The sequence below is a fragment of the Ewingella allii genome, from assembly GCF_044430645.1.
Classification (GTDB): Bacteria; Pseudomonadota; Gammaproteobacteria; order Enterobacterales; family Enterobacteriaceae; genus Ewingella; species Ewingella allii.
In genome coordinates, this window is the sequence record NZ_JAWUDN010000008.1 from 113,622 (window position 1) to 171,292 (window position 57,671).

Annotated in this window: 46 protein-coding genes (2 of these 46 cut by a window edge); 17 read left to right on the top strand and 29 right to left on the bottom strand. The window is 54.6% G+C overall.

From position 1 onward, the window contains the following. From SBO83_RS16915 to SBO83_RS16930, 4 genes are all read right to left on the bottom strand, one after another. Positions 1–572, bottom strand: partial view of a TerC family protein gene (locus SBO83_RS16915; protein ID WP_034795384.1) — the 5' portion only. Its footprint begins 400 nt before the window's first position; only the first 572 of its 972 coding nucleotides appear in the window; the start codon lies at positions 570–572; its stop codon lies beyond the left edge, outside the window. Between the two features lie 370 nt (positions 573–942). Continuing rightward, a complete protein-coding gene (locus tag SBO83_RS16920; protein WP_396132320.1) occupies positions 943–1,689 on the bottom strand; it encodes a glutamine amidotransferase in 747 nt (248 codons plus the stop codon). Positions 1,690–1,712: 23 nt separating this feature from the next. Further along, on the bottom strand, positions 1,713–2,717 hold the full coding sequence (locus tag SBO83_RS16925) for a Gfo/Idh/MocA family oxidoreductase (protein ID WP_396132321.1): 1,005 nt from the start codon (positions 2,715–2,717) through the stop codon (positions 1,713–1,715). A 112-nt stretch (positions 2,718–2,829) separates the two neighbouring features. After that, entirely contained in the window at positions 2,830–3,336 is a 507-nt protein-coding gene (locus SBO83_RS16930) for a YgjP-like metallopeptidase domain-containing protein (protein WP_396132322.1), read from the bottom strand. Positions 3,337–3,474: 138 nt separating this feature from the next. Here SBO83_RS16930 and rlmG point away from each other — a divergent pair, with 138 nt between their 5' ends. Then, positions 3,475–4,626 (top strand): 23S rRNA (guanine(1835)-N(2))-methyltransferase RlmG, encoded by a 1,152-nt coding sequence (rlmG, locus tag SBO83_RS16935; protein WP_396132323.1) that lies wholly within the window; start codon positions 3,475–3,477, stop codon positions 4,624–4,626. A 47-nt stretch (positions 4,627–4,673) separates the two neighbouring features. Here rlmG and SBO83_RS16940 read toward each other — a convergent pair whose 3' ends face one another. After that, a complete protein-coding gene (locus SBO83_RS16940; RefSeq protein WP_396132324.1) occupies positions 4,674–6,710 on the bottom strand; it encodes an oxidoreductase in 2,037 nt (678 codons plus the stop codon). Positions 6,711–7,121: 411 nt separating this feature from the next. On the opposite strand from SBO83_RS16940, the gene SBO83_RS16945 reads away from it, so the two are divergent. Continuing rightward, complete coding sequence (locus SBO83_RS16945) at positions 7,122–7,988, top strand: crotonase/enoyl-CoA hydratase family protein (RefSeq protein WP_353500721.1); 867 nt, start codon at positions 7,122–7,124, stop codon at positions 7,986–7,988. A gap of 46 nt (positions 7,989–8,034) precedes the next feature. Here the strand turns inward: SBO83_RS16945 and pdeR are convergent, their stop codons facing one another. From pdeR to malT, 4 genes are all read right to left on the bottom strand, one after another. Further along, a complete protein-coding gene (gene pdeR / locus SBO83_RS16950; protein WP_396132325.1) occupies positions 8,035–10,044 on the bottom strand; it encodes a cyclic di-GMP phosphodiesterase in 2,010 nt (669 codons plus the stop codon). 161 nt (positions 10,045–10,205) lie between these two features. After that, positions 10,206–12,503: a beta-glucosidase BglX gene (gene bglX / locus SBO83_RS16955; protein WP_396132326.1), complete on the bottom strand. Its 2,298-nt coding sequence runs from the start codon at positions 12,501–12,503 to the stop codon at positions 10,206–10,208. 287 nt (positions 12,504–12,790) lie between these two features. Then, the gene (locus SBO83_RS16960) at positions 12,791–13,072 is read right to left on the bottom strand and encodes a YjcB family protein (protein ID WP_396132327.1); all 282 of its coding nucleotides are present in this window, start codon (positions 13,070–13,072) and stop codon (positions 12,791–12,793) included. A gap of 248 nt (positions 13,073–13,320) precedes the next feature. Then, entirely contained in the window at positions 13,321–16,044 is a 2,724-nt protein-coding gene (gene malT, locus SBO83_RS16965) for an HTH-type transcriptional regulator MalT (protein WP_396132328.1), read from the bottom strand. 323 nt (positions 16,045–16,367) lie between these two features. Between malT and malP the strand changes: the two genes are divergently transcribed. Together malP and malQ are read left to right on the top strand one after the other, a co-directional pair. Further along, positions 16,368–18,773 carry a maltodextrin phosphorylase gene (malP, locus tag SBO83_RS16970; RefSeq protein WP_396132329.1) on the top strand — a complete coding sequence of 802 codons (2,406 nt, stop codon included), beginning with the start codon at positions 16,368–16,370 and terminating at the stop codon, positions 18,771–18,773. A 9-nt stretch (positions 18,774–18,782) separates the two neighbouring features. Beyond that, complete coding sequence (malQ, locus tag SBO83_RS16975; protein ID WP_396132330.1) at positions 18,783–20,873, top strand: 4-alpha-glucanotransferase; 2,091 nt, start codon at positions 18,783–18,785, stop codon at positions 20,871–20,873. Between the two features lie 65 nt (positions 20,874–20,938). Here the strand turns inward: malQ and SBO83_RS16980 are convergent, their stop codons facing one another. Further along, on the bottom strand, positions 20,939–22,999 hold the full coding sequence (locus SBO83_RS16980; RefSeq protein WP_396132331.1) for an EAL domain-containing protein: 2,061 nt from the start codon (positions 22,997–22,999) through the stop codon (positions 20,939–20,941). A 263-nt stretch (positions 23,000–23,262) separates the two neighbouring features. Between SBO83_RS16980 and SBO83_RS16985 the strand changes: the two genes are divergently transcribed. From SBO83_RS16985 to SBO83_RS16995, 3 genes are all read left to right on the top strand, one after another. Further along, positions 23,263–23,931 carry a glutathione S-transferase family protein gene (locus SBO83_RS16985; RefSeq protein WP_034795418.1) on the top strand — a complete coding sequence of 223 codons (669 nt, stop codon included), beginning with the start codon at positions 23,263–23,265 and terminating at the stop codon, positions 23,929–23,931. A 578-nt stretch (positions 23,932–24,509) separates the two neighbouring features. After that, positions 24,510–25,877, top strand: a complete 1,368-nt coding sequence (locus SBO83_RS16990; RefSeq protein WP_396132332.1) for a solute carrier family 23 protein — start codon at positions 24,510–24,512, stop codon at positions 25,875–25,877. A gap of 839 nt (positions 25,878–26,716) precedes the next feature. Next, on the top strand, positions 26,717–28,366 hold the full coding sequence (locus SBO83_RS16995) for a Na+/H+ antiporter (protein ID WP_396132333.1): 1,650 nt from the start codon (positions 26,717–26,719) through the stop codon (positions 28,364–28,366). Between the two features lie 18 nt (positions 28,367–28,384). Here the strand turns inward: SBO83_RS16995 and SBO83_RS17000 are convergent, their stop codons facing one another. Continuing rightward, entirely contained in the window at positions 28,385–29,287 is a 903-nt protein-coding gene (locus SBO83_RS17000; RefSeq protein ID WP_396132334.1) for a LysR family transcriptional regulator, read from the bottom strand. A gap of 145 nt (positions 29,288–29,432) precedes the next feature. On the opposite strand from SBO83_RS17000, the gene SBO83_RS17005 reads away from it, so the two are divergent. Next, positions 29,433–29,855 (top strand): CidA/LrgA family protein, encoded by a 423-nt coding sequence (locus SBO83_RS17005; RefSeq protein ID WP_396132335.1) that lies wholly within the window; start codon positions 29,433–29,435, stop codon positions 29,853–29,855. Beyond that, positions 29,848–30,537 carry an LrgB family protein gene (locus tag SBO83_RS17010; RefSeq protein WP_396132336.1) on the top strand — a complete coding sequence of 230 codons (690 nt, stop codon included), beginning with the start codon at positions 29,848–29,850 and terminating at the stop codon, positions 30,535–30,537. The genes SBO83_RS17005 and SBO83_RS17010 overlap by 8 nt, the downstream gene beginning before the upstream one ends. 75 nt (positions 30,538–30,612) lie before the next feature. Here SBO83_RS17010 and SBO83_RS17015 read toward each other — a convergent pair whose 3' ends face one another. The 6 genes from SBO83_RS17015 to lpxP form a co-directional block, all read right to left on the bottom strand. After that, positions 30,613–31,374, bottom strand: coding sequence for an amino acid ABC transporter ATP-binding protein (locus SBO83_RS17015; protein WP_100938188.1), 762 nt, complete (start codon positions 31,372–31,374; stop codon positions 30,613–30,615). An 8-nt stretch (positions 31,375–31,382) separates the two neighbouring features. After that, positions 31,383–32,492: an ABC transporter permease subunit gene (locus SBO83_RS17020; RefSeq protein WP_396132337.1), complete on the bottom strand. Its 1,110-nt coding sequence runs from the start codon at positions 32,490–32,492 to the stop codon at positions 31,383–31,385. A gap of 9 nt (positions 32,493–32,501) precedes the next feature. Beyond that, complete coding sequence (locus SBO83_RS17025) at positions 32,502–33,680, bottom strand: ABC transporter permease subunit (protein ID WP_396132338.1); 1,179 nt, start codon at positions 33,678–33,680, stop codon at positions 32,502–32,504. A 114-nt stretch (positions 33,681–33,794) separates the two neighbouring features. Next, positions 33,795–34,820 carry an amino acid ABC transporter substrate-binding protein gene (locus tag SBO83_RS17030; protein ID WP_353500735.1) on the bottom strand — a complete coding sequence of 342 codons (1,026 nt, stop codon included), beginning with the start codon at positions 34,818–34,820 and terminating at the stop codon, positions 33,795–33,797. 372 nt (positions 34,821–35,192) lie between these two features. Continuing rightward, entirely contained in the window at positions 35,193–35,882 is a 690-nt protein-coding gene (locus SBO83_RS17035) for a CTP synthase C-terminal region-related (seleno)protein (protein ID WP_396132339.1), read from the bottom strand. Between the two features lie 126 nt (positions 35,883–36,008). Further along, on the bottom strand, positions 36,009–36,932 hold the full coding sequence (gene lpxP / locus SBO83_RS17040; RefSeq protein ID WP_353500737.1) for a kdo(2)-lipid IV(A) palmitoleoyltransferase: 924 nt from the start codon (positions 36,930–36,932) through the stop codon (positions 36,009–36,011). A gap of 439 nt (positions 36,933–37,371) precedes the next feature. Here lpxP and SBO83_RS17045 point away from each other — a divergent pair, with 439 nt between their 5' ends. Beyond that, complete coding sequence (locus tag SBO83_RS17045) at positions 37,372–38,289, top strand: bestrophin family protein (protein WP_396132340.1); 918 nt, start codon at positions 37,372–37,374, stop codon at positions 38,287–38,289. Between the two features lie 57 nt (positions 38,290–38,346). Here the strand turns inward: SBO83_RS17045 and fis are convergent, their stop codons facing one another. From fis to acuI, 12 genes are all read right to left on the bottom strand, one after another. Next, positions 38,347–38,643 carry a DNA-binding transcriptional regulator Fis gene (gene fis / locus SBO83_RS17050; protein WP_004097144.1) on the bottom strand — a complete coding sequence of 99 codons (297 nt, stop codon included), beginning with the start codon at positions 38,641–38,643 and terminating at the stop codon, positions 38,347–38,349. Positions 38,644–38,664: 21 nt separating this feature from the next. Further along, positions 38,665–39,630, bottom strand: coding sequence for a tRNA dihydrouridine synthase DusB (gene dusB, locus SBO83_RS17055; RefSeq protein WP_034786639.1), 966 nt, complete (start codon positions 39,628–39,630; stop codon positions 38,665–38,667). Between the two features lie 410 nt (positions 39,631–40,040). After that, positions 40,041–40,778: a carbonic anhydrase family protein gene (locus SBO83_RS17060; RefSeq protein WP_396132341.1), complete on the bottom strand. Its 738-nt coding sequence runs from the start codon at positions 40,776–40,778 to the stop codon at positions 40,041–40,043. Positions 40,779–40,927: 149 nt separating this feature from the next. Next, positions 40,928–41,812 carry a 50S ribosomal protein L11 methyltransferase gene (gene prmA, locus SBO83_RS17065; RefSeq protein WP_034786641.1) on the bottom strand — a complete coding sequence of 295 codons (885 nt, stop codon included), beginning with the start codon at positions 41,810–41,812 and terminating at the stop codon, positions 40,928–40,930. 42 nt (positions 41,813–41,854) lie between these two features. Beyond that, a complete protein-coding gene (gene panF, locus SBO83_RS17070; RefSeq protein ID WP_396132342.1) occupies positions 41,855–43,300 on the bottom strand; it encodes a sodium/pantothenate symporter in 1,446 nt (481 codons plus the stop codon). Further along, positions 43,290–43,553 carry a YhdT family protein gene (locus SBO83_RS17075; RefSeq protein ID WP_353500740.1) on the bottom strand — a complete coding sequence of 88 codons (264 nt, stop codon included), beginning with the start codon at positions 43,551–43,553 and terminating at the stop codon, positions 43,290–43,292. The genes panF and SBO83_RS17075 overlap by 11 nt, the downstream gene beginning before the upstream one ends. Positions 43,554–43,618: 65 nt before the next feature. After that, the gene (gene accC, locus SBO83_RS17080; protein ID WP_353500741.1) at positions 43,619–44,968 is read right to left on the bottom strand and encodes an acetyl-CoA carboxylase biotin carboxylase subunit; all 1,350 of its coding nucleotides are present in this window, start codon (positions 44,966–44,968) and stop codon (positions 43,619–43,621) included. Positions 44,969–44,979: 11 nt separating this feature from the next. Further along, entirely contained in the window at positions 44,980–45,447 is a 468-nt protein-coding gene (accB, locus tag SBO83_RS17085; RefSeq protein ID WP_034786647.1) for an acetyl-CoA carboxylase biotin carboxyl carrier protein, read from the bottom strand. 33 nt (positions 45,448–45,480) lie between these two features. Beyond that, the gene (gene aroQ, locus SBO83_RS17090; RefSeq protein WP_154145834.1) at positions 45,481–45,933 is read right to left on the bottom strand and encodes a type II 3-dehydroquinate dehydratase; all 453 of its coding nucleotides are present in this window, start codon (positions 45,931–45,933) and stop codon (positions 45,481–45,483) included. 241 nt (positions 45,934–46,174) lie between these two features. Next, on the bottom strand, positions 46,175–46,777 hold the full coding sequence (gene msrQ / locus SBO83_RS17095) for a protein-methionine-sulfoxide reductase heme-binding subunit MsrQ (protein ID WP_353500742.1): 603 nt from the start codon (positions 46,775–46,777) through the stop codon (positions 46,175–46,177). A gap of 19 nt (positions 46,778–46,796) precedes the next feature. Beyond that, complete coding sequence (gene msrP / locus SBO83_RS17100) at positions 46,797–47,798, bottom strand: protein-methionine-sulfoxide reductase catalytic subunit MsrP (protein ID WP_396132343.1); 1,002 nt, start codon at positions 47,796–47,798, stop codon at positions 46,797–46,799. Between the two features lie 168 nt (positions 47,799–47,966). Beyond that, positions 47,967–48,944, bottom strand: a complete 978-nt coding sequence (acuI, locus tag SBO83_RS17105; protein WP_396132344.1) for an acrylyl-CoA reductase (NADPH) — start codon at positions 48,942–48,944, stop codon at positions 47,967–47,969. Between the two features lie 258 nt (positions 48,945–49,202). Here acuI and csrD point away from each other — a divergent pair, with 258 nt between their 5' ends. The 7 genes from csrD to yhdP all read left to right on the top strand — a co-directional run. Next, entirely contained in the window at positions 49,203–51,140 is a 1,938-nt protein-coding gene (gene csrD, locus SBO83_RS17110; protein ID WP_396132345.1) for an RNase E specificity factor CsrD, read from the top strand. A 370-nt stretch (positions 51,141–51,510) separates the two neighbouring features. After that, positions 51,511–52,554: a rod shape-determining protein MreB gene (gene mreB, locus SBO83_RS17115; RefSeq protein ID WP_007891976.1), complete on the top strand. Its 1,044-nt coding sequence runs from the start codon at positions 51,511–51,513 to the stop codon at positions 52,552–52,554. 255 nt (positions 52,555–52,809) lie between these two features. Further along, complete coding sequence (gene mreC, locus SBO83_RS17120) at positions 52,810–53,817, top strand: rod shape-determining protein MreC (protein ID WP_034786661.1); 1,008 nt, start codon at positions 52,810–52,812, stop codon at positions 53,815–53,817. Next, on the top strand, positions 53,814–54,302 hold the full coding sequence (gene mreD, locus SBO83_RS17125) for a rod shape-determining protein MreD (protein ID WP_034786663.1): 489 nt from the start codon (positions 53,814–53,816) through the stop codon (positions 54,300–54,302). The genes mreC and mreD overlap by 4 nt, the downstream gene beginning before the upstream one ends. A 7-nt stretch (positions 54,303–54,309) precedes the next feature. After that, complete coding sequence (locus tag SBO83_RS17130; RefSeq protein ID WP_353503880.1) at positions 54,310–54,903, top strand: Maf family protein; 594 nt, start codon at positions 54,310–54,312, stop codon at positions 54,901–54,903. Then, the gene (gene rng / locus SBO83_RS17135) at positions 54,893–56,362 is read left to right on the top strand and encodes a ribonuclease G (protein ID WP_353500747.1); all 1,470 of its coding nucleotides are present in this window, start codon (positions 54,893–54,895) and stop codon (positions 56,360–56,362) included. The genes SBO83_RS17130 and rng overlap by 11 nt, the downstream gene beginning before the upstream one ends. 128 nt (positions 56,363–56,490) lie before the next feature. Next, positions 56,491–57,671: the start of an AsmA2 domain-containing protein YhdP gene (yhdP, locus tag SBO83_RS17140; RefSeq protein ID WP_396132346.1), read on the top strand. It continues 2,677 nt past the right edge of the window; the window shows 1,181 of its 3,858 coding nt (coding positions 1–1,181); the start codon lies at positions 56,491–56,493; the stop codon falls past the right edge of the window.

The window sequence follows — 57,671 nt, forward strand, 5'->3', positions numbered from 1 at the left end:
TCGCCGTGCAGCTCATCGGTCATGCGCATTTTACTGCGCAGCCAGCGAATCATCGGCTTCTCGCCAATCTCACCATCATCCTCTTTCGCCAGCGCCATCTTGATGCCGGTAAACAGCAGGAATGCGCCGAAGACGTAGAGGATCCAGCTGAACTGCCCGACTAACCAGCTGCCCGCGAAAATCATCCCGGTGCGCAGGACTATCGCGCCCAGCACGCCGTAGACCAGCACGCGGCGCTGAAGGTTTGCTGGGACAGAGAAGTAGCTGAACAGGATTAGCCAGACGAAGACGTTATCCACCGCCAGCGCTTTTTCCAGCAGATAGCCGGTAAGGAACATCAGCGCCTGCTTGTCCGCCACTTCGCGCCCAAATTCACCGTTCAGATACCACCAGAAGCCGTAGTTAAACAGCAGCGACAGGCCAATCCACACCAGCGACCACATCGCGGCACTTTTCATGGTCATCACCTGCGCGCCTTTGCGTCCCTGTAAGAACAGGTCCACGGCGAGCATGATAACCACGACGACGGCAAAACTGCCCCAGAGCATCGGGTTGCCTACGGAATTCATCATTCTGTTATCCTCGAAAAAACATCAAAAAAAAACGGCCACGTCAGAAGACGTTAGCCGCTCTTATTGAGCTATAAGCAAACCTCGCCTGACGGCAAGGTCTCACTTACAACCCATATGCTTCACTGCCAAATTGCGGCGAAAAACGCGCAACTTGAATCAATTCACATAGATGCTATTCACTCGATGAATATTTTGAATGAAATAAATAGCTGGATTGCCCGGAAACCGGGTGGCTGAGACGTGCGCTGCGACAGCGCGGGTCCAGACACCGTAATGACGATTATCCGACGAAGAAGTTACTCCCCTTTGCATGGCAGAAAGTAATCCAACCCGTGTCTAAAGTCAAACATTCTGACACATTATGAAATATTCAGCCTGCCAGTGCATTACGCTTGCCGAGCGCCGCAACAAACGACAGCAACAGCCCCTGAGCCAGCGGCGTATCACTGAGTTGCTGTAATTTCTCAGCATAGTTGACGTTGTCATTAAACGCCTGCGCGTCAAGCCATTCCAGATAGGTTTTCATCACATAACCTGAGAATTCAGGGTGGAACTGCGTGCTGATGGCATTCGGGCCGTAGCGCAGGATCTGGTGTGGGTCGACGGAGGAGCGCGCCAGCACCGTGGCGCAGGCGGGTGGGGTGATCACGGCTTGCAGATGTATAAGGTTTGCCGCGAAGCGAGCGGGCAGGTGCGACAACAGCGGGTCGAGATGGCCGCTCGGCGTGAGTTCGATGTCCAAAGTACCGACTTCAATACCTTGCGCCAGATAATCCACTTCGCCGCCCAATGCATAGGCCATCAGCTGATGCCCGTAGCAAGCGCCAAACAGCGGCAGCTCTTGCAGCATCGCCAGACGCACCCAGTCGGCGGCGGCTTCGCTCCAGTCCAGATGCTCAGTCACCATGCTGCGCGAGCCGGTGATGATGGCGCCGCAGTAGTTTTCCGGCGGCAGGGGGCGTTCGCCCGCCTGCAGATCGACAATTTGCAGCTGCTGGGGATTGATGTCCCCCTGACGCAGGAACATCTGCGGGAAATTGCCGTGGACGTCCTGAATCGGCCCTGGTGCGTGGCCGGTTTGTAATATCAGTAATGGCTTCAGATTGGCTGCGCTCATCTCAACTCCCACTCACATGTCGTCTATTTATCTGCCGGGTTATCTGCTTTCTTGTCTGCCGGGAAAACCACGCCGGTCTGGCGGCGGATTTCGGTGAGCAGCTTGGCGGTAATACGTGAAACTTCCAGCCCCGGATGGCCTACGAACTGGTTATCGACCAGCAGCGCAAAAGTTTCAGCCTCATACAGCATGGTGTTGATGTGCTGTGGTTGGGTGAGATCTAACTTTTGGCTGCCGCGGGGCGTCAGGCTAAGTGTCTGGCATTCGGAGATTTTCTCCATCTGCAAAGTGCCTTCCTCCCCTTGGATCTCACTGGCGAGATGGGAATCGGCGATTTTCGAATGGTTGATCACCACGTCGAAACCATCGGCATATTGCAGCACGACGGTGCCCTGACCATCGACGCCGCTTTCCAGCAGAGTGGCAGAGGCTTGAACTGAAAGGGGTTCGCCAAACAGGGAAACCGTGCTCGCCAGACAGTAATAGCCAATGTCCATAATTGACCCATTGGAGAAGGCCGGATTGAAGGTGTTTGGGTTCTCGCCCGCCAGATAACGCGGGTAGCGCGACGAATATTGGCAGTAGTTGAAAATAGCTTTGCGCAGCTTACCAATGCGATTTAGCGCGCCTTTCATATGCAGGAAATTCGGCAGATAGGCGGTTTTAAAGGCTTCGAACAGCACCACGTTATTCTCGGTGGCGCAGGCAATCATCTCTTCGGCCTGTTGCAGATTCGACGACAGCGGCTTTTCGCAAATCACGTGCTTTTTGTGGCGCAGGAACAGCAAGGATTGCTGGCAGTGCATGGAGTTCGGGCTGGCGATATACACCGCGTCAATGTGGTCCGAGGCGGCGAGGGCGTCGAGCGAGTCGAAATAGTGCTCCACCGGATAATCGTGACCAAAGGCTTTGGCACCCTCAAGCGTGCGGGAATAGATCGCGGTGAGCTTCATTTTGCCACTCTCATGAGCGGCATCGATGAAGCGCTGGGTGATCCAGTTAGTTCCAATTACTGCAAAACGAATCATGGTTGCTCCAGTACCCGCCATCCTTCGAGCCGCCTCGGCGTTATTTGCCTTGATGCAATCCGAATGATTTTGGGTAGGTATGGTGTTTTTAAAAATCAAATGCACCAAATTATTAGAGATAAAGTTTCCCGAATAACTCCAGATGCGTCAGGTACATGCGTGTGTCGAATTCTAGCTGATGGTAGTCGGGCGCCATATGACAGCAAAGGCTATAAAATGCCTTATTGTGATCTTTCTCTTTAAGGTGCGCTAACTCGTGCACCACGATCATTTTCAAAAAGGCTTCCGGCGCGGTTTTGAATACCGTCGCCACGCGGATCTCAGCCTTGGCCTTCAACTTTCCGCCCTGAATCCGCGAAATGGCCGTGTGCAGGCCGAGCGCGTGCTTCATGACGTGAATTTTATTGTCATAGGCGACTTTGCTCAGCGGCGATGAGCTGCGCAGATATTGATTTTTGAGGTCCAGCGTATACTGGTACAGCGACTTGTCGGTGGTGAGTTCGTGCGGTTGCGGATAGCGCGACAGCAAAACTTGGCCCAGACGCTGCTGGTCAATCAATTGGCGTACCTGAGCCTGTAGCGACTCGGGATAGCCTTGTAGATAGGTCAATTCAGGCATAACTGTTTGCTTTAGCTCTCATTGATCCGCAAAGAGTGCCGCAATGGCGGCAGATAAAGCCTTTTTAACTGAAAAAACATTTTACTGATAGCCCAATTTAAGGGATAAACAGCGCAAATTGAATAATGAGGAGGGCCAATGAGCCAATTCGAACTCGAACAAGGTGATCAACTGCTGCAACTGGAACTGGAACGTTACCCGCAAGATGAGGCGGCGACGCAGTTGCAGGCATGGGAAGCTGCGGACGAATATCTGCTGCAAACCCTGACCACCGACGCGCTCAATGGCCGTCCTGTCCTGATCTTTAACGACGCTTTCGGCACGCTGGCTTGCGCGCTGCAACAGTTCGAACCGACCAGCATCAGCGACTCCTTTATGAGTCAGCTGGCGACGCGCCACAACCTGCGTTTGAACCATTTCGACGAAAGCCGCGTCGCCCAGCAAAGCAGTCTGGTTCCGCTGCCAATCAATCCTGGCCTGGTGGTTATCAAGATACCAAAAACCTTGGCTCTGCTGGAGCAACAGCTGATTGCCCTGCGCGAAGTGGTGACGCAGGACACGCAGATTATCGCCGGTGCCAAGGCGCGTGACATCCACACCTCCACGCTACAGCTGTTCGAGAAGATTCTTGGTCCGACTAAAACCACGCTGGCGTGGAAGAAGGCTCGCCTGATTCACTGCCAGCCGACTTTGCCTGCGCAAGCCGCCGAGCCTGTTACCACCGAATGGGCGCTGGATGACAGCGAATTTCGCATCACCAACCATGCCAACGTGTTCTCGCGCACCGGGCTGGATATTGGCGCGCGCTTCTTCATGCAACATTTGCCGGAAGGCATTGAAGGGCGGATTGCTGATTTAGGCTGTGGCAATGGCGTGATCGGCATGACCGCGCTGGCGCTGAATCCAGATGCAGAGATGCTGTTTGTCGATGAGTCATACATGGCGGTGGAGTCGAGCAAGCTGAATGTCGAAAACAACCTGCCGGAAGATATCAGCCGCTGTCAGTTTGAAGTGAATAACATGCTGGCCGGCGTTGAGCGCGAAAGCCTGCACGCCGTGCTGTGCAACCCGCCATTCCATCAGGGCACGGTGATCAGCGATGACACCGCGTGGCGCATGTTTTGCGACGCCAAGCGCTGCCTGCAAACCGGCGGCGAGCTGCGCATCGTCGGTAACCGTCATCTGGACTACTACCAGAAGCTGCGCCGCCTGTTCGGCAACTGCACCACCATCGCCACCAATCAGAAATTCGTTATTCTGCGCGCGGTGAAGTCAGCGGCTAGAGGGTAGGTTTTTAGAAGTCATGTCGGGCGTGGCCTTTGCTGCGCCCGATAGTTTCAAATTGCCATCGCCAGTCTCGTTCCTTGATCTATCGCCCGTCGGGCGTCCAGCTCTACAGCCATTTCGGCGCCGCCAATCAAATGTACGACTTTCCCGGCTGCTAAAAGGGGAACCTGCAAGTCACGCTGCGGCTCCTGACCCGCGCAAATAATGATGTTATCCACCGCCAGACACTCCTCCGCGCCGTCGCGCAAGATGTGCAGACCTTGGTCATCAATGCGTTGATAGGTCACGCCGCTCCACATCTTCACGCCGCGTTGCAGCAGGCTGGCGCGGTGGATCCAGCCGGTGGTTTTGCCCAAGTTCGCTCCCACTTTACTGGTTTTGCGTTGCAGCAGCACGATTTGCCGCGCCGCCGGTTCGGCTTGCGGGCCGTCGGCGCTCAATCCGCCGCGTTGGGTGAGGCTTTGATCGATGCCCCATTCGTGGCTGAAAGCGCGGCTGTCGAGACTGGCCGAAGGGCCGTTTTGCACCAGATATTCGGCGGTATCAAAACCAATGCCGCCGGAGCCGATGATGGCGACGCGTCGGCCAACCGGCTTTTTATCTCTGAGCACGTCGAGATAGGTCAGCACGCTCGGGTGGTCTATTCCCGGGATTTCGGGCAGACGGGGAAGTATGCCGCACGCCAAAACGATTTCATCGAAGCCATTGAGCTGGCTGGCATCCACTTTTTCGCCCAGACGCAGCGTCACCTGCAAAATAGCTAACTGGCGCGAGTAGTAGCGCAGCGTCTGGTAAAACTCCTCCTTACCGGGAATTTGCTTGGCGATATTAAACTGCCCACCAATCTCACTGTTGGCGTCGAACAGGGTGACCTGATGCCCGCGACTGGCGGCCGTGATAGCGAAGGAAAGCCCCGCCGGGCCAGCGCCAACCACCGCCAGACGTTTGGCGCGCTGGGCCGGGATCAGCGGCATTTCGGTTTCGCGGCAGGCGCGCGGATTCACCAGACAGGAGGTGAGTTCGCCGACAAAAATCTGGTCCAGACAGGCCTGATTGCAGCCGATACAGGTGTTTATCTCATCTGCGCGGCCCTGCGCGGCTTTCTGCACAAAGGCCGGGTCGGCGAGGAAGGGGCGCGCCATGGAGACCATATCCGCGCAGCCGTTAGCCAATAGCTCTTCGGCCACCTGCGGATCGTTAATGCGGTTGGTGGTGATCAACGGAATGTTCACCTTGCCCATTAACTTGCGCGTCACCCAGCTAAACCCTGCGCGCGGCACCATGGTGGCGATGGTCGGCACCCGCGCCTCGTGCCAGCCAATGCCGGTGTTGATGATGCTGGCACCGGCCTGCTCAATGCCTTTGGCGAGGGCTTCTATCTCCTCCCAGTTCGAGCCTTCTTCCACTAAATCCAGCATCGACAGGCGATAGATAATAATGAAGTGTGGGCCACAGGCCTGGCGCACGGCGCGCACTATTTCCAGAGCGAATCGCATGCGGTTTTGCGCATTGCCGCCCCACTGGTCGCTGCGCTGGTTGGTGCGCGCGGCCAAAAACTGGTTAATCAAATAACCCTCTGAACCCATGATTTCCACGCCGTCATAGTCGGCCTGCTGCGCCAGCGCAGCGCACTGGGCGAAGTCGGCAATCGTCTCTTCAATCTGTTCGTGAGTCAGCGCCAGCGGGGAGAAACGGTTGATTGGCGCCTGCAACGCCGATGGTGCCACGGGGTTAGGCTGATAGCTGTAACGCCCGGCGTGGAGGATCTGCAAGGCGATTTTCCCGCCAGCCTGATGAACTGCCTCCGTCACCACTTGGTGATGGGCGATTTGCTGCTGCTGGTTGAGCACCGAGCCGCCGCGATACACCACGCCCTGCGCGTTGGGGGCGATGCCGCCGGTGACAATCAGGCCCACGCCCGCGGCGGCGCGCTCGGCATAGAAAGCCGCCATGCGCTGCGGCCCCTCTTCCAACTCTTCCAGCCCGGTATGCATTGACCCCATCAGCACGCGGTTTTTCAGCTGGGTAAAGCCTAAATCCAGCGGGGCTAACAGGTGAGGATAAAACGGCGCGTTGTGTTCGGTCATAAGTCAGACCCTTAAGTGGTCGGATGAGATAAGAGTCAATTTAGCCGCAGAACGCCAGATTGGAAAGGAGAGTGGTGCCGAATGTGATGCACTTCATAAAGATCATCCGATGTCGGAAAAACAACAAATAATGTCCATCGACGCTTATGCATTGAGATTAATTTATTAGCAGGCTTTGTCTTATGAAGAGTATTAAAAAGCATTTATTCCCTGTGCCAATAATTTCCCAACGAAATAAAAATAAGACCGTGGTTACCCCTATTTAATTTCTACCGGTTTATATAAAAGACATTATTTAAGAGTAATAAGATTATTTTTATAGTCGCGCTTCGAATCGATTCAGTTCAGGTGGTGGCTGGTCTAGGCTGGTGCTGCTTCACCCAACCTACCATTCCAACCTGGATATAAACTATGAATCTTATTGACCATACGGCATGCCGTCCATTCACCGAAGCTGGGCATTTATCACAAATAGCGGCCTATTATGAAGAGGGTCGAAATGTGATGTGGATGATGCTAAAAGCCTTCCCGCGCCCATGTTTTAATCAGCCTTTAATTGAAGACATTATGAAACTGACCTATGCGGCGAAAGCCTCGGGTCTGCGTTTTGATTTTTGGGTAACCGGATCGCTGGTGCCTAATATGTATAATGTAGGAGGAGATTTAAGCTTTTTTGTTGAGTCCATTCTCAATAATAAGCGTGAGGCACTGCGCGCCTATGCGCGAGCCTGCATTGACTGCGTACACGCCGCTGCGCGCGGCTTTGACGTAGGCGCTATCAGCCTGTCGATGATTGAGGGATCGGCGCTGGGTGGCGGTTTTGAGGCCGCGCTGGCGCACCACTATGTCTTAGCGCAAAACACCGCCCGGATGGGATTCCCAGAAATTGCCTTTAATCTGTTCCCCGGCATGGGCGGTTATTCGCTGGTTTCACGCAAAGCGGGGATGCGTCTGGCGGAGGAGCTGATCTCAACCGGCGAGTCGCACTCTGCGGAATGGTTTGAAAGCCGGGGGCTGGTGGATGTGGTGTTCCAGCCCGGCGAAGGCTTTATCGCAACCCGTACTTTTATCGATACGATGCGACCAAAGTTAAACGGCATTCGGGCCATGCTGCGGGCGCGCCAGAGAGTGCTAAAGCTTTCGCGCTCCGAGTTGATGGATATCACGGAAGATTGGGTAGATTCAGCGTTTACGCTGGAGGAGAAAGATGTGGCGTACATGGAGCGTCTGGTGATGTTGCAAAACCGCCATACGGCTTCTCTGCGTAAATCCGGCTAGTCTGCTCATGATTGTCGTTAGCGCCGCCAGATGCCGTGACTGACGACTAGCGCGTAACGTTGTTCAAACTACCGGGTGAAGCAATTGCTTTCTGCACAAGCCAGTGCTCGAGCTCATCGGCGGGCATTGGTTTGGCAAACAGATAGCCCTGTTTGCTATCTACGCCAATTTCATCAATCAGCCGCTCTTCTTCATGGGTTTCAACCCCTTCGGCAACCACGGTTAATTGCAGGGTTCTTGCTACGGCAACGATAGCCCGGACCAGCGCCTGCGACACTGAATTATGATTAATGCCGCGCACAAAGCTTTGATCCAGCTTGATGCAATCCAGCGGGATCCGCGCCAGCTGCGACAGGGAAGAGTAGCCGGTGCCGAAATCGTCCAGATGCACTTCCGCGCCCAACTTATGCAGTTGATTGATCATGGTGACGGCCGCTTTTTCATCTTCCACCAGGCAGCTTTCGGTCAGCTCAAAATCCAGCATGCATTGAGTCATTCCGGCGTTTTGCATCGCCTCGGTAAAATCCGACACCAGCGAACTGCTGTTTAATTGGCGGCCTGACAGATTCACCGCCACACGCAAATTCAGCCCTTTCTTCTGCCACTCGGTTGCCTGTCGGGTCGCGGTTTCGATAACCCATTTGCCTAGCGGCGCAATCAGGCCGGACTCTTCGGCGTAGGAGATAAAGCTCTGTGGCTGAATCACGCCGCGCTCGGGCGAGTGCCAGCGCAGCAGGGCTTCGACACTCTTTACTTCGCCATTGTTGGAGATTTTCGGCTGATAATAGAGCTTCAGCTGTTGCTCCTCGAGGGCTTTTCTCAGATTGGTGTCGAGCCACATGTATTCGGAAACTTTTTTATTCATCTCCGGTGAGAACACGCAGTGCGCGTTTTTGCCCGCCTCTTTCGCCACGTACATGGCCGTATCGGCGTTGCGGATCAGGCTTTCTGCATCTGTTCCGTGCTGCGGGCAGACCGCGATGCCGCTTGAGCAGCCGGTATAAACTTCGATTAACCCGATGCGGAAAGGGGCTTTGAGGCGGCCGAGGATCTGTTGGCTGATGGCTTCCAGCTTTTCGACCGACGCTTCGGTACTAAGAATAATGAATTCGTCACCGCCCAGTCGCGCTAGGGTTTCGGTGTCTTCTAAACAGCCCTGAATAGCGTGAGCCACCTCTTTGAGCAGACGGTCGCCAAACATGTGTCCGTAAGCGTCATTCACTTTTTTGAAGTTATCCAAGTCGAGATAAATCAGGCCGATAGAGTGGTCACCGCGCAGTTCCAGCGCGCTTTTCAGCTGGTCTTGCAGGGCGTTGCGGTTGGCAAGGCCGGTGATGAGATCGGTATTGGCTAAGACCCGCAGCCGTTCCTGCGCCATGCGCTCATCGGTGATGTCAGAGCCGGAGCAGATGAGGAATTTCTGCTGTTTTCCGCTGCCGCTGTGGACAAATTTATTGCGGAATAAGAACAGGCGCTGGCCTTTTACCGTGTTAATCCAGCGTTCTACTTCGTATGACTGCTCTTTTTGAAAGAAGCCGGTGATGTTCTGGCGAGAGGCGATGCCTTCTTCCATCGACATAAACATGTCGTAGGCGCTGCGGCCAATCACGTCCTGCTCGCGTAGGCCGGTGTACTCTTCGCTCAGACGGTTGAAGCGATGCACTTTGCCATCTTGATCGATAATCACGATCACCGAGTTGGCTTCGGACACTACCTGTTCGGCGAAGGTCAGCCCCACTTCAAGGTCGTGCGCCACGGACGCGGTATCTTCGAAATCAGAGGCGGTGCCCGCCCAAACGTTGCTGTCTACCTTACGGCCAACCAAATAGAGACAAATCGGCACGCCGAACAGCGCGACGTCAATGGTGAAGCAAGAGGTGATGCCCGTCAGTTCGCGAATGCGCGCGGCTTGCAGGCTGGTGAGGGAAACGGCGACGTTAGTCACGCCCTGTTCCGCTGAGAGTTCTAATGCGTTGCTATCTGAACTTAACCGCCAGTAGGGGCGCGGTGTACCAAAATGCAGGTATAAAATGGAGTCATCTTGAGCGTCTTTCATGAAAGTTTCTCCGTGTCACCAGCAACCTGATCTGACAATGTGTAAGCAACGTGCAATTAAAAGCGCGGGCCCTGAGAACAGAGGCCCGCTCTTGATTTTAGATGATTTTTATTACCAGTGATGGCACCCCGGAGGGTGTGCCATCACGTTGTTAGCGACAGTTATTTCAGTAGGAAGCTACTTTGCTTCACATCCTGTGAATCCAATCCAATGAATACATTGAATTTGCCCGGTTCAGAGGCCCATTTGAGCTTGTCATTGAAGAAACGTAAATCTTTTTCATTGATCGCAAATGTAACGACTTTTTCTTCACCCGGCGCCAGATTTATTTTCTCGAAGTTTTTGAGCTCTTTAACCGGGCGGCTGATAGAGGCCGTCAGGTCACGAAGATAGAGCTGTACCACGGTCGCGCCGCTGCGTTTGCCGGTGTTTTTCACCGTCACGCTGGCAGTCAGTGGCTGCGTGGCACTCATGGTGGTCGAAGACAATGAAATATCAGAGACGCTGAACTGGGTGTAGCTCAAACCATAACCAAACGGGAAGAGCGGGCCATTGGTGATGTCGAAGTAGCGCGAGGTGTATTTATCTTCTCTCTGCGGATTCCGTGGTCGGCCAGTATTCAACTCGCTGTTGTATAATGGGATTTGACCAACAGAGCGCGGGAAGGTCATTGGCAGTTTGCCCGACGGGTTGTAGTCGCCGAACAGCACGTCTGCAATGGCGTGTCCGCCTTCTGTGCCGCTGAACCAGGTTTCTAGCATGGCATCGGCAATGTCATTTTCCCACGTCAGGGTCAGTGGACGGCCATTCATCAGCACGATCACCAGCGGCTTGCCGGTGGCTTTCAGCGCTTTAAGCAGGTCGCGCTGGCTTTGCGGAATGTTCAACTCGGTACGGCTGGACGCTTCGTGCGCCATGCCCTGAGCTTCACCCACTACCGCAACCACGACGTCGGCTTTCTCAGCGGTTTTCACGGCTTCATCAATCATTTCCTGCGCTGGGCGCGGGTCGTTAACCACCTGTTTCTCATAGGAGTTCAGGAAGTTGACGATGTCTTGATCGTTGGTGATGTTGGCGCCACGGGCATACAGCAGGGTGGCTTTGTCGCCAATCGCGTCTTTCATACCTTGCAGCACGGTGACGGTCTGGTTGGCTTTACCGGCAGCGGACCAGCTTCCCATGACATCACGCTGGCTGTCGGCCAGAGTACCAATCAGGGCGATGGTGCCTTTCTTCTGCAACGGCAAGGTTTCGTTCTGGTTTTTTAGCAATACCAGTGAGGTACGCGCCACTTCACGCGCCTCTTTGCGATGCAAACGGCTTTCGGCGTTGGTATCAACTGGGTCACTCGATGCCGGGCCAAGGTGGCGGTACGGATCGATGAACAGGCCCATATCCCACTTTGCATTCAGTACGTTACGCACCGCGCGGTCAATCTCTTTGACGCTAACAATTTTGTCGGCCACTAAGCCTTTCAGGTACTTGCCGTACATATCATCGGCCATGTCCATATCGACACCGGACTTCAGCGCCATGGCGGCGGCCTGACGGTCATCTTCGGCCACGCCGTGTTTGACCAAGCCGCCGATAGCGCCGTGATCGCTAACGGTTAAGCCTTTGAATTTCCACTGGTCGCGCAGAACTTGCTGCAACAGCCACGGGTTGGAGGTCGCCGGAATGCCATTCACCGAGTTCAGCGCAACCATCACGCCGCCCGCGCCTGCATCAAGCGCGGCTTTATACGGAGGCATGTAGTCATTGAACATGCGCGTCAGGCTCATGTCCACGGTGTTGTACTCGCGGCCGCCTTCTACTGCGCCGTACAGCGCGAAATGCTTCACGTTGGCCATCACGCTGTCAGGGGCGGACGGATCGTTATTCTGATAGGCGCTGACCATTTCGTGGGCCAGGCGCGACGTTAAGTAGGTGTCTTCGCCAAAGCCTTCAGAGACGCGGCCCCAGCGCGGATCGCGGGTGATATCGACCATCGGTGAGAAGGTCATGTTCAGGCCATCGGCCGCGGTTTCAATGGCAGAGATACGCGCGCTGGTGGCGACGGCTTGCATGTCCCAGCTGGCGGCAAGGCCAAGGCTGATAGGGAAGATGGTGCGCTGGCCGTGAACCACGTCATAGGCGTAGAACAGCGGGATTTTCAGGCGGCTGTGCTGTACCTGATCCTGAATGCGGCGAATGTCAGGTTTGGTCACGGTATTGAACATACCGCCAACTTTATCGGCGCGAACGTCAGCCATAATGGCTTCTTTCGGGTAGTCGGGACCAACGCTTACTAAGTTAAGCTGGCCGATTTTTTCGTCCAGCGTCATTTGGGTCATCAGATGAGAGACGAAGGCATCCCGCTCTTTTGTCTGATTTTGGGGAATGCTCGACGCTTGCTCAGCAAACGACGAGGTAGAACCTGCTATTAACACCAACGCGCCAATCAGGTGATGCGTATTCATCGAATATCCTTCAGACAAAAAACATGCGGCTTAGGTTAAAACAGCCCCTAGCCAGAACGCGAACAAGGTAATGATCATTATAAGAAAACTATAGCGTGAGAATCTAATACGTCGCCTCAATTATTAGCAATGAATAGTTTTCTGCGAAAACGACTTTTTGACCGCGAGCCGTTACAGCTCGCAATTTACGCTGAATTAGGAATTGATGTGCAAATACTGATACGAGATAGCGCGCAATTTGCGTTATTTAGGAATATGCGCACAGTAATAAATAGGGCGAGGAGGCGTTACAACAGCGGCATGTCAGTTGGCGTTTTGCTCATGACGTCGAAGAACACGTCTTTGGAGACTGACCAGAATTGCGCAACGGCTTCGGCATTGTAGCTAATACCCATCAGGCTCATGACGAAGAAACAGGTCACGGTCAGGCCAATCCCGCTACAGATGAAGGCCATGACATTATGGCTGGACTGGCGGCAGCGAATATTTAATTGGCTGGTGCAAAACATCAGAAACGCGCTCAGTAATTCCCAACGCATCATCATGAAACCTGCAGTTAACGTACCCATCGAACCTATTCCTCAACTGAATTAAGCACCTGAAATGCACCAATCCAAAGGCAGTCCTCGGGGGGGCTGAATACCGGGGTGGAGCAAGGAGGCGTAGAAATGAAAATGTGATTTGCATCACATTGTAGCGAGGGTTAATTCGATGCGCAAAAAAAAGTCGATATAGGATTTGATCTTTGTCATCGAGCCATAAAAAAACCGCCCTTAGCGGCGGTTTTCGAGTTAAAAGGGAATGCGTCGAGCGCTCATCAGGCACCGTAACCCATCACTTGCAGCAGATGTTGCGCATGCTGCACGGCGTCCTGACGGTGGGTCACCCCCAGCTTCTGATACAGATTGCGAATGTGAGTTTTAATGGTAGTAGAAGCCACGGTCAGCTCGCCGGCAATCTGGTCATTACTGTAGCCGGAGTAGATAAGGCCGAGCACTTGCCATTCGCGCTGGGTCAGCGGGCTGGTGCGAATCAGCTCCGGCACCTGAGGATGGGTCAGTAATTTACTGACAAAGCCTTCGTCGAAATGGGCGAACTTGTGGCGATGGTGCTGGTTAATGTCGCGCAACACCTTCTGCGCCCGGCGCTGCTCCATCTCCGGCAGCAGATTTAACTGGATAAGCTGGCGCAACTGCTGCGCCATCATTTCGCCTTCGATAACAAAGTGGCTGACAAAACCCGTGCGGTTGGCTAATTCCAGCGCTTCAATCAGCACGCGCTGGGCTTCATTTTTGCGATCGGTGTGCCAATACAGCAGGTTGCTGAGGATCAGATTGCGGTTGAGGTCACTGACCAGCTTCAGCTGGCGCGCGTAACCATTCAGCTCATCAATGATTTTTTCTGCTTCCTCATATTGACCCAGCAGGATGTGCACCCGGGCAATGTTGCGCCACTGGCCTTGCAGGAAGTGGTTATCCGCCATACCCGGTTTGGAGGTCTGGTTCAGCCAGCTGCGCGCCGCGTTTTTATCCCCGACCATCTGCCAGTAAATAACGCGCGGCTTATCAGTGTTGGTCAGCCAGTCAGTGTGGTACTGCCCGCTCTGCAACAGTGCTTCGCAGCGTTGCAAATAGCGATGAGCATTATCGAGATGCCCGCGCGCCAGCGAGCACTTCGCCAGCATCGCCAAACATTGCAACTGCTGCTGAGGTTGGAAGTTAGCCAGCACTTCCAGCCCTTCGCGCGCGGCGCTTTCGGCATCATCAAGACGCGCCCACGACCAGAGCAGTTGGGAGCGCAGGCGCAGTAAGAATTCGTGCATCGGCAGCTGTTCGAGATGCTGCTCGCGCACCAGTTCGAAGGCTTTATCCTGCGTCTCGTAGGCTGCCTGCAAGAAGCCTTGCGCAATCAGAATTTCACTTTGCTGGAGCAAGGCCCACAGCGCGTAGTGATAGGCCTCATGGCGGCGGGCGATTTGCTCGGTTTGCTGCATCAGCGGCAGGGCGCGAGTCAAATCGCCTTTGCAGTGCTGGATCTCGCCGGTCACCGAGGTGGCAACAATGCGGCTGTAATAGCTTGAATAGGGGAGATATTTCAGCGCCTGCGCCGCCAGCTTCTCGGCTTTATCCTGCTTGCCGTCGTTGATGGCGACCTGCGCTCTGAGGGCGTCAAATTCGGCGCTGAGGGTTTTATCCATCTCGATCTGCTCGACCTGCATCTCGTTTTCAGCGCGCTCAAGCAGCATTTCCACTTCGCTGTAGCGGTGTTGGCTCTGCGCCAGCCACGCCTGTAGCAGCGCCAGTTTCGGATTTTGAATCAGCCGCTCATAGGGCAGGGCGCTGAGGCACTCTTCCAGCAGCACCAGCTCGCTTTGGTTGAACAGCGCCCAGGCGTGTTGCAGCAGAATATCGCGCAGCATGTCGGTATCTTCGGCGCCCAGTGCGTGGTGAATGGCCTCGGCGGGGAAGCCCAGCGCCAGCCAACCTTCGGCCGCCAAACGGTGGATAGCCGGGAGTTCAGCCGCCAGTTCCCACTGACAGCGTTGGCGCAGGAAAGTGGCAAACAGCGGGTGGAAGTTAAACCATTCGCCGGAATCATCCATTCTGTGAATGAATAGACCCTGACGCTCCAGTTCTTCCAGCCGGTGCTGGCCGTTTTCCGCGCCGGTCAGTTGCACAATCAGCGAATCATTCATTGAGCGCAGCAAAGAGCAGCGCAGCAGGAAGTCACGGGTTGGGGCATCCACGCGATCCAGAACCTCATCCACCAGATATTCGGACAGATGGCTGGCATTCAGCCCGGCAAGCTTTTTGGCCGACTGCTGGGCCGAGGCCGTCGAGGTGTGCGACTGGCGGGCGGAGAGGGCAATCAGCTGTAGCGCGGTGGCCCATCCGGCCACGTCGTCGCACAGGCGGCTACTGTCGGCTTGCTCGATGGGGTCGGCCAGTCGGCAATCAAAGAACTGCTGGGCTTCGGTATGGGTGAAAGCTAACTGGGCAGCGTTCAGCTCCAGCAGCTGGTCGCGCACGCGCAAATTGGCAATGCCGAGCTGCGGCAGGGTGCGCGACAGCACCATCAGCGTGAGGTTTTCCGGCTGATGGCGCAGGAAGAAGCGCATGCCTTCGTGAATGGCGTCATTGGAAATGAGGTGGTAATCGTCAATCACCAGTAACAGAGGTCGGTGCCAATCAGACAGCTCAACAAAGAGCTGCGCAAACAGGGCTGACAGGCTGGCGTATTGATGCTTCTGACTGAGTGCCTCGCTCTTGGCGCAGTGGCCGCCGGTCGCCTGTTGAATTGCGGCGATCAGGTAGCTGGCAAAACGCTCGGGCTGGTTGTCGCTTTCATCAAGCGAATACCAGCCGAGGTCGTTTTTACCCGCGGCCCAGTGGGCAACAAGCGTGGTTTTGCCGTACCCAGCCGGGCAAGCAACCAGAACGAGTCGGTAATTTTGTGCACTTGCCAATTTGGTTAAAAGGCGATCGCGCACCACCGTATTTTGCAGTCGCACCGGGCGACTCAGTTTCGAAGGGATCAGCATTTTTATAGATTCTTATGAACTGTAAGCAAATGAAAGGTGTGTGTATTTATTTTACAGCGCGTAATTAATATTATTCCTAAGGTCTGCCAATGCCGAAAGTATTGCAAGGCTGTTACATAATTACGTGTCGTTTAGTTGCTCTCGATCACAGTTTAGGCCTCTGTTTTTGGCCAAAAAATTCCTGATTACGCTACGCCCTTTTCCTCCTCCCTGTCTAATCCTTTACGGGATGATGCTGCACCTTCTCGTTGGCTGCAGCATAGCCTCAATGTTCCAGCTTTTTACCCTACACCTACTCTACAAATACCCCATAGAGGGAGCTTATGTTGCCATCTACATTTGAGAAAACCCGGTTTGAAAATGCCCTGACGCGCCAATGGCAGCGTTTTGGTCTACACAGCGCTCAAGACATGACGCCGCATCAGTGGTGGCAGGCGCTGAGCGGCGCGCTGTCCGAGCAGTTAGCCGCGCAGCCCGCGCCTGCCAAGACTCAACAGCAGCAGCGCCACGTAAATTACATTTCGATGGAGTTTCTGATTGGCCGCCTGACCTCCAACAACTTGATTAATTTGGGTTGGTTCGACACCGTCAGGGACGTGCTGAAAGCGCAGGGCGTAGAACTGGCCGATATCCTCGAGCAAGAAACCGATCCCGCGTTAGGCAATGGCGGGCTGGGGCGTCTGGCGGCCTGTTTTCTGGATTCGATGGCGACCGTGGGGCAGTCGGCCACCGGCTACGGGTTGAATTATCAATATGGCCTGTTCCGCCAATCCTTTAGCGGAGGCAAGCAGCAAGAAGCGCCGGACAATTGGCATCGCGAGAGTTATCCGTGGTTCAGCCATAACAGCCACCTGTCGGTGGATGTCGGCTTTGGCGGTAAGTTAGTGAAGAATGAGCAAGGACAGGAGCACTGGCAGCCGGAATTCACGCTGCGCGGCGAAGCCTGGGACCTGCCGGTGGTGGGTTATCGCAACGGCGTCACCCAGCCACTGCGCCTGTGGCAGGCGACGGACGTGCATCCTTTTGATCTGACTCTGTTTAATGACGGGCAATTCCTCAAGGCTGAGCAAAAAGGCATTGATGCCGCCAAGCTCACCAAAGTGCTTTATCCCAATGACAACCACCAGCAGGGCAAACGCCTGCGCCTGATGCAGCAGTATTTCCAGTGCGCCTGCTCGGTGCGGGATATTTTGCGCCGCCACCACTTCCTGGGTCGCAAGATTGATGAACTGCCTGATTTTGAAGTGATTCAGCTTAACGACACCCACCCGACCATCGCCATTCCTGAGCTGTTGCGCATTCTGCTCGACGAGCACCAGATGGAGTGGGATGCGGCCTGGGCCATCACCAGCAGAACCTTCGCCTACACTAACCACACGTTGATGCCAGAAGCTCTGGAGCGCTGGGATGAAAAGCTGGTACGCAGCCTGCTGCCACGCCATTTCTCGCTGATTAAGCAGATTAACGCGCGCTTTAAAAAGGTGGTGGAGAAGCAGTGGCCGGGCAACAAAGCCGTGTGGGAGAAGCTGTCGGTGCATCAGGACAAGCAGGTGCGCATGGCGAATCTCTGCGTAGTCAGCGGCTTTGCGGTCAACGGCGTCGCGGCGCTGCACTCGGATCTGGTGGTGAAAGACCTGTTCCCCGAGTATCACCAGCTGTGGCCGCAAAAATTCCATAACGTGACCAACGGCATTACGCCGCGGCGCTGGCTGAAACAGTGTAATCCGGCGCTGTCGGCGCTGATTGATGACAGCCTGAAAACCGAGTGGGTCACTGACCTTGATGCATTGCGCGGGTTGGAAAAATTCGCTGAAAATGCCAAATTCACCCAACGTTATCAACAGATTAAGCGCGAGAACAAAGTGCGGCTGGCGGAGTATGTGCAGCAGCGCATGGGGATCACCCTCAACCCAGACGCCATTTTTGACGTGCAGATTAAGCGCCTGCACGAGTACAAGCGCCAGCATTTGAACTTGCTGCATATCGTGGCCTTGTACCGCCAATTGCGCGACAACCCGCAGCTCGACATGGTGCCGCGCGTGTTCCTGTTCGGGGCGAAAGCCGCGCCGGGCTACTATCTGGCGAAAAACATCATCTATGCGATCAACCAAGTGGCGGAAAAGGTCAATAACGATCCGATCGTCGGCGATCGGCTGAAAGTGGTGTTCATTCCCGATTATCGCGTTTCGGTCGCCGAGCTGATGATCCCTGCTGCCGACGTCTCCGAGCAGATCTCTACGGCGGGCACCGAAGCCTCCGGCACCGGCAACATGAAGCTGGCGCTAAATGGGGCGATGACCGTCGGCACGCTGGACGGCGCGACGGTGGAAATCGCCGAGCAGGTTGGCGAAGACAATATCTTTATTTTCGGCAACACCGTCGATCAGGTGAAAGCTCTAAAAGCTCAAGGCTATTCGCCGCTGCAATGGCGCAAAAAAGACACATTATTGGATGCCGTATTGAAGGATCTGGAAAGCGGCTTGTTCAGCCATGGGGATAAATCCGCCTTTAGCCCGATGCTCGACAGCCTGCTGTCAGGCGGCGATCCCTACTTAGTGTTAGCGGATTTTGCTGATTATTGTGAGGCACAACAGAGAGTTGACGCGTTGTACCGCGATCGGGCGGAGTGGACGAAGCGCACTATACTCAATACGGCCCGTGTTGGCATGTTCAGTTCAGACCGGTCGATCCGCGATTATCAGCAACGGATCTGGCAGGCGAAACGCTAAGGAGCAGCAATGGAGAGCAAACAGCTAGAACAAGCGGCGATCGAGGCTGGGATCGCCGCCGGTTATATCAATGCGCATGGTAAACAACAGGCTATTGCTGCCACCACCAAACGGGATTTGCTGGAGGCGATGGGCTGGGCCGCGGGCGTTCCACACGCCGTCGAAGCCCCCGTGCCGGTAGTAAAAGTGTTTATTAAGGGCAGCCGTTTAGCCCTGCCGATTGGCGGCGAAGGCGAGTTTCAGTGGCAGTTGAAGTTGGAAAGCGGCGCGGTGCAGCAAGGGCGCACCAGCGCCAAAATGACCTTGGCCCTGCCGGGGCGCATTTCCAGCGGCTACCACCAGTTGACGCTGACGCAGGACGCGCAAAGCTGGGAGTGCAGCATCATCGTCGCGCCAAAACGCTGCTATGAACCCGATGCCCTGCTGGCGGGGAAAAAGCTGTGGGGCGCCTGCGTGCAGCTCTACACGCTGCGCTCCGAGAATAACTGGGGCATCGGCGACTTTGGCGACTTGCGCCAGCTGGTGCAGGAGATGGGCAAGCGCGGCGGCGCGTTTGTCGGCCTCAACCCCATTCACTCCCTTTACCCCGGCAACCCGATCGCCGCCAGCCCCTACAGCCCGTCGTCACGGCGCTGGCTGAACGTGATTTATATCGACGTCAACGCGGTGGAGGATTTCCAGCTCAGCGAGGCGGCGCAGACATGGTGGCGCGAGCCGCAAACGCAGAAAATCCTTAAAGAAGTTCGCCACAGCGCGTGGGTGGATTACGCCCGCGTGGTGCCGCTCAAGCTCGCCGGGCTGTCGCTGGCGCATCAGCGCTTTGTCACCCGCAGTGCTTCAGATCCGCTGCAAAAAGCCTATCGAAAATTTGTCCGCGAGGGGGGCGACAGCCTGTACCAGCAGGCAGCTTATGACGCGCTTTACAGCCATCTGGCGAAGCAGGGTGAGCAGCCGCAGGGCTGGCCGCACTGGCCGGAAAAGTACCGCAGCGCGCAGAGTGCCGCCGTCAAAGCCTTCTGCCAGCAGTATGAGTCGGAGGTTGATTTCTACCAGTGGCTACAGTGGCTGGCCGAGTACCAGTTTGGCCGCTGCTACCACGACAGCCAGCAGGCGGAGATGCCGATTGGCCTGTACCGCGATTTGGCCGTGGGCGTAGTGGAAGGCGGAGCCGAAACCTGGGGCGATCGCGACGTCTATTGCCTGAAAGCCTCGGTCGGCGCGCCGCCGGATATCCTTGGACCACTCGGTCAAAACTGGGATCTGCGCCCGATGGATCCGCACGTCATGGTGCGCCGCGCCTATCAGCCTTTTATCGATCTGCTGCGCGCCAACATGACCAGCTGCGGCGCGTTGCGCATCGATCACGTGATGACCCTGCTGCGCCTGTGGTGGATACCTTATGGCGAAACTGCCGATAACGGCGCCTATGTGCAGTATCCGGTGGACGATCTGCTGGCGATTTTGGCACTGGAAAGCCAGCGTCACCGCTGCATGGTGATTGGAGAGGATCTCGGCACGGTGCCGGTGGAGATCGTTAGTAAGCTGCGCGAAGGCGGGGTCTACTCGTACAAGGTGTTGTACTTCGAGCGTGACGCGGAGAATAACTTCCGCGCGCCGCAGTCTTATCCGGTACAGGCGATGGCGACCATCACCACCCACGATCTTCCTACGCTGCGCGGTTACTGGCAGGGGGATGATTTGGCGCTAGGCAAGAAGTTGGGGCTGTATCGCGACGAAGAGGTATTAACCGAGCTGTACGCCGATCGCGGTCGCGCCCGGCAGGGGTTGCTCAACGGGTTGCATCATTATGGCTGCGTGCCGAAAAGCACCGGTCACAATGCAGACGTGATGAGCATGACGCCGACGCTCAATCGCGGCCTCCAGCGTTATGTCGCTGACAGCGCCTGCGCCTTGCTGGGCCTGCAACCCGAAGACTGGCTGGACATGGGCGAGCCGGTCAACATTCCCGGAACCAGTGACGAATACCCCAACTGGCGGCGCAAACTCACCCGTACTCTGGAAGATATGTTCGCCGACGACGAAGTGAATAAGCTGATCAAGGACTTGGATAAGCGCCGCAGGAAGGTGTCGGTGAGTTGAGTTTTGGCTCTACTTCCTCCCCTAATTAGGGGAGGAATCAAATCAAAAGCCACAGCAAAACCGCACTACTCTAAATCCGGGTTATTGGCGATTTGCTCCACCGTCATTGGCCTGCCGAGCAAATATCCCTGCAACGAATCACAGCCGAGCTCGGTGAGGAAATCTTGCTGTTGGGTGGTTTCCACACCTTCGGCAACCACTTTCAGATTCAGCGTCTGGCCGAGAGCGATGATAGCTTGCACGATGCTGGCATCTTCGCTTCCCGCAATCAGATCATTAATAAAAGCGCCGTCGATTTTCAGTTCGCTGGCCGGTAAGCGTTTCAGGTAGAGCAGGCTGGAGTAGCCCGTACCAAAGTCATCAATCGAGGCTTTGACGCCAAAACGCGTGAGCTGCTCGAGGATCTCGACGCTGGCGTCGGGGTTGCGCATCGCGGTGGTTTCAGTCACTTCCAGCGTCAGCATCTCTGGCGGGATCTGATGCTTCTGCACAGTAGCAATCACCTTTTCCACCAGATTCGGCTGCTCAAATTGCAGGGCAGAGAGGTTCACCGCTACAGTCCAGGTGCGATGTCCCGCCAAGTGCCACTGGCGCAGCTGGCGGCAGGCTTCGTTAATCACCCATTCGCCAATAGAGATAATAAGGCCGGTTTTCTCCGCCATCGGCAGGAAGACGTCAGGGCTGAGCATCACGCCGTGGCGCTCCCAGCGCAGCAGCGCCTCGAAGCCGGTCACCGGGCCGTGTGGCGCGACAAACTTCGGCTGATAGTGCAGGCGCAGCTCGTTGTGCTCCACCGCCATGCGCAAATCGTTGAGCATTTGCAGCTGATCTTGCGCATTGGCATTCATCGACGGCTGGAAAAAGTTGTAGCCGTTGCGCCCGGCATTTTTGGTGTGGTACATCGCCGCGTCGGCGTTGAGCATCAGCTCGCGCTCGTTTTCTCCATCGCCCGGATAAACCGCAATACCAATACTCACTGACACCAGCAGCTCGTAGCGCGAGACCTGGAAAGGTTTAGCAATCAGATGCCCCAGCTTGTCGGCCAGCGTCGCGGCGTCGTTGGGATCGCCGATTTCCATCAGCAGCACGAATTCATCGCCACCCAGGCGCGCCAAGGTATCCGAGGCGCGCAGGTGGGCCTGTAGCCGCTCGGTGACGGCAATCAGCAGCAAATCCCCCACGTGGTGGCCAAAAGCGTCGTTCACCGCCTTAAAGCCGTCGAGGTCGAAAAACAACAGGGCGAAGGAGGATTGCGTACGCTCCGCTTTCTGGAAAGCCTGGCTTAGACGGTCTTCCAACAGGAGGCGGTTCGGCAAGCGCGTTAGATTATCGTGCAAGGCGAGCTGGGTTAGCTCGCGGTTGGCCTGCGCCAAAGAAGAAGCCAGAATCGAGGTGCGCGCCTGCAGGCGGGCATCCAGCACGGAAATAATCAGGGTGATGGCGAGCACGGCCAAGGTGACGACAATCACCAACAGCGCCAGCCAGTTATTATTCACCCCGGAAACTGCCGCCATGCTATGGCTATCGTGAGGGAAATTGGCGGCGGCCATGCCGATATAGTGCATGCCGACAATCGCGGTGCCCATGACAATCGCCGCGCCGACGCGCAGCATTTTGACATTCGGCGAGTGCTGGCGCAGGTGAAACGCCATCCACAGCGCGGCACCGGAAGCCACAACCGCGACCACCACTGACAGCGCCACCCAGCGAAGATCGTAATCTATGCCGGGCATCATGCGCATTGCCGCCATGCCGGTGTAGTGCATCGCCACAATGCCGCCGCCCATCAGCAGAGAGCCAAGCAGCAGGCTCTGGGTCGGTAGACGCTCGTGGCACACCAGCCAGAGGGCGAACGCGGAAGAAACGATAGCGATCAGCATTGAAAAGAGGGTGATCAGCGGGTCATAGCCCATCGACACTGGCAAACTGAAGGCCAACATGCCGATAAAATGCATCGACCAGATACCAATCCCCATAGACAGCGCGCCGCCCACTAACCACAGTTTCGACGCTCTTCCCTGTGTCGTTGCCACTCGTCCAGCCATGTCGAGCGCGGTGTAAGACGCGAGCATCGCAACGATGAAGGAGAACAGAATCAGGACATCGTTGTAATTACTGGAAAGCATGCAAACTCCACACAATAGGATTATCTATATTAAGTGCTAATTTTGGCGCGGGATAATCGCATTAAATAATAATAAAGGCTATTGAATTAGCGCCTTTCTATTAAATTTACTTAAGCTTATTGCTCAATTCTTATAAATTGAGTTGTAAAACTTGTTATGAGTAAACGTAATAGGAACAAGGTCTTTGCCTTAATAAAATACGCCAGCGGATAGATGGTCTATAGTTAACTATTAATTTGGCTAATCAGTTTGGAGTTATAAACATGATCACGGTTCACCATTTAAATAACTCACGGTCCCAGAGAGTACTTTGGATGCTCGAAGAGCTGGAATTACCTTATCAAATTCAGCGTTATCAACGTGATGAAAAGACCATGCTGGCCCCGGCGTCACTGAAAAAGGTGCATCCGCTGGGGAAATCGCCGGTGCTGGTGGATAACGACCTGACACTGGCCGAGTCGGGGGCGATTCTGGAGTACCTGCAAGAAACCTATGATGCGCAAGGGAATTTCAAACCTACCGATCACTTCGCTCGCCAGCAGTATCGCTATTGGATGCACTATGCCGAAGGGTCGCTGATGCCGATTTTGGTGATGAAGCTGATTTTTGGACGATTAGGCAAACCGCCAATGCCATGGCTGATCCGCCCGATTGCCGGTGCCATCGGCAAAGGGGTGCAGCAAAACTATCTGGATAAGCAGCTGGCGACTCATGGCGCCTATCTTGAACAGCATCTGACTGAAAACACATGGTTTGCTGGCAGCGATTTTAGTGCCGCCGACGTGCAGATGAGTTTCCCGGTGGAAGCGATGGTGTCGCGCGGAGGATTAGATAAATATCCGAAATTGCATACCTGGCTTTCTACCATTCATGCGCGGCCAGCTTATCAAAAAGCCTTAGAGCAGGGTGGCCCTTACCAAATTGGTAGCTAATCAAAATTCCAGTGTTCTCTATTTTTCAGCAACGCCGATTTATATTTTCAGCAATACATAAGTGATGCTTAATATCTTCGAATCGGCGGGTCTGAATTTTAATAACGTAATAGGAATATTGTTAAGCTATTAATCCTCTCCGGTTTTATTTCTTTATCTCTTCTCGGCCTTTTTTCTCCCTTTCAAAATAGCGCGGTCTATTTTCTTTTCTTCTAATGCCTTGCCTGATTTCCCATTTTTTCATCATCGTTTTGGCATGTTGCACAGCCTGCTAACCATTCAAAATAGGCGGTTTGCGCAAATTCTGTGGCGATCTGGCTTTTTATTGAACAAAACGCCATAAAATGTCGTGAACGGGAGTTGAAAAGAGGGGGTTAATGGCTGGATAATCGTTTGCTTTGCAGTACCCGTGGTTTTTATTTCCGCCTTACGCGATGAGAGTTAAACGTTTGCCTTGGTTTTGCGCATCGATTTTGCAGGTTTTCGAGCGCATTACGGCGGTTAGGGAAGCGAACGTGACGAAACGGTTTCGTAATGACCACGCAGGCATTTCAGCAAGACACTTCAGAGGGTTGCACATGGCTAGTCAACACAATCAAACGGGCAGTGGCGTTGCGCCTGCCGGTTCGCTTGATGCTTTCTTTAAAATATCTGCGCGTGGCAGTAACGTTCGTCAGGAAATCATTGCCGGTCTGACGACCTTTTTGGCGATGGTTTATTCCGTCATCGTGGTTCCGAGTATGCTGGGCAAAGCCGGTTTCTCCCCGAGCGCCGTGTTTGTCGCGACTTGCTTGGTGGCGGGTTTTGGCTCTCTGCTGATGGGGCTGTGGGCCAATTTGCCTTTAGCCATTGGTTGCGCAATCTCCCTGACTGCGTTTACCGCCTTCAGTCTGGTGCTGGGCCAGCACATTAGCGTGCCGGTGGCGCTGGGCGCGGTATTCCTGATGGGGGTGTTGTTTACCATCATTTCCGTTACCGGAATTCGTTCTTGGATTTTACGCAATTTGCCGATGGGCGTTGCGCACGGCACGGGGATTGGTATCGGGCTGTTCTTGCTGCTTATCGCCGCCAACGGTGTCGGCTTGGTGATCAAGAACCCACTCGACGGCCTGCCGGTGACTCTCGGCGCTTTCACCTCTTTCCCGGTTATCATGACGCTGTTGGGCCTGGCGGTGATTTTCGGTTTAGAGAAACTGCGCGTGCCGGGCGGCATTCTACTGGTGATTATCGTGATTTCTATCATCGGCCTGATTTTTGACCCGGCGGTGAAGTATCAGGGACTGTTCGCCATGCCGTCTTTGTCAGATGCTAGCGGCCACTCGGTGCTGTTTAATCTCGACATCATGGGCGCGCTGAAACTGGCGGTTCTGCCAAGCGTGCTGGCATTGGTGATGACGGCAGTCTTCGACGCCACCGGCACTATCCGCGCGGTCGCGGGCCAAGCAAATTTGCTGGACAAAGATGGTCAGATTATCAGCGGCGGCAAAGCCCTGACCTCTGACTCAATCAGCAGCATGTTTGCCGGTTTGGTAGGTGCATCCCCAGCCGCGGTGTATATCGAATCCGCCGCCGGCACTGCCGCAGGCGGTAAAACCGGCCTGACCGCCACCGTGGTCGGCGTTTTGTTCCTGCTGATGCTGTTCCTCTCTCCCCTGTCGTATCTGGTTCCTGCCTACGCTACCGCCCCTGCGCTGATGTACGTGGGTCTGTTGATGTTAAGCAACGTCACCAAACTGGATTTCACCGATTTCGTCGATGCGATGTCCGGCCTGCTGTGCGCGGTGTTTATCGTTCTGACCTGTAACATCGTGACCGGTATTATGTTAGGTTTCAGCGCGTTAGTGATCGGCCGCATCTTCTCCGGCGAATGGCGCAAGCTGAACATCGGCACGGTGATCATCGCCGTAGCGCTGGTGGTGTTTTACGCGGGTGGATGGGCAATTTAAGATTTTTGGGGGGCGAAAATCTGACGCCCTTTTAAGGTCAAGGTCAAGGTCAAGGTCGTGGGCGTCGGCCCACACCGACCAAGGGAGGCGTAAACGCGCCTCCCTTGGAACCCTGCGTTTTTTAACGCTGTGAGATCGAGGCTTCGCAGGGTTGGAATGGACGTGTTCCGTAGCCACGGTGATCGTCGCGAAGTGCCGCCGCTTAGGCGGTTCCCTCAGTTCGGGCTTCGAGCCTTTGGTCTCGAACCACTCCCTCGGCGTCACTTCTGAACGCGACCTACTGGCATTTACACCGAACCTTTTCAGGCGATTTTGACTTGCTCCCTCCCCTAGTTAGGGGAAGGTGCAGAACAGCACCCACTGAAACGGCACGGTTGAAATGCCTCAAAACCGCAGTCAAAAATGGCGCTGAGCGAACGGTTCGAGACCTATGGCTCGAAGCCTGAAGCGAAGGCACCGCCTAAGCGGCGACATTTTGCGGTGGATAACGGAAGCCCCTGAAACATGTCCCTTCAGCTAGCGATAGCGCGCAGTAAAGAGCCGGGGAGTCTTGAGGGGCGCGGCGATAGGCGCCCCTTAAGGCCGGTGTGGCGGCAGCGCACGGTTTTGAATTTGAAGTTAAGTCGGTGTGGGCCGACGCCGACGCCCACGACCTTGAATTTGAATTTGAATTTAGTTTTTTAAATTAAAAATGCATTAAAAGGGGCGCGTGTGGCCCCAACTACACCCCTTTTCAGCACGCTCTGATTTAAACCGTAACGGTTTTTGATCTACTATTCCTTAGGTATGTGTCAGGCGCGCCTGATTGAAAGTCATAAAAATAAGAGTCTAAGGAAAGCATGGAAATCTTCTTTACCATCCTCATTTTGATTCTGGTGGTATCGCTCTCCGGGGTGGTGACCAGAATGTTACCTTTTCAAATCCCGCTTCCATTAATGCAGATCGCCGTCGGGGCGTTGCTGGCATGGCCGAATTTTGGCCTGCACGTGGACTTCGACCCTGAGCTGTTCTTGGTACTGTTCATCCCGCCACTGCTGTTTGCCGATGGTTGGAAAACCCCGACGCGGGAGTTTTTGCATCACGGACGTGAGATCCTCGGGCTAGCGCTGGTGCTGGTTCTGCTCACCGTGGTCGGCATTGGTTATCTGATTTATATGATGGTGCCGGATATCCCGCTGGTGGCGGCTTTCGCGCTGGCTGCGGTTCTGTCGCCAACGGACGCCGTGGCGCTGGGCGGCATTGTCGGCAAGGGGCGTATCCCGAAATCGATTATGGGCGTGCTGGAAGGTGAGGCGCTGATGAACGACGCGTCCGGTCTGGTATCCCTGAAGTTTGCTATCGCAGTAGCGATGGGCACCATGATCTTCACCGTCGGCGGCGCCTCGGTAGAGTTCCTCAAGGTGGCCATTGGCGGGTTGATGGCCGGTGTGGCGGTGACGTGGCTGTACAGTAAATCACTGCGCATCATGAGCCGTTGGAGTGGTGATGACCCGGCGACGCAGATCGTCTTCCTGCTGTTATTGCCGTTCGCCTCTTACCTGATTGCCGAACACATTGGCGTGTCGGGCATCCTGGCGGCGGTAGCGGCCGGTATGACCATCAGCCAGTCTGGTATTATCCGTAATGCGCCGCTGGCGATGCGTCTGCGTGCCAACAGCGTCTGGGCGATGCTCGAGTTTGTGTTCAACGGTATGGTGTTCATCATGCTCGGCCTGCAATTACCGGGCATTCTGGAGAACTCGCTGGATCAGGCAACCCATGACCCGTCTATCGTCACCTGGCACCTGTTTGCTGACGTCGGCATTATCTACTTCGCCTTGCTGCTGCTGCGTTTCGTCTGGCTGTGGGTGATGAAAAACATCAGTAACCGTTTCCTGAAAAAGAAACCGTTACTTTTTGGCGCGTACAGCACGCGTGAACTGTGGGTGGCTTCCTTTGCCGGGGTTCGCGGGGCGATCACGCTGGCCGGTGTGCTCTCCATCCCGCTGTTCTTATCCGATGGCACGGCCTTCCCATCGCGCTATCAGTTGGTATTCCTCGCCACCGGCGTCATCCTGTTCTCGCTGATTGCGGGCGTGATCGCGCTGCCATTCCTGCGTAAAGGCGTGGTAGTGGCAGATGGCACGGCGTATCGCGAAGAAGAGCGCATGGCGAAGTCGATTGCGGCCGAAGTCGCCATCGAAAGCCTGCATAAGATGGAAGAGCGCCTGGCGGCGGATTCCGAAGAGAATATCGATGAGCAGACGCTGAAGGAGATCAGCTCGCGGGTGATTGGTACGCTGCGGCGACGCACGCTCAATAAAGATGATATTGAGACGGCGTTGAAGCTGGAAAACCTCGAGCGCCGCTTCCGCCTCACGGCGCTGCGCGCCGAGCGCGGGGAGCTATATCATCTGCGCGCGACGCAGAAAATCAGCAATGAAACGCTGCAAAAGCTGCTGCATGACCTCGATTTGCTCGAGGCACTGCTGGTCGAAAAAGAGGTGTAAAGCCTCGCAACGCGCACGCTATCTGGCGTGCGCGTCTCTTTGCTGCTGCTTGAAGTGCTCCCGACACATGGCAATCCACGCCTGAGTGCTGTGCGACATATAACTTCCCTCCCGCCAAATCAGCTCCAGTTTCCACAGCATCTCCGGCTCGATAGGCATCCACATCAGGCTTGAATCCAGACGGCGGCAGATTGGCTCCGGCAGAATCGCCACGCCCATTCCCGCCTGCACCATGGCCGCCAGAAAGTCCCACTGGCCGCTGCGGGTGGCAATTTTAGGCGTGAATCCATGCGCCGCGAAGCTGTCCATCAGCATGCCGTGCAGCGCAAAATCTTCGTTATAAATCAGGATGCTTTCATCGGCTAATTCAGAAACCGGCAGGCGTGTGCGGTTGAGCCACTTCTCGCTGCGCGGCACCACGGCGCACATGGGGTAGCTAAAGAGGGGGATTGACGTCAGGCCCAGATTTTCGTCAATCGACAGCAGGTTCATGGCTAAATCCAGCTCGCCGGAGACAATCGCCGACTGCACCGTGCGGCCGCCAAACTCGGAGATAATCAGCTCAATGCCAGGATATTTTTGGCGAAACGCGCCAATCAGCGGGGCCATCTGGGTGCCCACCATCGGCGGGATGCCAATCCTCAACTGCCCGCGGGTGAGGGTGCTGATGTCCTCCAGTTCGCTTTCCAGCTGGCGAAACTCTTCCAAAATATTCTGCCCGCGTTGGTACAGCGCCTGCCCGCTGTCGGTCAGTCTTAGGCGGCGGCCATCCCGAATAATCAGCGTACATTCCAGCTCTTCCTCCAGATGGCGCAGCATCTTGCTGATGGTCGACTGAGTGACAAACAGCTTTTCAGCCGCGCGGGTAAAGCTCTGCTGGCGAACAACTTCGACAAAATAACGCAGGGTGCGCACGTCCATAATGATCCTCTTAATCAGCTTTTTGCGCACAAAGGCAAAATATGCCGATTTGGAATGATTTCGATGATTTTAATTCATTTCTATACCGGTTTGCCGCCAACGTATACTTCTTTCATCCCCTTTTTAACCCATTGAGGTTATTCCTATGTTGTTGGCGTTGCGCACTCGAGCGCCGTCGTATTTAAGTCGTTTACAGGTCCCCATTCAGGTGGTGCTTTACGCGGCTCTTTATCTGGTTGCCGACCGTCTGGTGTACCTGTTGCATCTGCCTCTGCCGGCCAACGTCGTCGGTATGTTCATGCTTTTGTTATTGATTATGTGCGGTATTTTGCCGCTGAAATGGGTCAAAGCCGGGTCTCGCTGGCTGCTGGCGGAAATGCTGCTGTTCTTTGTTCCCGCCGTGGTCGCCGTGGTGAATTACACCTCGTTGTTGATGGTTGAAGGCTGGAAAATTTTCTTGGTGATCGCCATCAGCACCACTCTGACGCTGGGTATTACGTCGCTGGTGGTGGACAGGATCTATCGTCTGGAGCTGCGTTTAGCAGAGCGGAAGGTGCGCGGTGAGTGACATTATTATTAGCGCCATCTGTTTTGTCGTAACCGTGTTGCTGTATTACGCCAACAAGAAGCTTTACCGCCAGCGCCGCACTCTTTTATTAATGCCGCTGGTGTTCACGCCGGTGGTGCTGGTTCTGCTGCTGGTGGTCGCCCGCGTGAGCTGGCAGGACTACATTGGCGAGACGCACTGGCTGCTGTGGCTGCTCGGCCCGTCAACCATCGCCTTTGCCGTCCCAGTCTACGAGAATATGGCGATTATTCGCCGCCACTGGCTGTCGCTTTCTGTCGGTGTGGTAACGGCAGTGGTGGTCGCGGTGTTCAGCTCCGTCTGGCTGGCCCGGCTGTTTGCGCTGCCCGAGGTGATTCAGCGCAGTTTATCGGTTCGCTCCATCACCACGCCTTTCGCCCTAGCCGCCGCGAAGCAGGTGGGCGGGCAGCCTGATTTGGTCGCGCTGTTTGTGGTGATCACCGGCGTCTTCGGTATGGCGATAGGCGACATGATGTTCCTGCGTTTGGCGGTAAAAAGTAAGCTGGCGAAAGGTGCAAGTCTAGGCGCGTCATCCCACGGCGCGGGCACGGCAAAAGCCTACGATTTGGGCGCCGAAGAGGGCGTGGTTTCAAGCTTAGTGATGATGCTGGCGGGTGTTGTCACCGTGGTGATGGCACCGGCAATTGGGATTTTGATGTGGTAGTTCGGGTTTGCTCCTTTGTGAGAAATACTCCAGCCCAGCCCTCCCCTAAATAGGGGAGGGAGCAACTGCCCTAAATTAATGAATCACCTGTGATAAAAACTCCCTGGTCCTTGCTGATTTCGGCGCGGCGAAGAACTCCATCGGTGGCGCTTCTTCGACGATCTCCCCGCGATCCATAAAGATAACGCGGTCCGCGACGGTTCTTGCGAACCCCATCTCATGGGTCACGCACAGCATGGTCATGCCTTCCTCGGCGAGTCCGATCATAGTATCTAACACCTCTTTCACCATTTCCGGATCGAGTGCGGAAGTGGGTTCATCGAACAGCATGATTTTCGGCTTCATGCAGAGTGAGCGGGCGATAGCGACGCGCTGCTGCTGCCCGCCGGAAAGCTGGCCGGGGAACTTGTGGGCGTGCTCGGCAATGCGTACCCGTTTCAGGTAGTGCATGGCCAGCTCTTCTGCTTCCTTCTTCGGCATTTTGCGCACCCAGCAGGGTGCCAGCGTGCAGTTCTGCAACACCGTCAGGTGCGGGAACAGGTTGAAATGTTGGAAAACCATGCCGACTTCGGTGCGAACGCGCTCGATATTGCGCAGATCGTCGTTTAACTCGGTGCCGTCTACGACGATCCGGCCCTGCTGGTGCTCCTCCAGATGATTAATGCAGCGGATGGTGGTGGATTTCCCCGAGCCCGACGGGCCGCAAAGCACGATGCGCTCGCCCGGCTTCACGCGCAGGTTGATGTTTTTCAATACGTGGAACTGTCCGTACCACTTGTTAACGTCTTCCAGGGTGATCATCATTTTTTTAGCATCAATAGTGTGATGGTCGCTCATGTTTTACCTCAGTGTGCGGAACGTCCGGTGTGAAAGCGTCTTTCCAAATGTTGGCTATAACGCGACATGCTGAAACAGAAAATCCAGTAAACGGCGGCGGCGAAGACATAGCCTTCGGTCGACATGCCGAGCCACTCGGGATCGACGGTGGCTTGCTGTACGCTGCTGAACAGGTCAAACAGGCCGATGATGATCACCAGACTGGTGTCTTTGAACAGCGCGATAATGGTATTGACCAGGCCGGGGATCACCATCTTCAGGGCCTGCGGCAAAATCACCAGCCCCTGAGTTTTCCAATACCCCAAGGCCAGCGACTCGGCGGCTTCGGTCTGGCCCTTCGGCAGCGCCTGCAAGCCGCCGCGCACCACTTCCGCGACATAAGCCGACTGGAACAAAATCACCCCAACCAGCGCGCGCACCAGTTTGTCGATATTGGTCCCTTCCTGCATAAACAGCGGCAGCATCACCGAGGACATAAACAGCACGGTGATCAGCGGCACGCCGCGCCAGAACTCGATAAAAATCACCGACAGCACGCGAACAATCGGCAGGCGAGAGCGGCGAGCCAGCGCCAGCAAGATGCCGAGCGGCAAGGCTCCGGCGATACCCACTGCGGCGATGATCAGCGTCAGCGTCAGTCCACCCCATTGGCGCGTTTCGACCACCGGCAGGCCGAAGAAGCCGCCATAAAGCATGAACCAAGTGAAAATCGGGAACAGCACCACCCAGGCGGCGATGTACCGGCCACGGCGCGGCATGGCGTGAATGAACATCGGTACCAAGGTGAGCAAGCCGACGATTAAGGTCAGATTGATGCGCCAGCGCTCTTCAAAGGGGTAAAGGCCATACATGAACTGGCCGAAGCGCGCATGGATAAACACCCAGCAGGCGCCTGCTTTGGTGCAGTCCGAGCGAGCCGTACCGACCCAGTTGGCCTGAAAAATCACCCAGTTGAGCAGTGGAGGAATAACCAGCCACATCAGCCACAGGCAGAAAATCGTCAGTAAGCTATTGAACCAGCTGGAGAACAGGTTTTTTCGCATCCACATCAAAGCGCCGCCAACCGAGGCCGGGTGCTTATTGGTGGGCATGGCAGAGGGGAGTGTGCTCATCGTCATTCGATTCCCTTAACGTTCGACCAGCGCGATACGCCGGTTGTAGATGTTCATTAAGAACGAAATCGCCAGACTGATGATCAAGTAGACGGACATGGTAATAGCAATAGTTTCAATGGCCTGGCCGGTTTGGTTGAGCACCGTTCCAGCAAACAGCGACACCATGTCGGGATACCCGATGGCGGCCGCCAGTGAGGAGTTTTTGACGATATTCAGGTACTGGCTGGTCAGCGGCGGAATAATCACCCGCATCGCCTGCGGCAAAATCACCTGACGCAGCGTCACCGGATTCGGCAGGCCGAGGGAGCGCGCGGCTTCATGCTGGCCGTGGGAAACCGACTGAATGCCCGAGCGAATCACTTCGGCAATAAAGGTCGAGGTGTAGACCGACAGCGCCACCGTCAGCGAGGCTAATTCAGGGATAAGCACCATGCCACCGCGGAAGTTAAATCCGCGTAGCGCCGGGATGTCCCAGTGAACCGCAGGCCCGAAGAACAGGTGCGCCAATGCCGGGAAGATCACCAGCATGGCAATCGCCCACGGCCAAATACGCCATACCCGCCCCGTGTGGATCTGGCGGAAATGGTTGTAACGCTTCAACGCCCAGATGCCAAACAGCGCCAGCAGCAGGGCGATACCGCTCGCCAGACTGCCCGGAGCCAGCTCGGGAGAAGGCAGATACAGCCCGCGATTGCTGATAAAGGCCACGTCAAAAGCTTCAAGGCTTTGACGAGGGCCGGGCAAGTTGCGCAAGACGGCGAAGTACCAGAAGAAAATTTGCAGCAGGGGCGGGATGTTGCGGAAGATCTCAATGTAAAGGGTAGAAACTTTGCGGATCAGCCAGTTTTCCGACAGGCGACCCAGCCCAATAATAAAACCGAGGATTGAAGCAAAAACGATACAGAGTGCCGAAACCAGCAGCGTGTTAAGCAGGCCAATCACGAACACGCGGCCGTAGGTGTCCCCTTCCTGATAGTCGATAAGATGTTGAACGATACCAAAGCCTGCGCCGCTATCGAGGAAAGCAAAGCCCGAGGTGATACCCCGCGTTGTCAGGTTGGTGATGGTGTTGTGCAGCAGATAGCCGAGACAGGCAACCAGCAGGACGACGGCGATGATCTGATAGATCCACGCGCGTACGGCTGGGTTGGTCAGCGATAACGCACCTTTTCTAGCTGGGCGTTGTGGCATAGAAATTACCTCAGAGATGAAGCCTGAAAACGGCGCGCCGGGGAACGGCCAGCGCGTCGTTTTTTATCATTACTTATTTAACTCAACTGCTTGGATTCCCTAGGACGAAGGGAATTATCTGACCGGTGGTGCGTACTGGATCCCGCCCTGATTCCACAATGCGTTTTGCCCACGTTTGATTTTCAGTTCGCTGCCTTCGCCGACGTTGCGGTCGAAGCTTTCGCCGTAGTTACCGACTTGTTTAACGATTTTAACCACCCAGTCATTAGGCAGTTTCAGGTCTTCGCCGTATTTGCCGGTTTTACCTAACAGGTTGCTCATGTCCGGCGTGGTCGGGTTAGCGGCCAGTTGCTCAACGTTTTTAGAAGTAATGCCCATCTCTTCGGCGTTCAGCATGGCGAACAGCGACCAGCGCACCACTTCCAGCCAGTCTTCGTCACCACGGCGAACTACCGGGCCTAAAGGCTCTTTGGAGATCACTTCTGGCAGCACGATGAAGTCATCTGGTTTGCCGAGCTTGATACGCAGGGCGTAAAGCTGGGATTGGTCAGAGGCCAGCGTATCGCAGCGGCCGGAGTCCAGCGCCTTGGCGCTTTCGTCGGAACGGTCGAAGGTCACCGGGGTGTAGGTCATTTTATTGGCTTTGAAGTAGTCGGCCACGTTCAGCTCAGTGTCAGTACCGGCCTGGATGCAAACGGTTGCGCCATCAAGCTCTTTAGCACTCTTCAAACCGGCTTTCTTATGGGTGAGGAATCCAATGCCGTCGTAGTAGTTAACGCCCGCGAAGATCATGCCCATGCCCGCGTCACGCGATGAGGTCCAGGTGGTGTTACGAGAGAGGATGTCCACTTCGCCAGATTGCAGGGCGGTAAAGCGCTCTTTGGCGGTCAGCGGGGTATATTTTACTTTTTCCGCATCACCAAAAACGGCGGCGGCGATGGCGCGACAGACGTCGACGTCGATACCGGTGAATTTCCCTTTTGAATCAGCGTAAGAGAAACCCGGTAAGCCGTCGCTTATCCCACATTGAACAAAGCCTTTCTTCTTCACAGCGTCCAGAGTTGTGCCTGCGTGAGCCTGACCTGCCAGCGTCATCATGCTGGCAGCAGCAATAAGGGTAGAAAGCAGTATTTTTTTCATAAGTCGTCCTGTGAGACATAACCAAAATTATTATTGTATGAATGCGCGAGGCACCCTGTCCGTTGCGGGGCATTGCCCTCTGCAGGGGACATTGCAAAGGCAATGCCAACATGCAAAAACGTTAATCAATTGGCTTCTGTGATTGTTTCGGCCAGTAACATTGATTTGCGTTATAGGATTTATTGCCCCAATCCTGTGCGTGGTCAATATTGCTGCAACAAAGTGGTGCGGCTTATTTTACTATTTGGAACTGGATCTCACTCTGGTTCCGCTCAGTGAGGTCTGGTTCATCTTTAAGCGCTATATGGAAGGTCAAAAACAGAGGAAAGTGGAATTAAAAAACTCTCAGGCGGGCGCCTGAGAGTCAGAAGATTAACGGGCAGCTTGGATCAACGCGCCGACCAGCGGCGGGAGCTGGCCTTTCAGCGCGGCGCGTTCCGGCTGGAACAGGGTGGCGACGAAGAACGGGTGGGTTGGCAATTCCAGCACGCGAATTTCACCCTGCTGGTCGTGCCCGGTCAGGCGCAATGGCTGAGCTTCCAGCGCAGCCTGAAACTCGGTGTTAATCCCGTAGCGGCAGTGATAACCCTCTTCAATATCCGACTTACCGTAGGCGCGGCCCGCGATGCTGTCGGCCAGCAGAGTGATACCCGCCTTCTTCTCCACCATTTCGCAGGCCAGCGCGGCAATCACCAGCCGACCTTCGGTATCGGTTTCGCCATGGCCCGCATCCTGCCAGCCCATCACGTTGCGGGCATACTCGATAATCGCATGCTGGAAACCGCCGCAGGTGCCGAGGAACGGCCTCTGCTGCTCGCGAGCATAGCGAATGGCGCGCAATGCACCTTCGGTAGAAAGGTAAGGGCTGCCGGGCACGCACCAGAACGCATCGAACTCTTCAAGTGAAAGCTTAGCGTCAATGGTGTCGGTGTTAAGCCAGGTGGTGTGGATATCAAGGTCGAAAGTTTGTGCTGCGAGGTTTAACGCAAGGGGGATAGCTTGGTGGGCAAGAATGGCGGGGTTGTGGTCGCCGATCAGTGCCAAACGGACTTGCTGACTCATCACTTCTCTCCTGAGCAGGTAAAAGAGAATGTTATAGAAAAGTTAACTTGGCGTCATGAGAATTATTTTCATCAATAAAAAAGCCCGACCATTGCTGGACGGGCTTAATGCATGGCGATTCACTGCTTAGAGATAGAGCGAGGGCGCGCCCGTTGGACGGGTTTTAAAGCGGCGATGCAGCCACAGATACTGGTCCGGCGCGCGCATAATCTCTTTTTCCACCACGCGATTCATGTAGGCCGCGGCCGCCATTTCATCATCGATTGGGTAATCTTGCAGAGCAGGCTGGATAACCAAGTCATAGCCTTTACCCTTGTCTTTACGCACCAGCACCACGGTGACCAGAGCCGGTTTCGCCAGACGCGCCAGCATGTAGGTGCCGCTGGTGGTAGCTGCCTGATCGACGGCGAACAGGGGGGCAAATACGCTGCCACGCGGGCCGTAGTCTTGGTCCGGAGCGAACCATACGGCTTCACCTTTCTTCAGCGCATGAACCATACCGCGCAGGTCTTTGCGATCCAGCATCGCTTTATTGGAGCGCATGCGTCCCCAAGTCTGCACGAACTCCATCGCTTTATTGTTGTGTGGGCGATACATCGCCATCATCGGCTGACAAATGCCCATGGCACGGCCACCCAGCTCAAGCGACATGAAATGCACGCCAATCACCAGTACGCCTTTCTTGTTCTGCTGCGCCATTTTCAGGTGATTCAGGCCACTGACGTCAAACCAGCGTTTTACGCGGGCGTCCGACCAGAACCACGCCATACCCGTCTCCAGCAGGCCCATGCCCAGCGATTCGAAATTGCTGAGAATGCGGCGCTCAATTTGAGCTTCATCAAGATTAGGGAAACAGAGTTCTAAATTGCGGCGAGTGATGGAGACACGGCGTTTGAGGAAACGCATCGAGGTGCGGCCAAGCCAGTTACCAAGGCGGTAAAGGACCGGATAAGGCAGTTGAACAAGAAGGAACAGCACGCCCAAGCCAAACCAGGTCAGCCAGTAACGCGGGTGGAGAAACGATTTGCGAAAGCAAGAGGGTGAAGTCATATAAGCTCAATCATCGGCATAATTAAATCTGAGGTACCGCGTTGGAAGTAGCTCGATCGCGATACAGGGGGTGTGTCAAAGACTGGGACAACGAAAGTGGGCAAATGTTTTAAACAACGCCGAACTTGACGCAATCTTTACACTAAAAGACGGGATCGCGGGCTAAAAGGCTTTCCGTAGGCGATGAGCGGGGCGAATACGACTTTAGGTGTGAAGTATATCACGCTCTGTTATCAATCCTGAGTGGGGAATCGTCCGATAACGACACTAATTCGTATCTTATTTTGTCAGGCGTTAAAATAGTCTTAGAATTAATGGTTTGAGCGATTGTAAGCTTTGTAAATTATGCAATAGGAGAAGTCTGAAGGTGATTGTGCTGGGAAAACGGCCGCTTCTCTGTAAAATATTTCACATTCTATTCCCACCGCATTAACTCTTTATGATCGTTCGTCCCCATCAACACTGGTTCCGCCGCCTGTTTGTCTGGCACGGCGCCGTGCTTTCAAACATTCTTTTCCGCCTCAGCCTGAACTTCGGTATGTCAATTGTCGCGGTGTTCAGCGTGCAGATTTACGAAGCATTGGGCATTCGCCTGACGCTGGCCCCGTTTAGCTTACTGGGCATCGCCATCGCCATCTTCCTTGGTTTTAGAAACAGCGCCAGTTATGCGCGCTTTAACGAAGCCCGGCTGTTATGGGGAAGCTTGCTGATCACTCATCGCTCGCTATTTCGGCAGGTTAAGAGCCTGCTGGCGGACTCGCCGCAGGCCGTCGCCGCCTTCAGCCAGTTGCAGATAGCTTTTAGTTACGCGTTGAAGCACCAGCTGCGTGGGGAGGATGCCGCCAGGGATATGCAGCGCCTGCTGCCCGCTGAAGTGGCGGCAGAGGTGTTGAACAGCCCGACTCCGGCTAATCGTCTATTGCTACTCATGGGAAAATGGCTGGCCGAGCAGCGCCAGCAGGGGCGGCTGAGCGATATGCTGTTCCACAGCGTCGACCGCAACCTTAATGAGCTTTCCCACGTGCTGGGCGGCTGCGAGCGCATTGCCAACACGCCGATACCTTTCGCCTACAGCCTGATAGTCCATCGCACGGTTTATCTGTTCTGCACCTTGCTGCCGTTCGCACTGGCTCCGGCACTGGGTTATATGACGATTTTGGTGTCGGTGTTTATCTCCTACACCTTTATCTCAATTGATGCCTTAGCGGAAGAGTTGGAAGACCCGTTCGGCACGGCGGATAACGATTTACCGCTGACCGCGATGTGTCGGAATATCGAGATCAATCTGTTAGAAATGAATGACGTGCACCCACTGCCGGAGCACATTAAGCCTGACCAACATTACCGGCTGAGCTAAAACAAAAAGGCGCTCTCCTTGCGGAAAAGCGCCTTTTATCAACACAACTGATTAGTATCAGTTCATGCCGTATTTTTTCAATTTCTTACGCAGCGTACCGCGGTTGATACCCATCATCAGGGCCGCACGAGTCTGGTTGCCACGGGTATATTGCATCACCATGTCTAACAGTGGCTGTTCAACTTCAGCCAATACCAACTCATACAGGTCATTCACGTCCTGACCATTCAATTGAGCAAAATAGCCCTTAAGTGCTTGTTTTACCGAGTCACGCAGGGGTTTTTGGGTTACCTGATCCTGAGAATTAACGGTAGAAACGGTCAGTACGTCAGAATTCACGCGTTGTTCGAACATAGTTCTGTCAGCTCTTTTTTGTTACGCAAGATTTTCGAAATATGCTTCCAACGCCTCCAGCTGTTCGCTGGCATCCTCTATGGCGTTGAAGGAGCGCCGAAACTGGTCATTCGGGGCATGCTCCTGGAGATACCAGGAAACATGCTTACGAGCGATACGGAATCCCTTGCCTTGACCATAAAAGTCGTGCAATTCCCGTACATGCCCTAATAACAAGTGCTGAACCTCCCCAAGTGGTGGCGGCGGTAACAGTTCCCCTGTGTCCAGATAATGCTGGATTTCCCGGAAGATCCAGGGTCTCCCCTGAGCGGCACGTCCAATCATCAGAGCATCAGCTCCGGTGTAGTCGAGTACCGCCCTGGCTTTATGCGGGTCAGTTATGTCGCCATTCGCGATAATCGGAATGGAAACACTCTGCTTAACTGTCCGAATGCTGTCGTACTCTGCCTCTCCATTGAAGAGACAAGCACGGGTTCGGCCATGAATCGTCAGGGCCTGAATTCCACAGTCTTCAGCCAATTGTGCAATTTGTACACAGTTACGGTGTTCCGGTGCCCAACCAGTACGAATTTTCAACGTGACTGGCACATCTACCGCATTCACAACGGCAGAGAGGATCTGTTTGACCAAATCCGGATACTGCAACAAGGCAGATCCTGCCAGTTTGCGGTTCACTTTCTTGGCCGGGCAACCCATATTGATGTCAATGATCTGCGCACCGCTGTCCACGTTAATTCGGGCAGCTGCCGCCATATCTTCGGGATCGCAACCGGCAATTTGCACGGCCCGGATTCCCGGTTCATCGCTATGTACCATACGCAAACGGGATTTATCCGTACGCCACACTTCCGGATTGGAAGAGAGCATTTCGGAAACAGCCATCCCAGCACCCATCGCATGACATAAGGCACGAAACGGTCGGTCTGTTATACCGGCCATTGGGGCCGCAATCAGGCAATTTGTAAGTTGGTGGTGTCCGATGCGCATAGACTAGGAATGACCATACTGATGTCCGCAAGGGCGCGTATATTACGCATTTTTGAATCCAGATGAAAGGCCAAACTTTAACCAATAACCTAAGAAAATGCTTGCATCCGGCCGCTGAAGTCTGGGTTATGGGTTTTTATTGATACTTAACATAGGGTTAATGAATAAAGGCTAAATTGTGCGCTTATGAAAATTCCTTAAAACTCGCTGTATATGCAGGTTAAGCCAGTTGAATCTAAGGCTAAATTTGCTGTTTTAAGTAGCAATAACCGCAAAATTTCTGTGACCCACCTCTCGCCGTGGTTAAAAAATGAGTCATTTTTAGTAAAAATCCATAACTAAGAAGGAAGGTGAGAAAGTGGGGAGAAAAGACGCGCAAAGCGAGCGTAAAACGTCTTCTTAACAAAGCACTATTCGCTAACAATCAAACGCCCGTGTAATGCCTGTTTGGGGCGATTGTTCGGGTGATGCATGATATGGGTGAACTTTTCTAATTGTGTTTTAGAAAGGGTCTGTGGCTGTTTAAGCACTAACCAGCGAACGCCTTCGGTGCAAGGCGGGGTGGTAAGAGAACCGCTGAAACGGTAATGGGTTAAATTGTCAGGCAGTAACTTATTTAGCGCGATTTCCGAGGTAAGTTGGGCAGTTTCTCCTAATTTCTCAGGCATTTGTTTCCAGATTTTCTCCAGTTCGGGGTTCGGCGCGCCAATATCGAACATCTCGGCGACGACGGCAATTTCTCCTGACGCGTCCATATGCACAAAATGCGCTTCCAGTGGGAAGGATTTGCCGTTAATCGTATTTTCGCTTGGCGAGTGGAAATGGAACTGCTGTAGAGTGAACTTCTCTCCATCTAGCATCACATAATCTCCCTCATGCACATCTACCTGAATGCTGTGTCCATTGTTAACCACGGCATAGGGTGGCAATGAATAACTGACTTTCAGCGGCCTTGGGTGGGTTTCTAAGGCATCTTTGATATCTACCGGGGACTGGGATTTACCTTGCTCACAGAGGTGGAAATCTGGGCTGAGCTTTGACCAATTTTGGGGTGACTCCTCCCCTTCATACGACCAATGGTGAGTATCGCTGGCTAACGCGTTGAAACAACATCCGAAAAGTGAAATCGCCAACAGTGTCGCTTTCATAAAAATTCCTTGAGTTGTAATGTGAAATAATAACCATTTAGTTATTGTGGTTATCGGATCGAAGGGATTATAGCCAGAAAGGTAAGCGAGGGGTATTGAGGGGAAGGGATTCCGCCCGTTTCGCTAAAAGCGCCACGGGCGGCGGGGGATTAGGCTTTCTTGACGCCGGTAATGCGGCACCACTCTTCTTTTTCAGCCACTGGGTCTAGCTCGAACAGCGCCTCATAGGCTTCTGCGACGCCCTGCGCCTGACTTGCCAGCACGCCGGACAGCCCCAGATGGCCGCCTGCTACTGGTAGCACGCTGATAAGGGGCGCCAGCTCGCGCAGTGGGCCTGCAAGGATGTTAGCGACCACCACGTCGGCCGACAGGTTGTCCGGCTGGTCTTTTGGCAGATAAAGCGATAGACGCTCGGAGACGCCGTTACGCTGCGCATTATCGCGACTGGCCTGAATCGCCTGCGGGTCGATATCAATACCGATAGCCTGCGCAGCACCCAGTTTCAGAGCGGCAATCGCCAAAATGCCGGAGCCACAGCCGAAGTCGATCACCGTCTTACCCTGTAAATCTAAACCGTCGAGCCACTCTAGGCACATGGCGGTGGTCGGGTGGGTGCCGGTGCCGAAGGCCAGACCCGGGTCGAGCATCACGTTGACGGCGGTTGGGTCCGGCACGTCGCGCCAGCTCGGGCAGATCCACAGACGCTGGCCGAAACGCATCGGGTGGAAGTTATCCATCCACTCGCGCTCCCAGTCTTTATCTTCCAACTGCTCGATTTTATGCACAAAGCCTTTGCCCAGCAGCGGCTCGTTTTCGAGCATAGCCACCACTTCCGCCATGTCGGTTTCTGCGTCATACAGACCGATAGCGTCGGTATCGCCCCACAGCAGCGTCTCACCCGGCAGGGGTTCGAACACCGGATTGTCATGGGTATCCTGGAAAGTCACGGATACAGCACCACTCTCGATAAGCGCGTCGCTCAGCGTTTCCGCGTCATTACCGGTGGTGTTAATTTTCAGTTGGATCCAAGGCATAGCAATTCTCTTTTAAGCTTGCAGTAAATAGTTTGCCGCCCCTCAGGACGGCTTGAGCGCGGCTTCTGCGCGCGCATCGCCAAATTTATTGCCGATGTAAAACGCCAGCAGACTCAGGGTCAGTGACGGCACAATCGGGTGCAGACCGGCAAGATGCAGGTCGAAACTGGCAAGCAGGGTATAACAAACCGCGCCAACAATCATTGAGCTAAGCGCGCCGGTGGCATTGGCGCGTTCCCAGTACAGCCCCAGCACCAGCGGCCACAGGAACACGGCTTCTAAGCCGCCAAAAGCCAGCAGATTCAGCCAGATAATCATTTCCGGTGGACGCCATGCCGCCAGCAGCACCAGCAGACCAAGCACAAAGGTCGCCCAGCTTGAGAAGCGTTTGAGGCGTTTCTCATTGGTGATTTCGGCCGGGCGAATGCCAAGATAGAGATCTTTAACAATCGTCGCCGAGGACTGCAACAGCTGGGCATTGATGGTCGACATAATCGCGGCCATGGGTGCAGCAAGGAAGATCCCGGCGGCATAAGGCGGCAGCACGGTGATCATCAAGGTGGGGATCACCTGATCCGGGATTTTAAGATCAGGCAGGATAGCGCGACCTAATGCGCCGGACAGATGCATGCCGAACATCAAAATCGCCACCACCAGCGTGCCGAGCACGATGCCGCGATGCACTGCCTTACTGTCTTTGTAGGAGATACAGCGCACGGCGGTGTGCGGCAAACCAATTACGCCGAAGCAGACCAGGATCCAGAACGAGGCCATGAACGGCAGCGACAGCACGTCGTCCGCGCCGCTGACCGACACCAGTTTAGGGTCAATTTGTTGCAATTTATCGACCGCGCTGTGCAAGCCGCCCGCCGCGTGGATCACCGCAATCAGCAGCAAAATAGTGCCGAGCAGCATCACCAGACCCTGCATGGCGTCATTGAGCACGCTGGCGCGGAAGCCGCCGAAGGCCGTGTAGAGCGCGATGCTGATGCCGAAAATCAGCAGGCCGGTGTCGTAAGGAATACCCGCCGCGGTTTCCAGCAAGCGCGCGCCGCCGATGAACTGCACGGTCATGGCGCCGAGGAAGGCAACCAGCAGACTCAGGCTCGCCAGCCAGACCAGCAGGCGGCTTTTATAGCGGCCGTACAGCATGTCGTTGAGCGTCACCGCGTTATAACGGCGAGCCAAAATAGCGAATTTCTTGCCCAGGATGCCGAGAGAAAGCCACACGGCGGGCAGCTGAATCATCGCCAGCAGCACCCAGCCCAGCCCAAATTTGTAGGCTGCGCCCGGCCCGCCAATAAACGAACTGGCGCTGATATAGGTCGCGGTCAGGGTCATGGCTAAGACGAAGCCGCCCATAGAGCGGTTGCCGAGGAAGTATTCAGTGAGGAAGTTACCGGCCTGACGGCGGGTATAGGCATAAACCGATAGGCCAAAGACCAGCAGCAAATAGGCAATAAGAGGAAGTAAAACTTCAGTCTGCATGGGGAGTGTCCTCGAGCGAAATGTCGCGGTAAATCACCCGCACCATCAGCCAGCTTAGTAACACAAAAATCAGCGGAACCAGCAAACAGGCCATTTCGAACCAGTGGGGCAGCCCGGTGATCCCCTGCTTGTCGTCGGGCAAATAGGCCGCCAGACACCAGGCCAGCAAGTAGGCCAGCGTCAGCCCAAAGGCCCAGCGCGCTTCGCGATTGGCTTGTCGAAAACGTGGGTCAGTGTCTTGAGTCTTCATCATAAAAGTCCCAAATGAAAAAAGGCCGGAATATCCGGCCTTGGTAAGAGAGTACGCAAGGTACGGTCTTATTTTTCCTGCAATCCGAGCTTCTTCTCCAGATAGTGGATGTTGGTTCCACCGTGCTGGAAGTTCTCGTCGCTCATGATGCGCATTTGCAGATCAACGTTGGTTTTGATGCCGTCGATGATCAGTTCAGCCAATGCGTTTTTCATGCGGGCAATCGCCACGTCACGGTTTTCACCGTAAGTGATCAGTTTGCCGATCATGGAATCGTAGTACGGAGGCACGGTATAGCCAGCGTAGATATGCGATTCCCAGCGCACGCCAAAGCCACCAGGAGCGTGGAAGCGGGTAATTTTACCCGGGCTTGGCAGGAAGGTATTTGGATCTTCAGCATTGATACGACATTCGACCGCGTGGCCCTGAATGCGTACTTCATCCTGTTTGATCGACAGCGGCTGACCGGCAGCGATACGCAGCTGCTCTTTGATCAAGTCAACGCCGGTGATCATTTCAGTCACAGGATGCTCAACCTGAATACGGGTGTTCATTTCGATGAAATAGAACTCGCCGTTTTCATACAGGAACTCAAAGGTACCCGCGCCGCGATAGTTAATGTCTACGCACGCTTTCGCACAACGCTCGCCGATGTAACGACGCAGCTCAGGCGTGATGCCCGGTGCTGGCGCTTCTTCGACAACTTTCTGGTGACGACGCTGCATGGAGCAGTCACGTTCTGCCAGATAAATCGCGTTGCCCTGACCGTCAGCCAAAATCTGAATTTCGATGTGGCGTGGGTTTTCCAGGTACTTCTCCATGTACACCATGTCGTTGTTGAAAGCCGCTTTGGCTTCCGCACGGGTCATGTTGATGGATTGTTCCAGATCTTTGTCGCTGCGAACTACGCGCATACCACGACCGCCGCCGCCGCCAGAGGCTTTGATGATGACCGGGTAACCGATGCGTTTTGCATAGGCACGGTTTTGGTCCATATCTTCGCCCAGCGGGCCGTCAGAACCAGGTACGCAAGGAACACCAGCTTTTTTCATCGCGCCGATGGCGGAAACTTTGTCACCCATCAGGCGGATAGTTTCAGCTTTCGGGCCGATGAAGATGAAGCCAGAGCGTTCAACTTGTTCAGCGAAGTCGGCATTTTCGGACAGGAAACCGTAGCCAGGGTGGATAGCCACCGCGCCAGTGATTTCAGCTGCAGCAATGATTGCCGGGATGTTCAGATAGCTTTTTACTGAAGGTGCAGGACCGATACAGACGGTTTCATCTGCCAGCAGTACGTGCTTCAGGTCGCGGTCGGCAGTTGAGTGCACGGCTACCGTTTTGATGCCCAGCTCTTTACAGGCACGCAAAATACGTAGCGCGATCTCGCCGCGGTTCGCGATAACAATTTTATCTACCATGGTACGCCTCGTTATTCGATGACGACCAGCGGCTCGTCGAATTCAACCGGTTGGCCGCTTTCCACCAGAATGGCTTTAACCACGCCAGATTTGTCTGCTTCGATTTGGTTCATCATTTTCATTGCTTCAACGATGCACAGGGTATCACCTGCGTTAACTTTCTGGCCGACTTCCACGAAGGCTTTCGCGTCCGGGCTTGGCGTGCGGTAGAAAGTACCCACCATCGGTGAACGAACGATGTGTCCGCTGATCGCAGCCGGTGCGGCTTCAGCTGGCGCCGCCGCTGGTGCAACTGCAGCAGCCAGACCCGGTTGCTGTTGTGGCGCAGGCATTGCGTACGCTTGTTGCATCATTGGGTAAGCTTGCGCAGGTGCTGCACGGCTGATGCGTACTGATTCTTCGCCTTCAGAAATTTCCAGTTCAGAAATGCCTGACTCTTCAACCAGTTCGATCAGTTTCTTAATTTTACGAATATCCATGGGTGTGATTCCGTACTCTTTTTGCGAAAAAAATTAATGGGTTTTAGACAAGCGGTTAACCGCTGCCTGTAAAGCAAAATGGTAGCCATCTGCGCCAAGTCCGCAGATAACGCCCACTGCGATATCAGATAGATAGGAGTGATGCCGGAACGGCTCGCGGGCGTGAACATTCGACAGGTGGATCTCGATAAACGGGATCTGTACTGCCAGCAACGCATCGCGTAGCGCTACGCTGGTATGGGTAAAGGCTGCGGGATTGATCAAAATAAAATCAGTGTTTCCGCGTGCCTGATGGATTCTATCAATCAGGAGGTGCTCTGCGTTGGATTGCAGATGGCTAAGCGCTACGTCTGCGGCGGCTGCCTGCTGCTCCAAACCTTTAACTATATCGTTGAGCGTAGTGCTGCCGTAGGTTTCAGGCTCACGCGTCCCTAACAAATTCAGGTTAGGACCGTTTAGAAGCAAAATGTCAAACTTATGCGCCATTGTGAGCCTATCTCCGGCAATTAGACAAAGATTGTAGAAAATACCCTGATGTCACCGATTTGTCACCTATTTCGCGGCAAATCTACCCTGCTCATCAGCATGAGGTCGGGCATTATAATGATATCGTGGCAATTCGCAGCTAAATACTGGTCTTATCAGCGAAGATAATCAACCCTCAGAATGCTACTGAGGGTTTAGACTGTGGGATTATGCGGGGTAGAACACAGAAAAGTTAAGCCCGTTAACGCAGCCATTGGCGGAATTTTTTGTAGCGTAATGCTAACAAGATCGCTGCAATTGCCGCGTAGATGATGGGTTGTGGCGAGATAATTTTCACTGACCACATGTAGTGAATCGGTGCCAAAATGGCGACAACATAAATTAAATTGTGCAATGTCTGCCATTTCGCACCCAACTTACGCTGCGACCACAATGTCGAGGTGCAGGCCAGCGCCAGCAGGATTATCCAGCTGATAATGCCCAGTGTCAGATAGGGCCGCGAAATCAATTCGCTGCCCAGCAGCGCCAAATTGTTAATGCCCAACTCTAAGAACGAATAGCTGAGAAGATGCAGCGTTCCCCACGCAAAGCACCACAAACCCACTAATCTGCGCACGCGCATCAACAGCGGCTGTTTACCATAACGCGCAACGGGGGTAATAAGCAGCGTCGCCAGCAGCAATTTCAGAGTCATCCTACCGGTAAAATGCTGAATATCTTTAGATGGATCGGCACTGAACCAGCCCTGATTAATCGACAAGATCAGCCAAATAAAGGGCAGGAACGCCGCCAGATGGATAACCACCTTTAGCCATTTAATTTGTGTCAGGCTTAAACGCCGCATCGCATTTCCCTCAAAATCATCAATAGTTCACGCGCAAATCGAGGCCGCGGTACAGCGACGCCACCTGATCGCCATAGCCATTAAACAGCAGCGTCGGCTGGCGTTTAACATCCAAAATACCGCCAGAGCCGATGAAACGCTCGGTGGCCTGTGACCAGCGCGGATGGTCGACGTGCGGGTTCACGTTGGCGTAGAAACCGTACTCATTGGTGGCAATCTGGTTCCATGTCGTCGGCGGCTGGTTCTTGGTCAGGCTGATATTGACGATAGACTTGATGCCTTTAAAGCCATATTTCCACGGCACGGTCAGGCGAATTGGCGCGCCGTTTTGCGGGGGCAGGGCCTTGCCGTAGACGCCGACGGTCAGCATGGTTAGCGGGTGCATGGCTTCATCCATCCGCAGCCCTTCAACATAAGGGTAATCCAGCCCGCCGCCGATAAAGCGGTCTTTCTGGCCCGGCATGTGTTCCGGGTCATATAAGGTTTTAAACGCCACAAAGCGCGCATTGCCGGTCGGCTCGGCTAGCTTGATGATGTTGCTCAGCTGGAAGCCAATCCACGGCACCACCATTGACCACGCCTCGACGCAGCGCATCCGGTAGATACGCTGCTCCAGCGGGAAGCGTTTCATGATGTCATCCATATCGAGGGTGATCGGCTTGCCCACTTCGCCATCAATCACGATTTTCCACGGCGAGGTCACCAACTGGCCCGCATTAGCGGCTGGGTCTGCTTTATCCAGACCAAACTCATAAAAGTTGTTGTAGCCGGTGACTTTATCTTCTGGCGTCAGCGTCAGGTCATTTTGGTAGGCGGCAGGCTTGGTGAAATCCAAAGGTTTCCCCGGCGGGGCTTTTGGTCGGTCGTGGCCTTTGAACCAAGATGAGATGTCGGCCTTGGCGGTCTGGGGCAGAGCCAGCGCCGCGGCGCTCAGGCCCAATGCCTGCAATACTTTGCGACGGTCGTGAAAGATGCTTTCAGGCGTGACGTCTGCCTCAGTCAGTTTGCGGGGATTGTTCATGGCGTACTCCAGAATTTCTTAATCATTATTGTTACTGAGGATTCTGGTTTAAGAATGGCTGTTAAATCGATTTTTGGCGAGAGGACTGGGGAAAATACGAAATTTCAGAGGAGAAGGGAACCGAGCAGCGCAGGGAGAGTTTTCCTGCGCTGCTGATTGGCTTAGCTTTTAGCGCACCTTGACCAAAGTGCGGCCCGTAATGGTGTTAGCCATAATTGCGGCGGCCGCCGCTGGCGCTTGTTCAAGGCTGATTTCCGTGGCGGCTTGCTCATAGAACGAAGCGGGAAGAGTCTGGGTCAGGCGCTCCCAGGCGTCCATTCGACGATGCAGCGGACACATCACAGAATCTACCCCTTGCAGGCGAACGTTGCGCAGAATAAATGGCATCACCGTGGTGGGAAGCTGGTAACCCCCCGCCAGACCACAGGCCGCCACCGTACCGCCGTAGACCGTTTGCGACAGCAAGGTTGCCAGCGTGTGGTCGCCGACGGTATCGATGGCGCCGGCCCACAGCTGTTTATCCAGCGCCCGGCCTTCTTTGCTGAACTCTTCGCGCGACAGCACGGTTTTCGCGCCGAGCTGCTTGAGATATTCGGTATTGCTGGCGCGCCCGCTGATCGCCACCACGTCATAGCCGAGGGTCGACAGCAGGGTGATCGCCGTGCTGCCCACGCCGCCGCTGGCACCACTGACAATCACTTTGCCGCTGTCGGGTAGCACGCCGCCTTCCTCCAGAGCCATCACGCAGAGCATGGCGGTGAATCCGGCGGTGCCGATAATCATCGCGTGGCGCGAGTCCAGACCTTCCGGCAGCTGCACCAGCCAATCACCTTTTACGCGCGCCTTTTCTGCCAGCCCGCCCCAGTGGTTTTCGCCCACGCCCCAGCCAGTGAGGATCACCTGCTGACCCACGCTAAAGCGTGAGTCTTCACTGCTAATGACCCGACCGGCGAAATCGATGCCGGGCACCATCGGGAATTGGCGGATAATTTTCCCCGTGCCGGTGATTGCCATTGCGTCTTTATAATTGAGGCTCGACCAGTCAACATCGACCACCACATCGCCTTCCGGCAAATCATCTATGCTGATATCACCTACGCTGGAAAGGGTCTGGCCTGCGTCTTGCTGTAATAAAAGTGCGCGCATTTTGAGCTCCATAAGATTTATCAATTGATTGTTTATGCAGTTGCTATGCTATGAATATAACGCAATAGGGGGGATAGGGACTGATATGAGACAAAAACGGTGCCACTGAGTGCAAATTTAGGCACAATTTTGCATAAATCTTTACCGGATCTGACACGCTTATGTTTTATGATAGCGGCGTTTAAACGGCGGCCTGACAATGAAGGAATATTCTCTGGTTTGCCTCCTTCATTTATAGGTTTCAGGTAAGGCACAAGGATGCGATTTACTAACAGACTCACCGCGCTTATTTCCATGCTGGTTGCAGTAGCTATGTTGCTGATGCTGCTCGGCGTGACTTTTAGTTTTGTTTATCTCAGCAAGCAGGGCACCGAGCAGCATTTGCGGGCGCTGGCGACCACTTTCGACCAATCTCTTCTACAACATACGCCTGATGAGGCACAGCGCTGGATGCCCACCGCGATGCGTATGTTGGATATTTCAAACATCACTCTGCTGGAAAATAACAAACCGCTGCGAGAATATCGCGAGTCCGCCGATTTACACGCGGCGTGGGACAGCGGCTACCCCGACTATGCCGAGACAACCTTGCCGCTAATGCAGCACCCGTCGATGGCGCTGCACGTGGTGTATGTAGACCCCATCACCACTTACACCCATTCGCTGCGCTCGACCATCACCATTAGCTTCGCCATTATTTTGATGATTGTAGTGGTGCTGATGAGTTTCCGCTGGCTGCGCAAAGAGACGGCTGGGTTGGAACGACTGGAAGAGCGCGCCCAGCGCATTCTTCGCGGCGAGCGGGAGAATATTCGCCACGGCGATGTCTCCGAATGGCCGCCTTTTGCCAGTAGCGCCATTGATTTACTGATGGCAGATCTGGCCGAGGCCCGCGAGCAACGCAGCCGGGTCGACACGCTAATTCGTGCATTTGCCCAGCAAGATGCCCAGACCGGCCTGAGTAATCGGCTGTTTTTCGACAATCAATTGGCGACTCAGCTTGAAGAAAAGGGCGCGCACGGCGTGGTTATGCTGCTGCGACTGCCTGACTTCGACACGCTGCGCGAAATCCACGGGCAGGGGCACGTTGATGAACTGCGTTCCGCGATGGTCAATCTGCTCTCAACCTTTGTCATGCGCTACTCCGATGCCCTGCTGGCGCGCTATTTCCACAGCGATTGTGCCGTGTTACTGCCTCACCGCACTTTAAAAGAAGCAGAGGTGATGGCGGCCCAACTGGTCAATGCGCTCGGCGCGCTGCCAACCTCTAACAATATCGATCGCGATGCCCTTCTATATATAGGTATCAGTGCTTATCGTTTTGGTCAGCGGGCGGAAGAGGTGATGGACCACGCCGAGCAGGCGACGCGCAACGCAGCCTTTCAGGGAAGTAACAGTTGGCTGGTTTATGACAGCAAAGTGCCTGAAAAAGGGCGCGGCAGCGTTAAATGGCGCACGCTACTGGAAAATACCCTATCGCGCGGCGGGCCGCGTCTTTATCATAAAGGCAGCTTTACCAAAGACCGCAAGCTGGATCATCGTGAAATTCAGCGCCGCATCTTTGATGGCGAGCAAGAGCTGCTGGCTGCCGAGTTTATGCCGCTGGTGGTGCAATTTGGCATGTCGCAAAGCTATGATCGCCAAATGCTTTCTCAGATAATTCCGTTACTGGCGCGCTGGCCGGACGAAACGTTGGCATTTCACCTGACGGTTGATTCATTATTGCAGCGCTCTTTTGTCCGCTGGTTGCGCGATACCTTGCTGCAATGCGAAAAAAAGCAGCGTAATCGCATTCTGATTGAACTTGCAGAGGCAGATCTCTGTCAACATACCGAGCGATTACGGCCCGTTGTCCGCCTGCTACAAGGAATGGGCTGCCGTCTTGCTGTTTCTCAAGCCGGGCTTACCGTGGTCAGCACCTCATATTTGAAAACTTTCCCGGTTGAAAGGGTGAAACTGCACCCGGGATTGATTCGCGATATCGACAAAAGAATTGAAAATCAGCTGTTCGTACAAAGCCTGATTAGCGCCTGTGAAGGAACACAAGCCAAGGTTTTCGCTTCTGGCGTGCGCAGTAAAGAAGAGTGGGCAGTACTGTTAGAAAAGGGCATTCATGGCGGGCAGGGTGATTTTTTTGCTATGCCGCAGGCCGTGGAGCCCGTTAGCAAAAAATATTCACACAACGGTGATGTTTAAACTGATCGTAATGTGAAGATTTAACGTAGAATGGCGCAGCCTTTAACCGGTTACTGTCCAATGACGCCTATTTGTAAAGTTTTTGGCGAATTGTGGCGGGAGTTCTCGGAGCGAGAGCAAGAATTCATGTGCGGTGTTGGTGCTTGTAAGTTGCTGGTTGTAAACAGGTAAAAGGTGATTCTGGTTTAAATGAACAGGTCATTTTTCACCTCTGATTTGACAACCAAAAGTCATCGCGACTGTAAGCGGCCGACATCGTGGACAATTTCACCGAAGCAGAACGTTTTTGCGCCTTGTCGCTGCTTCGCGTGGTTGGTAAAGTAGGCGGATTTTATTTTCCGCCCCCAGCTAGCAGGATTATCCTTTCGTTATGTTTAAGAAATTTCGTGGCATGTTTTCCAACGACTTGTCCATCGACCTGGGTACCGCCAATACCCTCATTTATGTAAAAGGACAAGGCATTGTGCTGAACGAGCCATCAGTTGTGGCTATTCGTCAGGATCGTGCTGGTTCACCGAAAAGCGTTGCGGCCGTCGGCCATGATGCCAAACAGATGTTGGGACGTACTCCTGGCAACATCGCTGCTATTCGTCCGATGAAAGACGGCGTTATCGCTGACTTCTTCGTGACTGAAAAAATGCTGCAGCACTTCATCAAACAAGTTCACAGCAACAGCTTCATGCGCCCAAGCCCGCGCGTGCTGGTGTGTGTGCCTGTTGGCGCAACTCAGGTTGAACGCCGCGCTATCCGTGAATCTGCACAAGGTGCGGGCGCGCGTGAAGTGTTCTTGATTGAAGAGCCAATGGCAGCAGCGATCGGTGCAGGTTTACCTGTCTCTGAAGCGACCGGTTCCATGGTTGTGGATATCGGCGGTGGTACTACCGAAGTCGCGGTTATCTCCCTGAACGGCGTGGTCTATTCTTCTTCTGTACGTATCGGTGGTGACCGCTTCGACGAAGCTATCATCAACTACGTGCGTCGTAACTACGGTTCCCTGATTGGCGAAGCTACCGCTGAGCGTATTAAGCACGGTATCGGTTCCGCTTACCCAGGTGATGAAGTTCACGAGATTGAAGTTCGTGGTCGTAATCTGGCTGAAGGCGTTCCGCGCGGCTTTACCTTGAACTCCAATGAAATTCTTGAAGCGCTGCAAGAGCCGCTGACTGGCATCGTTAGCGCGGTGATGGTTGCGCTGGAACAGTGTCCTCCAGAGCTGGCTTCTGACATCTCCGAGCGCGGCATGGTATTGACCGGCGGTGGCGCATTGCTGCGTAACCTCGATCGCCTGCTGATGGAAGAGACCGGTATTCCGGTGGTTGTGGCAGAAGATCCGCTGACCTGCGTTGCTCGCGGCGGTGGTAAAGCGTTGGAAATGATCGACATGCACGGCGGCGACCTGTTCAGCGAAGAGTAATTTTAGCGACGCACGCTTTTGCTTAAGGCGTGCATAGCAAAGAATAAGTCTTGCCCGCCAAGGTGAATGTCCGTCTGGTGAAACCTGCTGCGTTAAAGTATGCAGTGTCAAATTGGGGTCGTGCATCGAACTACCTGAAGAAATGCGTATTCAGGTAGTTTTCGCTCGATCCGCTTCGCTTGCTACTTTTCCTGCTTAGGCTATCTTTCACTGGATTGGCTGAAACCTTCTGTTGCCGAGGAACTCGCATATTTTATGAAGCCGATTTTTAGCAGGGGACCTTCCCTGCAACTGCGACTTTTTTTGGCTATTCTCACGGCCATTGTCCTGATTTTTGCCGACAGTAAAGTAGGTACGTTCGTTAAGATCCGCACCTATATGGACACTGCCGTCAGCCCTTTCTATTTTTTGTCGAATGCTCCACGTGAATTCCTCGATCAGGTTTCCGCCACCTTCGCTACCCGCCAGTCTCTTGAACTTGAAAACCGCGCGCTGCGCCAAGAATTGCTGCTCAAAAACAGCGATTTGATGCTGCTCGGCCAATTCAAGCAAGAGAACGCGCGACTGCGCGAGCTGCTGGGGTCACCGCTGCGTCAGGATGAGCACAAGATGGTGGCTCAGGTGCTGTCGACCAGCAATGACCCCTATAGCGATCAGGTTGTCGTCGACAAAGGCAGCAACAATGGCGTCTATGTTGGCCAGCCGGTGATTAGCGATAAAGGCGTGGTGGGTCAGGTGGTCGCTGTGGGTGCCGTCACCAGCCGCGTATTGCTGATCTGCGACGCCTCCCACGCCTTGCCGATTCAGGTTTTGCGTAACGATATTCGCGTGATTGCAGCCGGTAGCGGCTGTGCTGACGACTTGCAGCTGGAGCACTTGCCGAGCAATACCGACATCCGCGTCGGTGACGTGCTGGTGACGTCCGGTCTCGGCGGTCGCTTCCCTGAAGGCTATCCGGTTGCCGTGGTTTCTTCGGTAAAAGTCGATAACCAACGTGCTTACACCGTGATTCAGGCGCGCCCGACGGCGGGTCTGCAACGCCTGCGTTACCTGCTGCTGCTGTGGGGCTCTGACCGCAATGGCGATAAGCCACTGCCGCCGGACGAAGTGCATCGCGTCGCCAATGAGCGTCTGATGCAGATGATGCCTCAGGTCCTGCCGCCTCCGGGCGAAATGGGCCCTCCTGCTCCTATTCCTCAACCTGCTACTGGCACCATTACCACGCCAGTTTCGCCACGGCCTTCTAGCGGGGGCAGTCAATGAATCGCTACCGGAGCCACGGCCGCTGGATAATTTGGCTATCCTTTCTGATAGCCATGTTATTGCAAGTGATGCCGTGGCCGGACGAGATCTACATGTTTCGGCCATCCTGGTTGATGCTGATCCTGATTTACTGGGTCATGGCGCTGCCGCACCGCGTTAACGTAGGTACCGGATTTATCGTCGGTTTTGTGATGGATTTGATTCTTGGCTCGACGTTAGGCGTGCGCGCGCTGGCTTTGGCGCTGATTGCCTATCTGGTCGCTTTCAAGTTCCAACTGTTCCGCAACATGGCCCTGTGGCAGCAAGCGCTGATCGTCATGCTGCTGTCACTGGCTGTCGACGTGGTGGTGTTCTGGGCCGAGTTTTTGGTGGTGAATGTCTCGTTTCGTCCGGAAGTGTTCTGGAGCAGCGTGGTCGACGGCATTCTCTGGCCATGGTTATTCCTGCTGATGCGCAAAATTCGCCGTCAGTTCGCTGTGCAATGAGGAAATGATGACTGAACTTTATCTGGCTTCTGGTTCACCGCGCCGCCGCGAATTGCTGGCCGTGCTGGAGTTGGCTTTTGAACGTCTGGTGACTGATGTTGCCGAGCAAAAGCAGCCAGATGAAGCGCCAGCAGACTATGTGCTGCGCCTCGCCTGTGACAAAGCTTTAGCAGGCGTGGCCGTTGCGCCGCAGGACCTCCCGGTGCTGGGTGCTGACACCATCGTGGTGCTCGACGGGCAGGTTTTGGAAAAGCCGCGCGATGAAGCTCATGCCGCGCAGATGTTAACCGCATTGTCTGGCCGCCAGCATCAAGTGATGACGGCCATTGCTCTGGCAGACCGCCAGACGCATCGTAGTACGCTGGTTGTGACTGATGTCACCTTCCGCTCTCTATCCGCGGATGATATTCAGCACTATATTCTGAGCGGGGAACCCATGGATAAAGCGGGTGCATACGGTATTCAGGGAAAGGGCGGATGTTTCGTCCGTGAAATTCGCGGCAGCTACTACGCAGTGGTTGGGCTTCCTTTAGTGGAAACTCAAGAGCTGTACAGTGAGTTTGCTGCATTACGCGAGCTTAGGAGAAAGCATGACAGCTGAATTACTGGTCAATGTTACGCCGTCCGAGACGCGCGTGGCTTACATTGACGGTGGCATTTTGCAAGAGATCCATGTTGAGCGTGAAGCCAAGCGCGGCATTGCAGGCAATATTTACAAAGGTCGCGTCAGCCGGGTTCTGCCGGGCATGCAGGCAGCCTTTGTTGATATTGGTCTGGAGAAAGCGGCTTTTTTACATGCTTCAGACATCATGCCGCACACCGAGTGCGTGGCTCGTGATGAGCAAAAGAATTTTAACGTTCGTGACATCGTAGAGCTGGTCCATCAGGGGCAAGATCTGATGGTGCAGGTGGTGAAAGACCCGCTGGGCACCAAAGGCGCGCGCCTGACCACCGACATTACTCTGCCTTCCCGCTATCTGGTCTTCATGCCGGGCGCCTCACACGTGGGTGTCTCACAGCGCATTGAGAGCGAAGCCGAGCGCGATCGCCTGAAAAATATCGTTCAGGAATATTGTGACGAGCAGGGTGGCTACATTATCCGCACCGCGGCAGAAGGGATTGGCGAAGAAGAACTTAAACAAGATGCCGCCTTTCTCAAGCGTTTGTGGACCAAAGTTATGGAGCGCAAGCGCCGCAATAAAACCAAGTGCAAACTCTATGGCGAGCTGGCGCTGGCGCACCGCGTATTAAGAGACTTTGCCGGCGAAGCGCTGGACAGAATTCGCGTAGATTCGCGCCTGACCTATGAACTGCTGGTGGAATTTACCAGCGAATATATTCCCGAAATGACGGCCAAGCTGGAGCACTACGCGGGCAAGCAGCCTATTTTCGATCTCTTTGACGTTGAGAATGAGATCCAGCGCGCGCTGGAACGCAAAGTCGAACTCAAGTCCGGCGGCTATCTGATTATTGACCAGACCGAAGCCATGACCACCGTGGATATCAACACCGGTGCTTTTGTCGGCCATCGCAATCTGGAAGAGACGATCTTCAATACCAATACCGAGGCGACCCAAGCCATTGCCCGCCAGCTGCGCCTGCGTAATCTCGGCGGCATCATCATTATCGACTTCATCGATATGGCGAATGAGGATCATCGTCGGCGGGTGCTGCACTCTTTGGAGCAGGCGCTGTCAAAAGATCGGGTGAAAACGGGCATTCACGGCTTCTCGGCGCTAGGTTTAGTCGAAATGACCCGCAAACGGACGCGTGAAAGCGTCGAGCACGTGCTGTGCAGCGATTGCCCAACCTGTCACGGCCGGGGCACGGTGAAAACCGTCGAAACCGTATGCTATGAAATTCTGCGTGAAATTGTTCGCGTGCACCACGCCTATGACGCCGACCGTTTCCTGGTCTATGCTTCTGCGGCAGTCGGCGAAGCCTTGAAAGGGGAAGAGTCCCACGCGCTGGCCGAAGTGGAGATTTTCGTCGGCAAACAAGTGAAAGTTCAAATCGAGCCGCTCTACAACCAAGAGCAGTTCGACGTTGTCATGATGTGATTACCCGTCCGGCTTAGCGTTGCGGCGGCATAGGCCGCAACATAAATCATTGATTATGGGTGAATTTATTAAATTTCCATTGTAGTCCGGGGCCAATATGCCCGCGGAATGGAAACAAGGAGAGAAGTTTGAGGCGACTGCCGGGGATACTGTTAACTACCTGCGCAACAATTATCGTGATTGTTGCGTTGGCAATCAGTGGCTTGCGTCTGGCTTTGCCTCAGCTTCACCGTTTTCAGGATCAGCTGGTCAGCAAAATCGAGTCTGTGACCGGCGTGCCTATCGAACTGGACCAAATCAGCGGCAGCTGGAAAACCTTTGGCCCGACTCTTGAGTTAAAAAACCTTAGCGTGACCCTGCCAGACACCTCGGTGAAAGCCGAGCGCGTGACTCTGGCGCTGGATGTCTGGCAATCGCTGCTGCATTTCCGCTGGCAGTTCCGCGACCTGACTTTCTACAATCTTGACCTTGATACCAACGCCACTTTTGGTAATAAAACCAACGACGGTAAAGGTTTCGAGGCTAACCGCATCAGCGATATCTTCCTCAAGCAGGTCGACCATTTCGACCTGCGCGACAGCCATATCTCCTTCATGACCCCAGCCGGGCAGCGCGCCGAAATCACCGTGCCACAGCTGCGCTGGCTGAACAGCCGCAACCGCCACCGCGCCGAAGGGTTGATCAGCCTGTCGACCTTCAACGGCCAGCATGGCGTGGTGCAGGTGCGCATGGACCTTAACGACAACGACGGTTTGCTCAACAACGGCAAAATCTATCTTCAGGCCGACGATATCGACATGAAGCCTTGGTTTAGCCGCTGGCTGCGCAGCAACACCGGGCTGGAAAGTGCGGACTTCAGCCTTGCGGCTTGGCTGACCGTGCGCAGCGGCGATATCTACGCCGGAGACGCCTGGGTGAAAAACGGCGCGGCGACCTGGAGCAGCGCGGGGCAGGAGCATCGGTTAGACGTTGAGAACCTGACGCTGCACGGCAGCCGACAGGGCGATGGCTGGCAGGTCGATGCCCAGCAGCTCAACTTGAAAACTGACGGCGTGGCCTGGCCGAAGGGCCAAATCAGCGCGCTGTATCTGCCGGAAAACAATGAGTTTTTAGGGGCTTCGCAGGGGGATGAACTTCGCCTGAGAGCAACCAAGCTTCAGTTAGAGCGCCTTGGGCCGATTATCCCAACCTTCTCCTTCCTGACGCCAGAATTGCTCGAGCGTTGGCAGGATATCCAGCCAAAAGGCTTAATCGACCAGCTGTCGTTAGATATTCCTCTTAAGCAGACCGACCACACGCGCTTTGCCGC

Excerpts from the sequence above, each read along its gene's own strand:
- SBO83_RS16920 (WP_396132320.1), bottom strand. The coding sequence starts at position 1,689 with ATGAGCGCAGCCAATCTGAAGCCATTACTGATATTACAAACCGGCCAC.
- SBO83_RS16925 (WP_396132321.1), bottom strand. The coding sequence starts at position 2,717 with ATGATTCGTTTTGCAGTAATTGGAACTAACTGGATCACCCAGCGCTTC.
- SBO83_RS16930 (WP_396132322.1), bottom strand. The coding sequence starts at position 3,336 with ATGCCTGAATTGACCTATCTACAAGGCTATCCCGAGTCGCTACAGGCT.
- rlmG (WP_396132323.1), top strand. The coding sequence starts at position 3,475 with ATGAGCCAATTCGAACTCGAACAAGGTGATCAACTGCTGCAACTGGAA.
- SBO83_RS16940 (WP_396132324.1), bottom strand. The coding sequence starts at position 6,710 with ATGACCGAACACAACGCGCCGTTTTATCCTCACCTGTTAGCCCCGCTG.
- SBO83_RS16945 (WP_353500721.1), top strand. The coding sequence starts at position 7,122 with ATGAATCTTATTGACCATACGGCATGCCGTCCATTCACCGAAGCTGGG.
- pdeR (WP_396132325.1), bottom strand. The coding sequence starts at position 10,044 with ATGAAAGACGCTCAAGATGACTCCATTTTATACCTGCATTTTGGTACA.
- bglX (WP_396132326.1), bottom strand. The coding sequence starts at position 12,503 with ATGAATACGCATCACCTGATTGGCGCGTTGGTGTTAATAGCAGGTTCT.
- SBO83_RS16960 (WP_396132327.1), bottom strand. The coding sequence starts at position 13,072 with ATGGGTACGTTAACTGCAGGTTTCATGATGATGCGTTGGGAATTACTG.
- malT (WP_396132328.1), bottom strand. The coding sequence starts at position 16,044 with ATGCTGATCCCTTCGAAACTGAGTCGCCCGGTGCGACTGCAAAATACG.
- malP (WP_396132329.1), top strand. The coding sequence starts at position 16,368 with ATGTTGCCATCTACATTTGAGAAAACCCGGTTTGAAAATGCCCTGACG.
- malQ (WP_396132330.1), top strand. The coding sequence starts at position 18,783 with ATGGAGAGCAAACAGCTAGAACAAGCGGCGATCGAGGCTGGGATCGCC.
- SBO83_RS16980 (WP_396132331.1), bottom strand. The coding sequence starts at position 22,999 with ATGCTTTCCAGTAATTACAACGATGTCCTGATTCTGTTCTCCTTCATC.
- SBO83_RS16985 (WP_034795418.1), top strand. The coding sequence starts at position 23,263 with ATGATCACGGTTCACCATTTAAATAACTCACGGTCCCAGAGAGTACTT.
- SBO83_RS16990 (WP_396132332.1), top strand. The coding sequence starts at position 24,510 with ATGGCTAGTCAACACAATCAAACGGGCAGTGGCGTTGCGCCTGCCGGT.
- SBO83_RS16995 (WP_396132333.1), top strand. The coding sequence starts at position 26,717 with ATGGAAATCTTCTTTACCATCCTCATTTTGATTCTGGTGGTATCGCTC.
- SBO83_RS17000 (WP_396132334.1), bottom strand. The coding sequence starts at position 29,287 with ATGGACGTGCGCACCCTGCGTTATTTTGTCGAAGTTGTTCGCCAGCAG.
- SBO83_RS17005 (WP_396132335.1), top strand. The coding sequence starts at position 29,433 with ATGTTGTTGGCGTTGCGCACTCGAGCGCCGTCGTATTTAAGTCGTTTA.
- SBO83_RS17015 (WP_100938188.1), bottom strand. The coding sequence starts at position 31,374 with ATGAGCGACCATCACACTATTGATGCTAAAAAAATGATGATCACCCTG.
- SBO83_RS17020 (WP_396132337.1), bottom strand. The coding sequence starts at position 32,492 with ATGACGATGAGCACACTCCCCTCTGCCATGCCCACCAATAAGCACCCG.
- SBO83_RS17025 (WP_396132338.1), bottom strand. The coding sequence starts at position 33,680 with ATGCCACAACGCCCAGCTAGAAAAGGTGCGTTATCGCTGACCAACCCA.
- SBO83_RS17030 (WP_353500735.1), bottom strand. The coding sequence starts at position 34,820 with ATGAAAAAAATACTGCTTTCTACCCTTATTGCTGCTGCCAGCATGATG.
- SBO83_RS17035 (WP_396132339.1), bottom strand. The coding sequence starts at position 35,882 with ATGAGTCAGCAAGTCCGTTTGGCACTGATCGGCGACCACAACCCCGCC.
- lpxP (WP_353500737.1), bottom strand. The coding sequence starts at position 36,932 with ATGACTTCACCCTCTTGCTTTCGCAAATCGTTTCTCCACCCGCGTTAC.
- SBO83_RS17045 (WP_396132340.1), top strand. The coding sequence starts at position 37,372 with ATGATCGTTCGTCCCCATCAACACTGGTTCCGCCGCCTGTTTGTCTGG.
- fis (WP_004097144.1), bottom strand. The coding sequence starts at position 38,643 with ATGTTCGAACAACGCGTGAATTCTGACGTACTGACCGTTTCTACCGTT.
- dusB (WP_034786639.1), bottom strand. The coding sequence starts at position 39,630 with ATGCGCATCGGACACCACCAACTTACAAATTGCCTGATTGCGGCCCCA.
- SBO83_RS17060 (WP_396132341.1), bottom strand. The coding sequence starts at position 40,778 with ATGAAAGCGACACTGTTGGCGATTTCACTTTTCGGATGTTGTTTCAAC.
- prmA (WP_034786641.1), bottom strand. The coding sequence starts at position 41,812 with ATGCCTTGGATCCAACTGAAAATTAACACCACCGGTAATGACGCGGAA.
- panF (WP_396132342.1), bottom strand. The coding sequence starts at position 43,300 with ATGCAGACTGAAGTTTTACTTCCTCTTATTGCCTATTTGCTGCTGGTC.
- SBO83_RS17075 (WP_353500740.1), bottom strand. The coding sequence starts at position 43,553 with ATGATGAAGACTCAAGACACTGACCCACGTTTTCGACAAGCCAATCGC.
- accC (WP_353500741.1), bottom strand. The coding sequence starts at position 44,968 with ATGGTAGATAAAATTGTTATCGCGAACCGCGGCGAGATCGCGCTACGT.
- accB (WP_034786647.1), bottom strand. The coding sequence starts at position 45,447 with ATGGATATTCGTAAAATTAAGAAACTGATCGAACTGGTTGAAGAGTCA.
- aroQ (WP_154145834.1), bottom strand. The coding sequence starts at position 45,933 with ATGGCGCATAAGTTTGACATTTTGCTTCTAAACGGTCCTAACCTGAAT.
- msrQ (WP_353500742.1), bottom strand. The coding sequence starts at position 46,777 with ATGCGGCGTTTAAGCCTGACACAAATTAAATGGCTAAAGGTGGTTATC.
- msrP (WP_396132343.1), bottom strand. The coding sequence starts at position 47,798 with ATGAACAATCCCCGCAAACTGACTGAGGCAGACGTCACGCCTGAAAGC.
- acuI (WP_396132344.1), bottom strand. The coding sequence starts at position 48,944 with ATGCGCGCACTTTTATTACAGCAAGACGCAGGCCAGACCCTTTCCAGC.
- csrD (WP_396132345.1), top strand. The coding sequence starts at position 49,203 with ATGCGATTTACTAACAGACTCACCGCGCTTATTTCCATGCTGGTTGCA.
- mreB (WP_007891976.1), top strand. The coding sequence starts at position 51,511 with ATGTTTAAGAAATTTCGTGGCATGTTTTCCAACGACTTGTCCATCGAC.
- mreC (WP_034786661.1), top strand. The coding sequence starts at position 52,810 with ATGAAGCCGATTTTTAGCAGGGGACCTTCCCTGCAACTGCGACTTTTT.
- mreD (WP_034786663.1), top strand. The coding sequence starts at position 53,814 with ATGAATCGCTACCGGAGCCACGGCCGCTGGATAATTTGGCTATCCTTT.
- SBO83_RS17130 (WP_353503880.1), top strand. The coding sequence starts at position 54,310 with ATGACTGAACTTTATCTGGCTTCTGGTTCACCGCGCCGCCGCGAATTG.
- rng (WP_353500747.1), top strand. The coding sequence starts at position 54,893 with ATGACAGCTGAATTACTGGTCAATGTTACGCCGTCCGAGACGCGCGTG.